The organism is Commensalibacter communis (genome assembly GCF_947179105.1).
GTDB classification, from domain to species: Bacteria; Pseudomonadota; Alphaproteobacteria; order Acetobacterales; family Acetobacteraceae; genus Commensalibacter; species Commensalibacter communis.
Map to the genome: position 1 here is coordinate 115,343 of NZ_CAMXCK010000003.1, position 57,671 is coordinate 173,013.

Below are 57,671 nucleotides of genomic sequence, written 5' to 3' on the forward strand. Positions count from 1 at the left end.
GTCCCGCAAATCGGTGGGATGGAGCGTGGGGATTATGCACGTAAAAAAACGTTATCTGATTTTGGGTTTCGGTTGCCTTCCTGTTTAGATAACAGGCCATTAAATTTCGCCGAGTGGGATTCGTATCGTCCTCAAACAATTTTTGTCAGTGCAACACCAGGTCCTTGGGAAATAGAACGTGCTCAGGGTGTGTTTGTGGAACAAGTGATTCGTCCAACTGGGTTGGTTGATCCTATAACAGAGGTACGTCCTGTTGACTTGCAAGTTGATGATTTGTTGGCCGAGTCCAGAAAAGTGATCGATCAAGGTGGGCGTGTATTGGTAACCACCTTGACCAAGAAAATGGCTGAAAAACTAACGGATTATATGAATGAAATGGGGATTAAAGTTCGCTATCTCCATTCAGATATTGATACCCTCGAACGGATAGAAATTATTCGTGACCTAAGGCTAGGTGTCTTTGATGTGTTAATTGGTATCAACCTGTTAAGAGAAGGCTTGGATATTCCTGAATGTCAATTGGTTGCAATTTTAGACGCTGATAAAGAAGGATTCCTTCGTTCCAAAACTTCGTTGGTGCAAACCATCGGTCGTGCAGCTCGTAACTTAGAGGGGCGGGTATTGCTTTATGCGGATAAAATGACTGACAGTTTGAATTATGCGATTAATGAAACCGCAAGGCGCAGGGAGAAACAAACCAAATGGAATGAAGATCATGGCATTACGCCTTTTACCGTCAAGAAAAAGATCGGTGAATTAATGGCATCGGTCTATGAGCAAGATTATGTGACGATTTCTCGTGATAAAGGATTGGCAGATCCATCATTAACCGGTAAGAATTTACAACAAACCATTGCAGAATTGGAAAAAAGAATGCGTGCTGCTGCTGCGAATTTAGAATTTGAAGAAGCTGCATATTTACGTGATGAAATAAAAAAGCTAGAAGAAACAGAATTAGGAATAGGGGTTGTGTCTGACGGAGGGAGGAACTCTTCTTTGAAAGCACTTAAACCTTAAAAACGTTAAGAAAGGCTGAGGAACAAAATGTTAGAAATCAAAGCAGGGCATCATCGTGTTGGTATATATCCTGCCTTGGGTGGGGCAATTGGGTATTGGTTATGCCAAGATACACCTATTTTTTATCCTCTCATCAATTCGCATTTAGCACAAAATGCTAATCAAATTATCGCAGCCTATCCGTTGATACCCTATTCTAATCGTATTGCTGATGGAAAATTCTCTTTTGAAGGACGGGAGTATCGACTTGATAAAAACGCCTTAAATGAAAAAGATGCGATTCATGGGAATGCCTGGGAAAAAGAGTGGGAATTGGATAGCTTTTCTAAGAATAGCGTTCTTTTATCGCTTGATTTCGATCCTGCAAAAAATTCAAAGCAACAATGGCCTTTTTCATATAAAGCAAAATTAAAATACACAATTTCTGTTACTGGATTGTCCGTTCGAATTTTTTTCCAAAACACCGATCGTTGCAATCAACCTGTTGGCCTTGGGTTTCACCCTTATTTTCCACGCAATGATTCGGTGGAGCTTGGATTTACAGCAAAATCAGTCTGGAATAATGGCAGCAATGGCTTACCAGAAGGGCGCATGTCTATTGACGGTCGCTGGGCTTTTGACCATATGCGTGCATTGAGTAAAGATGAGCAGCTTGATAATTGTTATGCAGGGTGGGACAATTTTGCATTTATTCGTTGGAAACATCTAAATGCTTATTTAACCATGACCAGCAGCCGTATGTTTGAACATTTAGTTTTATTTAATCCAGAAAATCAGCCTTACTTTACCCTTGAACCTGCAACGAACATGAATAATGCTCTGAATATGCCTGAAATCTCGGATCGAGGTATGATGATTTTAAAACCAGGTCAAACAGTACAAGGCGATATACTATATTCTTTTTCAGGCAGCTAATGAAAAATATTAAATGACAATGGCAAATTCATATCCTTCTCATTTAACCCCTCAAGGTTTTGATCGACTCAAAGAGGAATTAAATGGTTTACTATATAAAGAACGCCCAAAAATTGTCGAGATCGTTTCATGGGCAGCGGGGAACGGAGATCGTTCTGAAAATGGGGATTATATCTACGGGAAGCGAAGGTTAAGGGAAATTGATCGGCGTGTTCGCTTTTTATCCAAACGATTAGATAACGCCATCGTCGTCGATCCCAAAGAGCAACCACAGAAGAATAAGGTCTATTTTGGAGCGACTGTTACGTATGTGACTGAAGAAGATCAAGAATATACTGTAACCATCGTTGGAGTCGATGAAGCCATTACAGAACATGGGCAAATTAGTTTGATTTCACCCATCGCAAAGGCTTTAATGAATGCTAAGGTAGGCGATGAGGTCAAATTCCAAAGTCCTGCTGGAGAAAAATTTCTTGAAATTCTTGCAGTTTCTTATCCATCCTAAAACGATATTATAAATTTAAACGAGTATAAAACCATGTTAAAAATTGCCGTACAAATGGATCCGCTTGAAACGATTAATATTAATGGAGATTCTACATTTGCATTAATGTTAGAAGCCCAGGCCAGAAAATATGAATTATTTGTCTATTCTGTTGATACTTTAAGTTTAGAAAGCAATTCAGTTTCAAAAAGAATCACTGCAAGAGGGCGTGATGTAACCGTTCAGCGCGTGCAAAATAATCATGTGCAATATGGTGAAGAAAAAACAGTTGAACTGAAAGGTTTTGACGTTTTGTTGATGCGCCAAGATCCTCCGTTTGACATGGGATACATTACGGCGACACATTTGCTAGAGCAAATTCATGGTGTGGGCAAAGATAAAGTATTTGTGGTTAATAACCCCACATCTGTTCGAAATGCTCCGGAAAAAATCTTTGCAACGCTTTGGCCAGAAATTATGCCACCCACTTTGATTACTCGTGATGTCAAAGCAATTCGTGAATTTCGTGCAGAATATAAAGATATCATTATCAAACCTTTGTTTGGCAATGGTGGAATAGGGGTCTTTCGTATTCGTGAAGATGACGAAAATTTAAACTCCTTACTAGAAATGCAATTTGCTGCCTCTCGTGAACCTTTGATGATCCAACGTTATGAACCTGCCGTTCGTTTAGGAGATAAGAGGATTATATTGGTTGACGGACAACCTATTGGGGCAATCAATCGTGTACCGCAAAAAGGGGATTTGCGTTCAAATATGCATGTTGGTGGAATTGCAGAAAAGATTGATCTGACCTCAAGAGACAAAGAAATCTGTGAACTGATTGGTCCAGCATTAAAAGAACAAGGGTTATTATTTGTTGGAATCGACGTTTTAGGTGATTATTTGACAGAAATTAATGTCACATCACCAACAGGTCTGCAGGAATTAGATCGATTTAATAATATTAATTCTGCAGGAATAGTATGGGATGCTATTGAAACTTATCTAAAATAAAAATCAGTCTTTCTTTGATTCAGAAGCTTGCGTTTTTTTGTAATTAATTTCAGAGTTGTCTCCTACATTTATTGGATTAATTTGCTGTTTAGGTGTAGGAGGCATGGGATCATCTCTACCAAATTTATTATCAAACCAAGGCATGACCTTGTCACGTTGCCATACAATATAAGTAACGACCCAGATAAAGATACTAAGCAAAGCCATGAACCAATTAAAGTATGTTATCCACATATAAGACTTTACCCTCCTTAATTTTTTGCTAACAGTTTATTTATACTCTATATTAGTTTTATTATAAACTGTAAATAATGTATCAAAAGGGATTACCTAGGATACAGGATTAAATGTTGTTTTAAAGTTCGTAAAATATATTAATAACTATAAAAAAGAAAAAACTTACTAGATTTTTATTTCTTTTTGGTTAATAAGTCTTCTTATATAATATTGTCATTCACAGTTTTTGGGAGCAATAACGTGCCTCCTTCACCTCATACTGCGTTAAATGCAGATGCTGTTAAGTTAGCCTATCGTCGATGGGCGATGGTCTATGATACAGTTTTTGGAAGTATTTCTTCGTTCGGACGGCGTTGCGCTGTTGCAGAAGTTAATCGTTTACCAGGAACAAAAGTTTTAGAAGTAGGGGTTGGAACAGGTTTAGCACTTCCTTCTTATAATTCTGATAAAAGAATCACTGGGATTGATTTATCAACAGATATGTTAAAAAAAGCCCGGCAAAGAGTCGCCCGCCAAAACTTATCTAATGTTGATAATTTATACGAAATGGATGCCGAGGCAACTGATTTTGAAACTGGGTCATTTGATATTGCCGTTGGAATGTTTGTTGCATCTGTTGTTCCAAATCCAGACCTTTTATTTGCTGAATTAAAACGCGTCGTAAAGCCTGGTGGTCATATTTTATTTGTTAACCATTTTCTGGCTCAAAAAGGAATGCGTTACTATATTGAACGTGTTATGGCACCAGCTTCAAAAGCATTAGGATGGCATCCAGATTTTTCAATCGAGTCTTTGCTTCCACCAGAAGCGTTACAACGCGCAGTTTTACAGCCTGTTCATCCTTTTGGATTGTTTACTTTGGTTCATCTTGTTCGATAAAATTGGTCGTAATCATATTTTGCATTGAATAGGATGTGTCTTTCTTTTCAAATAGTCATGTGATAGAAATATATAATGAATACACATTATAAAATTGGAATGAACACTTTAATTTTAGCAATACTTGCTGGAATTAGTGGCGGTATATCTGCACTACTCGTCCAACTTAATGCTTTTTTTCCTATCCTCGGGGAATTTAGTAATAGCGATTTTATACAGAATTTACCTCAAACTCATGCCAGAATGATGGTATTTTTTGTGTTACAGCCTGCTTTGATGTTGGGGCTAGGAAGTTGGTTTGTTCCAATCTTAATTAAAACCAAAGATATGGCATTCAATTTTTTGAGTATTCTATCTTTTGTTTTCCTTTTTATCGGCTTTATTTGTAATTTTGTTACCTTTCTATATCCACAAAATGCCCTATTTTCTTTGGGCAGTTTGGGATTTTGGTCAGTTTCCGCGCTCTTATTTTCAGTAAATATGCTGGTTACAATTATTAATACCAGAGCAACCGAAGTCAGTTACAATTCTTTACCAATCTTCGTTTGGGGGCAAGGAATTGCTGCGGCATTATTATTGTCGATTGCATCAGTATTACTAGCCGCATTAACAAAAGATTATTTCAGAGCTGAACAACTAGGCTTAGCGCTTCAACAAACTGTTCATTCATTTGCATATCCGATGGTAATGATTTTAATCATTCCTGCAATTTCAATAGTTTTTCATATTATTAGCACAATTTCCAATCAACCCATTAAGCAATCAAATTATGTTATTTTAACGATGGCTTTAGTGCCATTAATTGTATTGCTTGCTTGGAATAAAATGATACTGAGCCATGACGCGATCAGTTTACATCAAGGATTTATACTTCAAATCTTCTACTCATGCGCATTATATGGGTTGTCTCTATACCTCTTTATTTACTGCTTACGATTATTTTTCTCAGGCGAAAGACGTTTTCCAGCACCAATTTTATGGTCATTTGGCTTTATTGGATTATTAAGCCTGGGATGGCCGTATCAAGGTATCATGAGTGAAATTGGGTTAATGCATTCTTGTATTTCTTATGGTGTTTTATTTGCCGTATTTGCTGGGTTTTATTTTTGGATGGGTAAAATCCTTGGAAAGCAATATTCAGAATTTTTGGCTAAATTGCATTTTACTTTAACAAGTGTAGGTGTTGTCTTTACCTTAGATATATTTTCATTAGGAAGTAAATCGATCTTGATTGGTGCGATTTTTATGGGATTATCTTTATTAAGCTTTCTTATCGTTCTCATTCATGCTTTATCAAGTAAAGTTAGCATATCTAATAATTATTGGGGTGCAGGAGCAGTAACTTATGAGTGGCAACTTCCTTCTCCTGTCTTTTCTCGTGTAAAATAGGGTATAAATTCATGGGGCAATCACTTGCTGATGAAACGATGGGCTCAAAACGAATTCGTTATGATGCTGCTGTGGTGGGCAGCAATGTCAAAGATTGGTTTGTACTCTTAAAACCAAGAGTTATTTCATTAGTTGTATTTACAGGTATTGTAGGAATCGTTTTGGCACCTGGTCATATCAATCCTATACTTGCGTTAATCAGTATTCTTTGTATTTGTATGGCTTCTGGTGGAGCGGGTGCCATTAATATGTGGTACGATCGTGATATTGATCAGATTATGCAAAGAACTATTACCAGACCATTGCCTGCAGGCAGAGTTAATCCTAATGATGCTTTGATTTATGGTATTGGCGTTTCGGTGCTTTCTGTCATTTTGATGTTTTTAGCAACCAATTTTCTAACGGCAGCGATTTTAGCATTTTCAATTTTCTTTTACAGCGTTGTTTATACGATTTGGTTAAAGCGCTCTACACCACAGAATATTGTTATTGGTGGGGCTGCGGGTGCATTCCCTCCGTTAATAGGGTGGACTTCTGTAACGGGCAGTATGGATCTTTTCCCGATCATCTTATTTTCTATTACTTTTTTATGGACACCTCCCCATTTTTGGTCGCTTGCACTCTATGCTTGTAAAGATTACGGGCGTGCTGGAATACCGATGCTTCCTGTGGTCAAGGGGGCAAGGCATACGCGTTGGCAGATTCTTATTTATACAATTATTTTGGCAATTGTATCTTTATCTCCTGTTTATTTAGGATATACTTCTTATATCTATATGGGGACAGCAATTCTTCTAAACGCTGGATTTATTTATATGGCGATTAAAGTTTTGTTGGAAAAGCAAACCCCAGAAGGATTAAGTTTAAATAATGACAAAGCTGCCAGACATTCTTTTCGTTTTTCGTTAATTTATTTATTTTTATTATTTCTTGCTTTGATTATCGATCATTTTGTTTAAAGGAAACAAATCACAATGAGAAAGCAACAAAAAGCAAAAACGATAGCAATTTCTTTAACTGTAGAACAGCAAAAAGAGTTCATACGCCGTCAAAATCAACGTAATATTGTATTACTTTCAGCGTTATTCGGATTAAGTGGGATTTTATATATTTTGTCTTTGATTCAGCTATAGACGATTTATAAGTCAATATTTTGAAAAAACCCCCATTCTGTTTAATTACAGAATGGGGGTTTTGATATTATATCTAAGGAAAACTATAAAGAAATTTTAATTGAATATATAAATAAAAATATACACTCAATTAAAAGATAAAAGGATTAGTTCGTTTGCTGAATAGCAGACAATAACCACCATTTATTGTTTGTTGCTCTGACAAATGTCCATAACTCAGTGATATTAACAGGTTGGTTTGGATTACCATCAACAACACGCCCAGTATTATCCGTAGTGATGTCGATTAATGAATAGCGCATAGAAACCGTAGCATATTCTCTATTTCCTTCTGCCCAAGCTTCTGATAAGTCACCTTGTACAAATTGAACATTCGAAGTACTATTATGCAATCCTTGGCTAGATAGATCTGTTAATTGTTCGTTAAAATACGCAATCATTTCTGGTGTTGTAATTTTTTGCAAACTATTCAAATCTTGTCTATTCCAAGCATCTTGAACTTCTAATAAACGTTGTTGAAACGTTACATAATCTTCTTGTTGCAACTGAATATTTGTTTGTTGCACAGGTTGAGGATTTGAGTTCATCGAAGGATTGACACGACTAGCAGCAGACATGGTGTTTGCTGCCATATTGTTGTTATTTGTGCCAGCAGCACGACGTCTGCGAATAAAGCGCATCACTAACCATACAACTAACCCAATAATGATTAAGCGCGTTAAAAGGCTCATAAAGCCACCACCTTGTTTTTGCTGTGGTGCTTGTTGTCCGTTTTGAGCTTGGCCTTGTTGATCTGGATTGGTGGGTTGTTGCGCGTTACTTTCTTTGCTGCCTGTCAGCATATGGTAACCTGCAGCACCTACAGCACCCCCAATGAGTCCTTTTGTAAAGTTGCTCATTCCACCAGAGGCAGGGGCTTGTTGTTGAGCAGGGCGGTTCATAGCCCCACCAGCCATTCCAGGTGCTCCACCAGACATACTGTTGTTAGAGGTCGGAGCCGTTGCTGGTGGACGGGTCATTGTCCGTTGCATTGGTTGTGCACCCATCGGGCTGCTGCGGGTATAAGAAGGGGCGCTATAGGTTCTGCTGCCACGACTTCCCATAGACGAGCCTCGACCAGCTCTTGCTTCTGCTTGTGGGATTAAATCCACAAGAACAGAGGGCGCAACCAGAGTAAAACTTAAAAGACAAAGCAGGGTACGGCTATTGAAGGTCGTACGATTCATTTCTTTCATCCATTTCGGTTAACATATGTTAATTGCCCGCGACACTCATTGCATCAATACGTAATGTAGGGCTGTTAGTATTATAACGGAATTTCAAATCATTAGCGACATGTAATTGTGAAAACATTTCTCTTAGGGTCGATGCCAGGGTAAATTCCATTACGGGTTCAGCAAGTTGCCCATCACGGATCATAAACCCACTTGCCCCGCGGCTGTAATCCCCTGTTACCATATTGACTGAGGATCCAATCATCTCGGTGATATAGATACCCTCTTTGATATCTGCCATTAACTTAATGGGCGTTTGAGTCCCAGCTTTCATGTATAAATTCGTTGTTGTTGGCGAAGGAGGGGATGATGGCCCTCTGGTTGCATGACCATTGCTGACTAACCCTAATTGACTGGCAGTGCGACTGTCTAGCAACCAATTGGCAATCTTACCTTGGTCTACCAGTTTAAGCTCTTCTGGATATAAGCCTTCGACATCAAACGGACGAGACGCCAAGCCTTTCACGAGATAAGGCTGATCGATAATTGTGATGTTTTCAGGGAAAATCAAATTACCCATATCATTTTTAAGGAATGAAGTTCCTCTGGCGATCGCATAGCCATTTAAAGCACCTGCTAGATGACCCAAAATAGAATTGGCTACTCTTGGATCAAAGATGATTGGTAAAATCCCGGTTTTTGGCTTTGTAGGATTTAATTTTGCTACAGCTTTTTCACCAGCACTGCGACCAATCACTTTTGCATTTTCTAAGTCGTTTAAGTGCACGGTCGAATGATAATCGTAATCACGTTGCATCTCGGTGCCTGTTCCAGCTAATACGCATGCTGACAGAGAATGCGAGGTTCGTGCATAAGTGCCAAAGAAATCATGACTGTTGGCCAGAATCATCTCAGTTTTACCATAACCACAGCTGCCACCCATACTATTGGTGACGCCTTGTACTTCTAGGGCTGCTGCTTCTGTCTGTTTGGCTTGTTCAAGCATTTCTTGCGTAGAACGTTCAGAGGCGTCATAGAGGTCAAGTTCTTTGGGATCAATACAAGGTTTAGATGATGGTTCAGGCAAACCAGAAAACGGATCTTCAGGTAAAATTTTCGCCATCGAAATGGCCTGTTCAACCAATTTTTCAATATTGTCTTTGTGTAAATCCGTCGTAGAAATCGTTGCTGAACGTTTATCAATAAAGACCCGTAGCCCAACAGTTTTTGTTTCAGAACGTTCTAATTCTTCGGGTTGACCATTTCTAACCTGCACACCAACAGAGGTCGAAGCTAACATGACCGCATCCGCAGAGCTTGCGCCTGCTTTTTTTGCTTGATGGATCAAATCTTTGATAAAATTTTGATTTTGTGTCATGAGTTTAGGCTTTCGGTAATCTCTGCTAATGATGGCACATGGCGAATAGGGCCTAATGTGGTTAATGTTGGTTTGCCATGAAAAATATGCTCAGCAATTTGGTAAATATCTTCAATAGTCACAGCATCAATGCGATCAACCATTTCTTGAGGGGGAATAATACGGTCATAAATTTGTAAATGACGCGCAATTTGTTCACAACGGCTGGCTGTGCTTTCCATTGACATCAATAAAGAAGATTTTAATTGAGCTTTGGTGCGGTTTAATTCTTCAGGCTTAATCAATTTTTGAATTTTCTTAAGTTCTTGAATTAAAATAGGCATGAGTTCTTTAGTTTGTTCTTCACCTGTGCCAGCATAAAGACCAAATAATCCATCATCTTGATGCGCAGTGTTGTAGGCATAGACGGAATAAACCAGCCCATGTTTTTCGCGCACTTCTTGGAATAGGCGAGAAGACATGCCACCACCCAAAATAATCGATAATAAAATTGCTGCGTAATATTGAGGATGATTGTAATTAACCGAAGGAAACCCTAACAAAATATGGGCTTGGTCAAGCTCTTTTTCTTTACGGAACTCTCCACCTTGATAATTCGCAGGGACTACGGATTGCGTTGGTGTTTGAGGGAGATCTTTAAAATAATGTTCGACGAGCTTTACAATTTTATCGTGATCCAAATTCCCAGCCGCTGCAAAGATGGTGTTATTCGTATTATAATGTCGCTTCATATAGGCTTGCAGAGTATCCCGTTGCATGGTGCGAATTAATGCTTCGGTTCCCAAAGTTGGACGACCCATCGGTTGGTTGGGATAAGCCGTTTCTTGGAAATAATCAAAAACGATATCGTCAGGCGTATCATTGGCTTGACCAATTTCTTGGATGATAACGCCACGTTCTCTTTCCAACTCTGTTGGATCAAATGTGCTGTGGGTCAGAATATCGCCGAGGATATCAATCCCCAGTTCATAGTCATCTTTTAATAATTTAATATAATAGGCTGTGATTTCACGTGCAGTATAGGCGTTAATATGACCACCGACATTTTCGACCGCTTCGGCAATATCTAGTGCAGAGCGTGTTGTTGTTCCTTTGAACGCCATATGCTCTAGAAAATGGGAAATCCCATTTTCTTCGGCAGTCTCATAACGTGTTCCAACATTGACATACGCACCAAGTGAAATCGTTTCAACACGATCCATTTTTTCCGTTACGACTAACATTCCAGAGGGTAGGCGTGTGATCTTAATAGCTTGGTTCATATTTATCCTAGAAGTAATATTAAAAATTGTTTTTACGTGCAGTGGCACGAACAGAATCTTCGATTTTCTTTAAATCGGCAGGTAAAATTTGATAATTTTCCTTGCGATCATACAAATCTGCTAATGCCAAAGGCAGTGCTGGCGTAATGCCCGTTGCTTGTTTAATTGCATCTGGGAATTTCGCAGGATGCGCCGTGGCAACGGTGACCATTGGAATATCTTTATTGCGATATTTTTGCGCTGTTGCAATGCCAATAGCCGTATGAGGGTCGGCTAGATAAGCGGATTCTTTGTAATATTGTTGAATAACTTTTTCGGTTTCTTGATCGCTTAGTGCCATGCCTTTAAAGTTTGTGGTTGCTTTGTTCCAAATAGTGGCTGGAATATCCATTTTATTGTTTTGACGGAAATCTTGCATAATTTGACGACACTGATCGGCGTCGCGGTCTAGCAATTCAAACAAGAGACGCTCAAAATTAGAAGAAATTTGAATATCCATTGAAGGAGATAGGCTTGGACGAACACCTTGAATGCTCATATCGTTATTCAACAAAAAGCGTGTTAAAATATCATTGTGATTAGAGCCTACACAAAGAAGATTAATTGGCACACCGATTTTACGTGCCGTCCAAGCAGCTAAGATATTTCCAAAATTGCCCGTTGGAACGGTAAAGGATACTTCCCGATCAGGTGCGCCCAAAAGTAGAGCTGCATAAACATAATAAGGCACTTGGGCAGCAATACGACCCCAGTTAATAGAGTTCACCGCAGATAGCTGCATTTCTTCACGGAAAGGCGCATCGGCAAACATCGCTTTGACCAAGTCTTGGCAGTCATCAAAAGAGCCTTCAACGGCAATATTATTGATGTTTGGTTCCAAAACAGTGGTCATCTGACGGCGTTGAACCTCAGAGGTTCTGCCATAAGGATGTAAGATCGTAACTGTTAAATTGGTGCTGCCTTTAAAAGCCTCAATTGCAGCTGAACCCGTATCACCAGAAGTTGCGCCTACAATAGTGATTTTTTCGCCTCTTTGGCTCAAAACATAATCAAATAAATGACCAAGCAATTGCATTGCCATATCTTTAAACGCAAGCGTAGGGCCATGAAATAATTCCTGGACAAAAAGATTATGGTCAAGCTGGATCAAAGGCACAATTGCTTTGTGATTAAAACCTGCATAGGATTTATGACAAAGATCCAATAAAACCGCTTCTGGGATTTCATTGCCGGTGAACAGATGAACGATCTTTGCTGCTAATTCAGGATAGCTAAGACCTCTCATTTTACGCAATTCATCCGCAGAAATCTGAGGCCAAGTTTCAGGGATATATAACCCTCCATCTTGGGCAAGGCCAGCAAGAAGCGTATTAGAGAAATTTAAAACGGGGGCTTGCCCTCTGGTAGAAACGTAACGCATTGTAAACCTAATAAATTATGATCATTAAATATTTATTTATTTTGTAGTGCAGGTGGGGTTAAACTGTATATTTGTAAAGGCCATTGTACGGTTGAATGGTCTTGTTTATTCAACAGTTTCGTCTGATCGAGTTGTATTGTTGGGATATATAATACATTGTTTTTAGTCACAAATGGATGGGCTGGCCATTTTAATCTTGGGTCGGTAATTAATTTATTTAAAATACGGCCAGTGGTAAAACGATAAACGCTGTTCGTGGCAATATCATCAATATATATGGTACCATCAGGCCCACATACAATCCCACCAGAGGATGGCGTTTTGAACCAAATCATCATCGCTTCATTTAACTCAGCAGGGGAATAGGTAGCGTCTTTGAGGTACATCGTATCGATACGATATAATGGACCACTGACTGCTTGATAATATAAGCGTTTTCCATCTGGAGAAATTGCTAGTTGATTAACATTAAAATGAGATGATTTATCAAGATTAGGTTTGATGATATTGTTATTAGCGATAACTTCTAACCTTGAATAAAGGCTTGGTGAATTCTCTAATAAACGTCTGGCTTTGCCTGTATTGGTATCGAATACAATAATCGCTGGATTACCATTATCGGCAATATAGACATAATGATCGTAAACAGCGATTGCATTTAAAGCGGTTTTTTCTTTGAATGCCGTATCAGGGATAGGATAGGTTTGAAGAACTTGATCTGTTTTTGTATCGATTTTGACAATTTTTGCAGCATTTTTGATCGGCGCAGAGCCGACTTTTGGAATGCCACTATCTAATACCCATAAAATTCCATTAGGGGTTAAGGTCATGCCTGTTAACCCAATAAAATTCTTGCTTGTATCTTGCGTATTAATTGTATTCCATTCTTTATTTGGATACGGAATTAAGGTGTTATCGGACTTTACAATTGCAAGAGAAAATCCTGTTTCATCGGTTAATCGTGGGAATTCAGCAATTAATCGTTCTTTATCATCCACAACGATGTAATCTGGTAAATATCCATTAACTGAGGCGACTTGTTTGAGCGCATCAGATGACAAAAGCGCAGGTTGATCCAACTTTTGTTTTGCATAGGCTAAAGGCGGTGCAACCATTGTCAGTGCCAAGGCAAGAGATACAGAACGGGTAAAAGAGTTTAATAAAATCATAACCGAAATTCTATTCCTGATATAAACATATAATTTATTTATAAGGCAATTTTTTAAAAGATGATAGGGAATATCATAGATAAAAGCTGATATTTTTAAACAGAATAAGCTTTTTAGAATTCATTATTTTGAGTTTATACAAAGCTTTTGTATAGTATTTTGAATATTTAAAAGTAGTTTATGAAATGATTTGGGTTATTTTACATGTTTTACGATCAAAAAATTAGCCGCGGATTATCTTTATTATCCGAAGGAAAGATCCAAGAAGCGGATATAATTTTTTACGATATATTAACAAAAGAACCTAATTTTGCAGATGCTTTATATGGCCGTGCTTGCGTTGCCAGGGCTGTTGGCAATCATGCGCTTGCCATAGGCTTGGCAGGACAGGCCATCGAAAGTAAATCATGTTCTCATTATTATATACCATTAGGACTTTCGTTATATGAACAAGGACATCACGTAGAGGGAGAGGCAGCGTTAAAAAGTTCAATCTTAATAAACCCTTATGATTCCAGGGCTTATCACGCTCTGGCTTTGATTCAAGAAGCAATGGGGAATAAACAACAAGCAGAAATCGCTTTTCGCAAAGCGATAGAGTTACAACCTTCATCACTGACATATTGGAGAGCGTTGGTTCAATTTTATTACCAAGGGGAAGCGTTTGATCAAGCGTTAAATATTGCCAAAGATGCCGTTAAAAATAATCAAGATAAAATAGAATTCTTACATGAGCTCGGTGTGCTTTTAAATCAGATGGGATTGTTAGGCGATGCGGAACGTGTCTTTCGTAAAATAGTTCGTTTAAATTCTAATATTATTTCTGCTTATGCAAATTTAGGCGCTGTTTTGTTTCAACTTAATCGCCTGAAAGAAGCTAAAGATTATTTATTGTATGCATTTGAACGTGAGCCTGAAATCATAGAAACCCAAGTTAATTTAGGGTTGGTACAAATGGGGCTTGGTTTTTTGTTAGAAGCCAAAGTGTTACTACAAGATGTCTATGAAAAAGCCCCAACAGATCCTCGTATCGGATTAAATCTTGGCACTGTTCTTTTTGAGTTACGTGAATTAGACGAGGCGGAAGAACTTTATCACCGTCTGTTAGAACCAAATGCCTCCAATTCTGTAACCGCAGAAGAATATCATAAAATAGAATATAATTTATCGATGGTTTTGTTGGCTAAAGGAAAATTTATCGAGGGATGGCAGCATATGGAGGCTCGCCATTATTTATTAAATCATGTTGTTGATATTGATAAGATTCCAGTATGGAACGGCAAAGCGCATGCTGAAACAATATTAGTTCGAGCAGAGCAAGGCTTGGGCGATACGCTGCAATTTATTCGGTATCTACCCATGCTTTTGCAGCAATATTCTATCGTCATAGAAGTCCCAAAAGAATTGGTGCGTTTGTTAGAGATTGCTATAAGTCTTTGTAAATCAGAACATTCATGTATTGTTATTGAAAAAAATAGTGTTGTACCAGAGAATATTACCCATCAAGTCATGTTGATGAGCTTGCCTTATCTTCTTCAAACTCAAAAGATTCCCCAATATCAATTGTATTTGGAAAATTGCCAAACAGAACCTCTCGCTGACCATCTTAAAATTGGACTTTGTTGGATGGGAAATCGTGGTAATCATTTTGATTTGTTACGTTCGATACCCCTATCAGATTTAACTTCTTTACTTAATATTCCCAATATAGAGTTCTACGCATTACAAAAGGGACTTAAAAAATCAGATTTGCCAAAAGGGTTTACTGGTATTGTACCTCACGGAGATTTGTTAAAAACGGCTCAGTTTATTCAACAACTGGATTTAGTCATTACTGTTGATACTGTTATTGCGCATTTGGCTGGAATATTGGGTAAGCCTGTATGGTTATTAAATCGCTATGGTGGGGATTGGCGTTGGTATCCAGCGTATCAGAATGAAAAAGGATATAGTTCATGGTATCCAACATTACGAGTATATCAACAAAAACAGCCCTTACCTCCAGTTCAAGCATGGAATAACTTGATAGAGGAGGTAAAGGCTGCATTAATTAAGATACGATAAAATCTTTATCGTTTTAAAGTTCTTCTTTCGGTGGTGCAATCTCCATTTGAATAATAGAAGCTGTACTATTGGGTTGAATACCCGTAATATTTTCTTCTATTTCTTCCAACACTTTTAAAATGGCTTCGCGAATGATAGATAAGCGCTTCTTATCCTGTATTTTCAATCCAAAAACGTCTTTGACATAGAAAACATCAACGGCTCTAATACCGTAGGTGGTGATATGTGCAGAACTAATCTGTAGTTTTTGTTTTCTAATCGTTTTTGTCACATCATACAATAATCCGATGCGATCGCGTCCATTCACTTCTATGACTGTGAAACCATTAGAGGCTTGATTATCGATGACCACTCTTGGAGGCACATGAATAGCACGCATGCGACGACCATATAACATGTTACGATTACAATCTTGTAGGCGTTGTTCGATATCAATAGCGCCAGCCAAAGCAGAGGTAATCAGTTCAACCGTTCGTTCAAGACGAAGAGGATCATCAAAAACATCTTGTGCGGCATCTTGTATCCAAAATGTATCCAGTACCATACCGTTGGTTAACGTATGAATACGTGCATCGACAATGGAGGCACCAGCTACAGCCAATGCACCTGAGATTTTTGAAAATAAACCAGGGTGATCTGCTGCATAAACTGTGACTTCGGTTACGCCACGATCAGGTAAAGGATAGGTGCGTATGGTCAATGGAGCCTGCTTATGATGTGCTTCTATAATCATCTGAGCATGACGTATATGTGTATTTTCATCAAAAGATAACCAATAGCTTGCATAGCCTAAATGCATAAAAAAATCGACATCAGTATTGGGAATATTGATAATTGAAAATTGCTTGGTCAAATTATTTTTAACGCGATAAACGCGTGTATCTCGCTCTTGTGTAGCGAGACTGCCTTCTAAAACTTCTGCAACACGATTATAAAGCTCAGTTAACAAGGTGGCTTTCCAAGCATTCCAAACTTTCTTATTAACTGCACGCATATCAGAAATCGTTAACAAAAAGAGCAATCGTAACCGTTCAGGAGATTGAATGGTATCAACCAAATCCAAAATTGTTTTGGGATCATCAATATCTCTTTGAAAAGCAGTATGGCTCAATAACAAATGATGAAGAATTAACCAAGATACTGTATCAGTTTCTTCTGCAGTCATATTAAGGCGAGAACAAATGGACAAAGCCATTTCAGAACCAACTTCGGAATGATCTCCACCTCGACCTTTACCCATATCATGTAGTAAAGTCGCCATGTATAAAGCTCTTTTTGATTGAATTCCTTGTAGTAATTTATGAGCAAATTGCAAATCATCTTGGTAATACCCAGCTTCAAGCATTGCTAGCAATTTGGCGGCTTCGATACTATGTTGATCGACCGTAAAGATATGATAGGAGTCAAATTGCATTTGCCCCACCATACGTCTCCACTCTGGCATTAACTGCCCCAATATACCTGTTTCATTTAAGATATGAAGCCAGTTTGTATTATATTGATCCTCTGGAGGGGGATAGATAATCGTGTTTTTTTCTTCTTGATGATCGTTTTTTTGAAGTAACTTATATCGGGCTTTGGGGGATAAAAACGTTGGTGTATCACATAATAAATCAAGAAATATGTTAGAAGCCTCTGCATTTCCACGTAATTGAGCTGCTTTACGTTCCCACCGAATTAGTTGATGAACAGCCAGTGGGTGTATGGCGCGTTTTTGTGTTTGTGCCAGTTTTAACAAACGCATCATTTCAATTGGGTTTTTTTCAAAAGAAATATGTGCTGTTGGTAGTATTTTACCTTCTAATAAAGTGCATCCAGTATGTGGAATAAATTTGCCATGTTCAAATTTATTCAATGTTGTTTTTTGTGTATATAAAGTTAATGCAGATTCAATGACGTAAGTTAGACGCATGACTTCTCTAGCGGTTAGGAAATAATGACGCATAAAACGTTCAACACCCACTTGCTGTCCATGCTTGGTATAGCCTATACGCCCACCGACAACGGGTTGCATATCAAAGGTTAAGCGGTCTTCTGCTCTGCCTGAAATATAGTGTAGCTGGAATCTGACCGTCCATATAAAGTTGTGAGCCCGACTAAGACGATGAATTTCTTGATCTGTTAATAAACCTAATTCACAATTTTTTGGAGTAAGAAAGTCTAAGAACTGATCAAATCCTAAGGTGAAACGATATTCCCAATAAATTGTTTGTAAATCTCGTAAACCCCCTTTACCTTCTTTTATATTCGGTTCGACTAAATAGGGCGTTTCACCAAATTTTTTATGGCGATTTTCTCGCTCTTTACTTTTCTCTAGAATATAACGTGCACCACCGATTTCTTCGCATAAATTGACGAAATTGGTTGTAAAGTAATCAAATAGCTTTTGATTTCCTCTTAACAGTCTGGCATCTAATAAAGCCGTTAAAATTGTTACATCATCTTTTGCGGCAGTTAAACATTGTGTAACAGAGCGTATTGCATGACCGATTTTTATCCCCAAATCCCACAAAAAATATAAATGTTGTTCAATGGTTTTTAAAAGTTCTTTGGATGGATTTTCAGGTGTAATAAATAATAAATCAAGGTCACTGAAAGGGGCGAGGCATTTTCGACCATAGCCACCAGTTGCTACAAATGCAATTTTATTTTTGTCATCATCAGATTTTAAAGATTGATGATAAATCAGGTCGAATAACACAACCATCAATCCATCTGTATATGCGGTCAGTTGCGTGCTGGCTTGTAACCCTGATAGTCTATTTTTTTCAAAATTAGTACGAACCTGCGTTTGAATACGACCCAAGTGGCGACGAAAAATTTGTAATAATTCATCTCTTGATAAATTTGGATTATCACGAAATGCGACGCGTATTTGTTCGCGAAACATTTCGGTTGCTTGAGTAGGGTCAGAAGATATATCAGTGACAGGGTGCTTCAATTTTTTTAAACCTGTTAGCAAAATTAATAAAATATTAATAAATAGATATGAATAATATTTAAGCAGATATATTTATTTATCAATAAGCTTTTTTAGCTCATAAAGAATATTTAGTGATTTATTTGGTGTTAATTCATCAGGATCGATCGTTTTTAGAATTTTTTCGATTTCTTTGTATTCTTTTGGCAATGAATATGTGTCTTTGACCCCTTCAATAATCGGAGCAGGTAAGGGCAGGGTGATTTGCGGATTACGATATTGCTTTTCTAAATTTGCTAATAGATGTCGCGCTCGCTGCAAAGTGGGTAAGGGAACCCCCGCAAGTTGTGCAACATGGATACCCCAACTATGTTCAGCGGCCCCGGGAATGACTTCATATTGAAAGATGATGCTATTTTCCCATTCTTGGACTTTCATGGTAAAAGGTTTGCATGATTGTAGATGTTGGGTGGATTCTACCAATTCATGAAAGTGGGTTGCGAAAATGGTGCGACATTGGATGGTATTATGTAACGTTTCCAGCATTGCCCACGCAATTGCCATTCCGTCCAACGTCGAGGTACCTCGACCAATTTCATCAATGACAACCAAAGACTTTGGTCCAGCTTGATTTAGAATAGAGGCTGCTTCGGTCATTTCAACCATAAATGTTGATCGACCATGTGCCAAATCATCAGAAGCCCCAACTCGGGAAAATAGATGATCGACGATACCGATTTTTGCCTCGCTGGCTGGAACTGGCAATCCCGCTTGTGCAAGAATAACGCTTAGAGCCACTTGTCTCAAAAATGTTGACTTCCCAGCCATATTTGGTCCTGTTAAAAGCATAATCTTTTTATTATGGGATAAATCACAAGAATTCGGCGTAAAAATTGCTTTTTGTTGCATGGCGGCTTCTACAATAGGATGACGACAATTGGTTAATATGAAATCTGTGTCATCGCTAAGTGTTGGAATACACCAATTATGTTTAGAATATAAAACAGCACAAGATTGTAATACATCGATCATCGCAATAGATTTGGCCAGCAAAGGCAATGTTTTTTCTTGTAATGCTTGTTCGATTAGCTCCAAGAAAAGTTGCCTTTCTTTTTCAGCAGCAAGGATATTGGCCTCTAATATTTTTTCACTTAGCTCATTGAGCTCGACAGTTGTAAAACGTGAAAGATTGGCTGTTCCTTGCCGTAGAATAAGATCAGGATGATCGCGGAGCTTTGTGCCGGAAGTCGCACTAACTTCTATAATATGACCTAGCTGTGTGTGATGTTTGATCTTTAGCGTGCTGACATTAAATTTACTTCTATAGTCTTCTTGTAAACCAACAATTACTTGGCGACTATTATCCCTCAGGCGACGATAAGCATCTAGCTCATCATTATATCCAGCTTTGATGATAAAGCCTTCTTCAAGTTTTAAAGGGGGATTTTCTTCTAATGCAGCACGAAGTGCTTGTAATAGTTCTTCACCATATAAAAAATATTCGGATATATTTTGAATAATTGAACAATTACGTCCTGTTTCCTCTTTGAAGGAGGTCAGAATATTGGCAATGTTTCGTCCAATTTCTAATCCATTCCGAATAGAGGCTAAGTCTCTGGGCTGACCTCTGCCCAATGATAATCGACTGAGAGACCGTGCAATATCTGGGGCGCCTTTTAACACTTTGCGTAATTCTGTCAATAATGTGGCATCTTGATGCAGATAACTCCAGCCTTCTTGTCTTTTACGAATAAGCTCAATCTGGGTCAAAGGAGCAGAAAGCCAACTGGCCAGCATGCGTGCTCCAGAAGCCGTTATTGTATGAGAAACACTTGAAAAAAGAGTGAATTTTTGATCGCCATTACTATTTTGTAAAATATCCAAGCTATTTCGTGTTGCTGGATCAATGGCTAAAATCGTCTCATATTGCTGGGACTGAGGACGTGCAAGTTGAGGTATTTTTCCTGCTTGAGTTTTTTGTATATAATGAACCAGCTCATACCCAGCGATAATTTCTTCGTCATTAAAATTACCAAAAGCATCCAATGTATTGACGTTAAAAAGCTCGGAAAGCTCCTTTTGGGCAGTCTTAAGGGTATGTGTTTCACGAAGATCAGTGCGTATATTCTCATAGTCTTTTAATAGAATGTCTTTAGAGCACAAAATTTCCGAAGGATTAACACGTCCTAATAGATCGTTTAATTTTATTTTATCAATAAAGCTCGTTTCGAAAATACCCGTTGAGATATCAATCCATGCCACCCCTAATTTGGATGTTTTATTTTTTAATTGAGGAATAATGGATAAAACATAATTTGCTTGACCAGCATGTAACAACTCATCTTCGGTCAATGTTCCAGGTGTTATAAGTCGAACAATGGCGCGCGATAACGGGCCTTTTTGACCCTTTGGTCTATCGGTGGGGCTTTCAGTTTGCTCGGCAATTGCAACCTTAAACCCTTTTTTGATTAAACGAGATAAATAATTAGGCGCTGTTCCAACAGGTACACCACACATAGGAATAGGATTTCCCCCGTGATTTCCCCGAGAGGTTAAGGCAATATCAAGAGCATTGGCAGCAGCCTCAGCATCCTTAAAAAATAACTCAAAAAAATCCCCCATGCGAAAAAAAAGTAATGCATCGGGATACCAGTTTTTTAATGAAAACCATTGTGCCATTACTGGGGTGGCACCCTCGGGTGATGGGATTGTCATTCTCACTCGTTTAGTTCAGTCGTCGATTGTTAATACAATTGAAATATTATTTTAATATCTTCTTTTTAAGCCTAATTGAAAATTGTCGTAAGTCAATGACTTTGAACAAATGCAATGTCATACCATATAGCAATCCACCAATTGAAATTAACAATATTACCGAAAATAGACGATATAAGATATTTTGTTCTGGTAAATTAATAAAAAATAGATGTGTTATTGCTATCAGAATGAAACACATCATTAAGGATGCCCCCGTCATTGCTACGATTCGTTTTATCAAAGGAATGGGTACAGATAAAGCCTCTCTTTTATACAATATCACCGCCAGTATAATCACGTTGACGATAGCGGCCATACTGTTAGCAAGGGGCGGTCCCATATAGGTGAGGGGTTTCATGAAAATAAGGTTTAGAATTAGATTCAAAAAGATCGTAAATACGCCAATTTTAACTGGGGTCGATGTATCGCCTCTGGCAAAGAAACCTGGTGATAACACTTTGATTAACACAAAGGCAGGTAATCCGATGGTATACATTTGCAAAGAGAGAGCAGAAGCATAAACATCTTTGACAGTAAATGCCCCATGACCAAAAAGCGTTGAAATGACGGGTACAGCGATACTAAATAATCCAAATGCAGCAGGTAACGTTAAAAGCAGACTATAATCGATTGCTTTGTTTTGCGCATCAAAAGCTGCATTTGGATCTTTATTTTGCAATGCTTTTGTTAAAATAGGTAAAAGCGTTGTTCCAGCTGCTGCCCCCAGCACCCCAAGAGGAAGCTGATTAATACGATCCGCAAAATACATGACTGATACGCTGCCAGTGGGTAATAAGGTTGCAATAATTGTGCTGATGGTTAAATTAATCTGTGTGATACCGCTTCCAACAATACCAGGAGCCATTTTTCGGAATAGGTGCCGAATATCTTCGGTTAATTTCGGAATGCATAATTTGATTCGCATCCCTGCGTTTCTGGCTGCAAATAATAAAATGCCCAGCTGCACAAATCCTGACAAAGTCACCCCCCACGCAGCAGCCCATGCTGCATTTGGCATAAAGGGGGTTAACCATAATAATGCTGCAATTCCAACGATATTAAAGCTTACATAAGCTGCGGCTGCAATACCAAAACGATGAAGACTATTTAAAACTCCAGCTACCAAGGCTGCGGCGCAAATTAATATCATATAGGGAAACGTAATACGGCTTAAAGCTACCGCTTCATCATAACGCGTTTTATCAACAGTAAAACCAGGGGCAATGATCCTTACAATCTGAGGCATAAAGATTTCTGCTAAAATTGTAATGATAAATAAAATTGTAATTAAAACGCTAAAGGATTCATTGGCAAACCGTTGTGCTTCTTTCTGGTTTTTATTGGTGAGCGCCATGGTAAACAAAGGCACAAATGCTGCGTTAAAAGCACCTTCACCAAAAAGATTGCGAAACATATTGGGTAAGCGAAAAGCAACTTGATATGCATCTTGCAGAGAGCCGGCCCCTAAAAAAGCAGCAAGTAGTTGGTCTCTGACCAAACCGAGTAGGCGGCTGATCATTGTCCAGCTGCCTACGGTTAAAATATTTTTTAACATTCTTATCCTAAAAAATAAAATGCATATAGCAGAGTAATTTTGTCGCTTATCACTCTATTTTAAAAATCGTAACAAGTTCTTTCAATCGCATTAATAAAACGTTTAGAGGAAGGACTGGTCATACTGGAAAAGGATTTATATAACTTTCCTTGACGATTTAAAATATATTTATAAAAATTCCATCTTGGCTGCCCTAAAAATCCCCCTTGTTTAGATAACCATTTAAACAAAGGAATGGCGTTTTTCCCTTTTACATGGCTTTTTTGGGCCAAAATAAAGCCAATATTGTAGCGGTTATTACAAAAATCTTGAATTTCTTCATCTTTCTCAAACTCTTGTTTTCCGAAATCAGCTGATGGAATACCAATAATCGTTAATCCCCATTTGCGATATAACATCCACAAATCTTGCAAACTCTCATATTGTGGTGTGAATTTACAGTGGGAAGCGGTGTTTACAATTAACAAAGGCTTACCACGATAGTCGTTTAAATCAATCGTTTTTCCTGATTGTATGGGAAGGCTAAAATCATAAACGGTTTGTTCAGGCATTTTGATTCCTTGGTAAATCAATTATTGTTAATCAGTCTAGTATAAATAGATTTTATTCATTGCCTAGAGGTCTAGACATTAAAATATTTTGTGCAGTTTGGATGGTAATTTCTTCGTTTAAAATATGGGTAATGGCTTCGATAATCGGTGTATTAACATGATGTTGTGTTGCCCGTTGAAGAATAGCTGGTGCCGTCGTAACGCCTTCTGTAACGGTTGTGCGTTGTGCCAGTATATCTTTTAATTTTTTTCCTTGCCCCAGTTCAAAGCCCAAGGAATAATTCCTTGATCCTTGTCCTGTGCAAGTTAAAATCATATCCCCAACACCTGCCAGTCCTGATAGGGTCATGGGATCACCACCAAGCCCTGCACTAAGCCGTGAAAGCTCTGCGATTCCACGGGTAATAATCGATGCTCTGGCATTTTCGCCAAGCCCAGCGCCCATTGCTATGCCAGCTGCAATCGCAAAAACATTTTTTGCGGCACCACCAATTTCCACACCAATAGGATCTGTATTGGCATAAAGACGAAAGGTAGAAGTCGATAGTTTATTGGCTAGTTCTTGTGCGAGTTTTGGATTTTTAGAAGCTATGACACTGGCGGTAGGATAACTTTTGGCGACTTCGTGGGCAAAATTAGGACCTGACAAAGCACCATGCTCTCGCTTTGGATAAATTTCCTCAAGTATTTCAAGAGGGAATTTCAGGCTGGTTGTTTCGACACCTTTGCAGCACGCAATAAGCGGGGCAGTGGGTGGCATATAAGGCAAAATAGAACGCATATATTGTAATGGAACTGCCAAAAATACAATATCGGCCTTTGTCGGGAATTGATTGCTGACGGTAATGGTCTCAGGAATAGAAACACAATCAAGGCGCGACAAAGTATGCGTGGTTGGATTGGGTAATTCTTTGCGGCTCCATAAATAAACATTGGCACCCGTTCTGGCCATTTGTAGGGAAAGTGCAATTCCCCAAGCGCCAGCACCAATTACAGCAATATTTATGGGCATTACTTATCCTTTAATGTTTAAATCGTTCTGACATCTCAGATAAAGGCCAACGAGGGCGCGGTAATAGTGAGATATCATCAATGAGTTTATTGGTATTGGAGGCTTGATGCAATATTTCAATGGCTGCCCAACCAATCATAACTGCGTTATCTGTACAATATTTCATGGGCGGGGCAATAAATGGTAACTTATATTGTTCTGCCAGTGCAAGCAGACGCTTTCTAAGATATTGATTGGCTGCAACCCCACCTGCGGTGGCTAATAATGTAGTATCTGGTACCATTTTGATCGCATTTTCTAAACGATTAATAATTGCAGTTGTGATGGCTTTTTGAAAACTTGCTGCAATATCGGCGGCTAATTGCCTTGGCAAAGTATCTGTATTCTCATAACCCGTCAGCAAGTTAGCTACGGCAGTTTTTAAACCAGAAAAAGAGAAGTCACAACCAGGTCTGCCATATAAAGGACGTGGTAATGAAAACGCATTTTCATCACCTTCTTTGGCTAACGCTTCGAGGGCAGGCCCGCCAGGCCAAGAAAGCCCCAACATTTTTGCAACTTTATCAAATGCTTCACCAGCAGCATCATCAATGGTTCCACCAAGGCGTTGATATTCACCGATATTCGTTACGTGAATACATTGGCAATGCCCACCAGAGGTTAAGAACAAAAGATATGGAAATTGAACTTGCACAGAAGAAATATTCGGGATTCGAACAGTCAGGGCGTGGGCTTCAATGTGATTAATACCAATGAAGGGTAGATTTTGCGCCAAAGCTAATCCTTTGGCAAAGCTGCTGCCTACGATGACTCCGCCAATTAATCCAGGGCCGCATGTTGCAGCGATCGCATCAATTTCTGACCAGTTAATTTGTGCTTGCGTTATGGTCTTTTTCACTAATGTTGATAAATGAGAAAGATGAGCCCGAGCAGCAATTTCTGGTACAACACCGCCAAATTCAATATGTTCTTTTTGAGAGTAAATTTGTTCGGCAAACACGGTGCCATCAGACTGCACCAAAGCACATGCTGTGTCGTCACATGATGATTCTATCGATAGAATTGTCAGGTTCTTATTTGTTTTTATCTTACTTTGGTGTATGGATGGCATCATAATGCATTTCTTTAGTTAATTATTAGTCACGATCAAAGAATAAAGTTTATCTTACAATGAGCACGGATACAGTATTACATATTTCTTCTAACTCTGCTTTGCAAGAAGTTGCAGCAAAAGCGTCGAACAAAGGGTTACAGGATCATCATGATGCTTATAAAAGAAAGGGGCTGCCGTTGAGGGTAGGGACAAGAGGCTCTCCACTCGCACTTGTTCAGACTCGTAATTTCTTGACAAGATTAACGCAATTTTGTCCATTATTACGTGAATTGGGTGCGTTTCAAGAATTTCAAATTAAAACCTCTGGCGATAGAATCCAAGATCGACGGTTGGCCGATATCGGTGGTAAAGGATTATTTTCTAAAGAAATTCATGAACAATTAAGCGCTGGTAATATTGATTTTGCTGTTCATAGTTTAAAAGATTTGGAAACGACCCTACCTGATGGATTGGTATTGGCTTGCACATTAAAACGTCAAGATGCAAGGGATGCATTGATTGTAAATGCAAAATATCGCCCTGTAGACGCGGATTATCCTTTTGATTGCTTGCCCCAAGGTGCCAAAATTGGGACGTCTTCGGTTCGCAGGCAAGCTCAATTATTACACGTTCGTCCAGATTTAGAAATTGCTTTGCTTAGAGGCAATGTGCAATCTCGTTTAGATCAAGTGGCGGCCAATAAATATGATGCAACCTTCTTAGCTGCAGCAGGGTTGCAACGCTTGGGAATGGAAGATCGGATTGATGTTCTCTTAGACCCCTCGGTCATGGTGCCAGCAGCCGGTCAAGGCATTGTCGGTGTTACTGTGCGCGAGGCAGATGTTGAGCTTAGGGAAATGTTGTCGGCGATTGAAGATAAAGAAGCAAAAGCGGTTGCAACCGCAGAGCGTGCTTTGTTGGCAGAATTAGATGGTTCTTGTCGCACGCCGATTGGTGGGTATGCTCAATTAATGCCTGTAGTGGCAGGCGGAGAGCCTGAATTGCATTTAGTAGGCTTGGTTGCCAGCGAAGATGGCACCTTCTTGTTAAAGAAAGAAATCAGTGGTTTACCTGCTGATGCAGAATTATTAGGGCGAGAACTGGGAAAAGAACTACGTAAAGACAGTCCTGCTGATATTTTTAATGAGTAAAAAAAATAAACCGTATCTCGTCATTACAAGGCCTGAACCTGGATTAAGTGAAACTGCTCAAAAAGTTGCTCAATTAGGGTGGCAACCATTATTGATGCCTGTAATGACAATACATTCATTGCCTTTTGAATATTCAGATATGGACGGTTTACAGGCGATTATTTTTACTAGCCGTCAAGCGATCATTCCAACGATACAACACTTCATAAAACAACACATTACCTTTCAACATATTCCAGCGTTCACCGTGGGTGATATTACTGCACAGGATGCTAAACAAGCAGGGTTTGTTCATGTCATCAGTGCAGGGAAAGATGCTGTTACCTTGGCTGAATTAATCACTAGGCAATTATCGCCAGATAAAGGAAAATTGTTTTTTCCTTCGGCTTTGGAACAAGGGCAATTATTGGTTGAATTGGTGCAACAATCAGGATTTAATATCGTCCAACGCGCTGCTTATAAAACTGAGTCTATATTAAAATTGCCAGATGAATTTACATCACAATTACAAGCAAAAGCTATTAATAGTATCTTGTTCTTCTCGTCCGAAACGGCTCGTTTTTTTGTTGAATTAGTTCCAACAGAGTTGCAACATTATTTTCAATCAATCCAAGCTATTGGAATAAGCCCTAAGGCAAAAAAATATTTAGAACATATGTCATGGCGTTCTATTGAGATTGCCGCTCATCCCAATACAGAAGAAATGCTCTGTTTATTAAAAGAGCATTTCTAGTTTTTTTATTAAGCGTGACCAGCTTCAGTTTGTGTTTGTGCAGCTTGTTGTGCTTGTTTATTTTGCCATAAAGATACAAAATCAATAGGTTGTAAAATAACAGGTGGGAAACCACCATCTCTGGTTACATCGCCGATAATATTCCGTGCATACGGAAAAATAAGACGAGGAACTTCTACTAATAAAATAGGTTCAATGAGTTCTTCTGGTGGATTATTCAAAGAAACAACGGCACAATAAACCAGCTCAGTCACAAATACAATGCGGGGTTGTGTTTGATCTTCTCTTGGAGATTCTGTTGCTTCAACTTTTAGTGTTAAGCTAACTTCATAAACATTTTCTTCACTAAGACGATTTGCATTGGCATCAATGGCAACAGAGATTTGAGGGGCATCTTCTAATGTTGCGAAAATAGATGCACCATGAGGAACCTCAAAAGATAAATCTTTTGTAAATTGTATATTTAGTGTTAATGGAAGAGGAGGCGGAGCTTCTTCTAAATGAGCATCAGAAAGATTATTCATTGTATCAGACATAATGAGCCTTTAAATTAAATATTCGTTTGTTCAAAAAATAGTTTATTAAAGCAATTATATCATGATTTTTGAAAATGATAAAATTAAAGTAAATATTTTTTGTAATGTGACAAAATATAAATATATTGTAGTATAGATCATGGTTTAACATTTCTTTTTTATTAAGAATTTTATTAGGTTAACAGGTTTAAAATGGGTTTTTCGATGGCTAATTTTCCAATAGATATCGTAATTTTTGCTTTGCTGGCAGGATTTTTAATTCTGCGTTTGCGTAGTGTTTTGGGGAAAAAGACAGGTTTTAACAAAGAGGATCGGGTTGTGTCCCCTTCCAACAGTGCTGTTAATCGGTCACAGATTATCAATAATAATCAAGATAAACCTGTTGAGCCTGTTAAACCAAAGGTGGAAATCAATATTCCTGCCCCCGATACAGAAGCGGGACAAATGTTAAACAGAATTTCACAGCTGGATTCCTCTTTCGTCACTCAAAAATTTGTTGAAGGTTCCGAAGTCGTCTTTCGTAAAGTGTTAACTGCTTTTGCCAATGAGGATTTAGCCGTTTTAAAGTCAACGTTAGTACCTGATGCTTATCATGCTTTTGAATCGGCCATTATTGCACGGAAAAATTTACAAGAAAAACTAACTATTGAGATTAGATCTATTCATTCTATTACACTGACCAAAGTGCAATTGATAGAGGATGAATCTATTAAACGCGCTACCATCGAAGTGCAGTTTATTTCCAATCAAATCAATTGTACATTCGACAAGAATAGTAATCCTATCATAGGAACAGAATCGATAACTGAATTTATTGATTCTTGGACATTTGAACGTTTATTAGGAACTGGAAACCAAGGAATTTCTTGGCGTTTAAAATCCGCACGCAGTGGCAAATAATCTTCATTATGAAAGTATTTATAGGGATATTATGAAGTCTGTTCTTCGTTATTTTACTATTTTATTGGCAGGTGGTCTTGCGGCTTGTGTTCAAACTCAAGAAAATCTTTCTGAATTTTATCCTGTTTCATACCAGAATTTGTCAGGTTGGGACAAAGAGAATTACGGTCAGTTACTGACTCTATTTCGTCAAAACTGTCAGTATTTAGAGAAATTGCCCCCAAATAGACATTTAGGGGGTGTTCAGGGTTTGTTTGGTGGCCAAGCGCAAGACTGGTTGCAATCCTGTAATGCCGCTAATGCTGTGAATGTTGCCGATCCTGCTCGAGCAAAACAGTTTTTTGAAACATGGTTACAGCCATATCAATATACGATCAATGGCACGACGGGCAAAGTTACGGGATATTATGAGCCCGATGTTGAAGGGTCAACAGTGCGCACGGATGTTTATAAAGTGCCTGTTTATGGGAAGCCTAGAGATTTGATCGCCAGAAAAAATACAGATGGTCAAATTGAATATGGCTTTATACAGGGTGGCTTGTTTGTGCCATATTACACCCGTGCGCAAATCGATCAAGGTGCTTTAAGTGGTAAAGGGCTAGAGATTGCTTGGGTAAAAGGTCCTATTGATTTGTTCTTTATGCAGATCCAAGGATCAGGAAGAATTGTATTACCAGACGGTCAAATTTTGCGTTTAGGCTATGCTGGTAAAAATGGCCAACCGTATACGGCATTAGGTCGGTTAATGATTGACCAAGGGTTAATGGATTCCCAATCAATCAATATGTTTTCAGTAAGGGCGTGGTTACATAGTCATCCTGAACAAGCTGTATCCTTAATGGAACAAAATAAAAATTATGTTTTCTTTCGCCGCTTAACCGATCAAAATCATGATACTGGACCCATTGGAACATTGGGCGCTCCACTAACTGCGGGACGTTCTGTTGCTGTTGATAAGCAATGGATTCCCCTAGGGGTGCCTTTATGGCTTGAAACGACAATGCCAAGCCCCGCTCAAAACCAGACAGATAGTTTGGTTAGATATCCATGGAAGCGCATGGTTTTTGCGCAAGACGTTGGTGGGGGCGTCACGGGAATGAGTCGAGTTGATTTATTCACGGGATGGGGGGCTCAAGCGGGATGGTATGCTGGGTTGATGAACGAGGAAGGAAAAGTTTTCATATTGTTACCGCGTCGTTCGGAACAACAATCTTTGCCTATCACAACGACCCAGCAACCTTCTGCCCAATGATAAGGATCTAGGGTGTCTCCTAAGAAAAATAAAAAAAATGACATCTTGGTCGAGGAGGAAACTTCTCGACCTTATAGTTTTAAGGTCGGTAACCATACATTAGTTCGTGGTGATTGTTTATCTGTTTTGCAAAAAATGGATGATGAGTCCGTTGATGTATTTATCACTTCTCCGCCTTACAATCTTGGAATTGCTTATAGTGCTTATAAGGACAAAAAAGAAGAAATAGAATATTTAGACTGGCTTGAAACGATTTGTATTGAGATCAAAAGGATCATGAAAAGAGATGGTTCATTTTTCTTGAATATCGCAGGATCATCCTCGTACCCGTGGTTGCCGTTTGAGTTAATGACCAGACTTAGACAACATTTCTATTTACAAAATCATATTGAATGGATCAAATCGATTTCGATTGGTGATGATAGTCATGGGCATTTCAAGCCTGTGGTCAGTAATCGTTTCTTGCATCGTAACCACGAATATTTATTTCATCTGACCAAAACGGGCAAAGTTCCTCTGCAACGTTTGAATGTCGGTGTTCCTTATAAAGATAAGACCAATATTAAGCGTAGAGCCCATAGTCACGATCTGCGATGCCGAGGGGATGTTTGGTTTATTCCTTATAATACAGTTCGAAGAAGATCTGAGAAATTTAATCATCCTGGCACCTTTCCAGAGGCCTTACCTGAAATGTGTTTAAAATTACACGGTGTTTCAAAGCCAGTGGTGGTTGATCCTTTTATGGGAACGGGAACAACATTGTTGGCAACCCATAGAGTGGGCGGGCGAGCAATAGGTATTGATATTGATAAAAACTATGTCAAAATTGCCAAGGAGAGAGTAAAAATGTTACACTCAGAAGGTGAACGTCGTTCAAAGTTATAAAATGAATAGGTTTTTACAATTGCTTTTGATAGTATCCCGACCAATTGATTTATTTAAATGAATAAGTTTTAGATATTAGTTAGAAAGCGGATTATGAAGAAACTGATCTTAGCCATTATTGTCCTTGGGGCAGTGGTATATGGTGGAACCGTTTGGTATTTGAATGGGTTTGATCATAAAACCGCCCCTAAATTGGCGGAAAACTCTCCTTCGCGTAAAGATGCTGTGGCAATAGCTGCTTTTGATGTGTTAACAGAAGCACGTTGTGATTATTGTCACTCTGAAAAGGTAGCATTGCCTTTTTACTTTAAATTGCCTGTTGCCAGCAGTTTGATGGAAAAAGACCGTCTAAAAGGGCTTAAAAATTTCCGTATGGAACCAGTGATTGCTGCTCTGGAAGAAGGTAAACCTGTTGGATTGGTTGCGTTATCTCGAATAGAGTTCGTGATGCAACGTAACTTAATGCCTCCTTCACTATATTTGTTGATGCATTGGCATTCTCGCCTTTCAGAACAACAACGTGATGATGTCATTAAATGGGTTCAACAAGAACGTAAAAAATACTATGCTACCCAAGGTGTTGCAGAGCGCTTTGCTGGCGAACCTGTACAGCCTATTCCAGAATCTTTGCCCGTTGATCAAAAAATGGTTGCCTTGGGTAAAAAGCTATTTTTCGAAAAAAGATTATCTGGTGATAACACTTCGAATTGTGCTTCTTGTCATGATCTCCAAAAAGGTGGTGTTGACGGATTGGTAACTGCTACGGGTATTTATGGACAAAAAGGTCCAATTAATGTTCCAACAGTTTATAACGCTGTCTTTAATCACAGTCAGTTCTGGGATGGTCGTGCGGTTGACCTAGAAGATCAAGCCGGCGGTCCAGTGATGAATCCATTAGAAATGGGATCAAAAACTTGGGAAGATGTTGCGACGAAATTACGTCAAGAACCTTCTTATGAAAAAGACTTTACAGAAGTATTTGGCAGCCCAACAATCGATAAAAAAACCATCACCGATGCCATTGGTGCATATGAAAAAACATTAATTACGCCTGACAGTCCTTTTGATATGTATCTAAAAGGTGTTGATGGTGCGATTAATGCCCAAGAAAAACGTGGTTATCAGTTGTTTAAAGAAAATGGTTGTGCAAGTTGTCATAACGGTGTTGCCCTGGGTGGTGCAGCTTATGAAGAACTTGGACTACAGAGTGATTATTTCATAGACCGTGGCGATAAATCGACGGATGCTGATATGGGCCGTTTCAATTTTACCCATCAAGAATCAGATAGACACAGATTTAAAGTGCCTTTGTTGCGTAATATTGCGCTGACGGGACCTTATTTCCATGATGGTAGCGTTAAAACGCTTCAAGAAGCTGTGGAAAAAATGTTGAAATATCAAACTCCTTATCATAAATTATCAGATCAAGAGGTTAGTGATATTGTTGCTTTCTTAAAAACATTGACGGGTAAATATCAAGGTCAATCTATCGATAAGCTGGCACCATAATCAATAAAGATTATTGAGAATCTTTTGACCTTTCACTGGTTTTCTGGTGAAAGGTTTTTTATTGTATATATAGTAGGTTAAATCATTTCATTAAAGGTTGGTAAATTGGCAAGAGGACGACAATTAAATAAAGAAGAGCAATCTTTATGGGATAATTTTGCCAATCGGATCAAAGGGATCCGTCAAGATAAACAACGTGAGTTGCCTGTGTTAAAGGTCGCTTATGATGAACGACCTGATAATCACAAGAAATTATTAGCAAACTCATCGCGGTCACAGAGACTGGTTCAAACAGAAAGTTTTATTCAATATTATAAACTTTTTAAGAAAAAACAGGAACAACCAACCGAACAAAAATCTTTTATCAATATTGGGGAAAAACAAGCAGGTTTAGATACAAATACGTGGAAGAAATTACATAAAGGTCAAATGCAACCTGAAAAGATTTTGGACTTGCATGGATATACAGCACAGCGCGCTTTTTTTGTATTAGAAGAATTCTTGATTCGATCACAGCGAAGTAATATTCGGTGTGTAGAAATTATTACTGGGATCGGAACAGGATATAAAGAGGGTGGAATTCTTAAAAGAGAGCTCCCTTATTGGTTAAATCGCCCCGTAATACAATCTTTGATCTTAGGGACGACTTATCCTGCACAATGGAATGGTGGCGCAGTTAGAATTTTATTGAAACGCAATCGTTAAATTTTCAATTATTTGACCATTTTGTAAATTTGGCATTCAGCCATCGTTGTAACGCCATCGTTGTAATTAGTTGAGGACACATTCTACTGATGGTATCAATACAAGCTGAATTCTCTTGAAAGATTACATTATTTTTTTTAGCCAAATCAACTATTCGCTCGTTTTTCAAGAGTTTACTGGTATTCAACCGCCATTTTGCTACAAGTGCAGAGGGGGTGAGCATTGGCAGCATAATAGAAACATTCATTCTGGATGCAAGTGCAAGTGCATTCCATGCTTCAAATAAAGTATTTCCAGTTTTATAATGGGGCAATTGACTATATAGATCACTAAATTTGGGCCCAAAAGTTGTGGTATTATCAAGTGAAAAAAAAGTATGTAGACCATCCTTGAGTAAGCTCGGTAAAGCAGCAAATGCCTCCGGAGTGCTTAGTTGTATGACATCAACATCTCCTTTTTTTAATGCTTGAACTGCCGTGGAAAAATCAGTCAATCCTTCAACAGGAATAGTAGTAATTTTCAGAAGCTCAATTCCAAGAAGTGTCGGTAATTCCTTGCCTATGATAGAAGATACAGCTATTTTCATCGATCTGTTTTTAAGGAGATCAGGAATAGAATTATGAAAAGGTTGACGAGCAATTGTAATCGAGGGAGACAGGCTGCTTAATATAGGAATCCATCTTTCACAATCGTAATGCACACGTTTATCCCCTGACATAGAGGCGATAAATGGGTTGCCAGAAGTCAATAATGCAGTATTGCCGTCTGGAACTATTCTTGTGTCGAACAGATTTGCCCCAGTTATCCCATCATATCCTGATGTATAACGTAAAGGGACAGGGGCATTATCTTGTAAGCTTGACGTAAACACAGAGGAAAATTGTGATGCCCATTCTCCTACATCACTCTTCTCTGATCCTCCTACGATAAAGGAAAAACTATTATTGCTTTTGGATGTTTGTAAAGCACCCATAGGCATAACTTCATTGGCATTTGCTTGTAATGCCGTTGTTGTTAGACTGGCTCCTGCAAGAGAGAGGATACGAAAAAATTGACGTTTGGTTACCGATAAAGGCATTTCGTGTATTATTTCTTGTTTTTGTATATGTATAAAAGAGAAGAGGCTATTATTATGAAAGATTTTAACGCACGTTAAAAGTTTTTTCTTACATGGCCTAAATTTTCATATAAATATAGCAATTTAAAGGCAAATCTATTTTAAAAATATGGTTTTATGAATAGAATTGGTTTTCTGTATTCTATCTTTGATGTAAAGCGGTTGTTATGACACAAGACCCCGAACCTCATTTAAACCAAGTTTCTTCTAAAAAACACACATTTTCTGAGTGGATAGAAAAGCGTTTTCCAGTTTTTTCAACATTCAGACGTGAATATATTCAATTCCCAATGCCTCGTAATTTAAATATTTGGTGGGCATTCGGGGCAGTGTTATGCGTTACTTTACTATTGATGTTGGCAACAGGGATTTTTTTAGCATTATCTTATACACCGTCAGCAGAGGAGGCTTTTGCTTCGATTGAAATGATAGAAAGGCGAGTGCCAAGTGGGTGGCTATTACGATCGCTTCATATGGCAGGGTCAAATTTATTTCTTGTTTTTTTATATTTGCATCTTTTTAGAGGGCTATATTATGGTTCTTATAAAAATCCTAGAGAGCTCGTATGGTTGTCAGGCTTATTATTAATGCTGATGGTGATGATGACGGCATTTGCTGGGTATATTTTGCCTTGGGGGCAAATGTCTTATTGGGCTGCCAATGTGGTTATCCAAGCAATATCATCAATTCCATTGATTGGCGAAGGGTTGGCGCATTGGTTAATGGGGGGCAGCTCACCCAACGATCTAACATTACATCGGTATTTTGTATTACATTTTGCGATGGCTTTTTTTATTATCGGCGTGGTCTTTATTCATGTGATTTGCGTTCATGTCGTCAAATCAAACAATCCCAAAGGGATAGAACCTAAAACCAAAGAAGAAACGCTACCCTTCTATCCTTATTATGTGGCAAAGGATGGTGTGGTTATCGTTGGTGCAATCATTTTACTGGTTTTATTGGCTTTCTTTTTTCCTGATTTACTAACGAATAGTGAGAATTATACGCCTGCTAATCCTTTGGAAACGCCCGCAAACATAGCACCTGAATGGTATTTCTTGCCCTTTTATGGTATTTTGCAACTTATCCCTTATAAATTCCTTGGATTATTGCTATCGATCGGTTCAATCGTGGTTTTATTTGCGGTACCTTGGCTTGATAGATCACCTACTAAATCAGCGAATTATCGTCCTTTATATCGTATAGCTTTATTTCTATTAGTTCTTTCTTTTGTGATGCTTGGGATCGTTGGAAAATATCATAGTCATACAGGGTTAATATGGCTGGGGCGGTTGGCATTATTCTATTATTATGCGCATTTTTTATTGATCTTGCCTTTTTCAGCACGGTTTGAGCTTAAAAGAACGCTTCCTACTTCTTTATTGGATGAGAAGGGGCAAGAATAATGGTCAAACCAATCAAAAATATAAGCTTTTTATTCTGTTTTTTATTTACGTGTTTATTTATTCCATTGATTTCTTACGCACAAGATAAGCCAGCATATAAACAATACCCTTGGAGCTTCACGGGGATATTTGGTAATTATGATTTATCCAGTGTGCAAAGAGGCTATATGGTTTATCGTAAGACCTGTGCTTCTTGTCACTCAGTGCAATATATGCGTTATGCGGATTTGCAACAAATGGGATTGACGCTCGATCAAATTGATAAAATAGCAAAAACAGATCAGATCTTGGATGGTAAAGACGCATCAGGTAAAGATTTGTATCGTGCTGCCACATTGGTGGATTATTTACCAGCACCATATCCCAATCAATTAATGGCTAAATCGGTGAATGCGGGGAAGGTGCCTTTGGATTTTTCTCGTTATGGCATGGGGATGGGACAGCAAGCGGATTATATTATGGCAATTTTGATGGGATATCAAAATCCCCCTGCTGATTTCAAACCAGATCAAGAGGGAATGGTTTACAATCAATATTTCCCAGGCCATCAAATTGCAATGCGATCCCCATTAACCAAGGATGGTGTGAAATATGCTGATGGCACCTCAGCAACTATTGAGCAACAAGCCAAAGACGTAACAACATTTTTAAGTTGGACAGCACATCCACATCTGATAGAACGTCATCGTATCGGCATTATGGTAATGATTTATGTTACCTTTATTGCTATTTTAACATTGCTTGTAAAAAGAAAAGTTTGGTCGAATGTCAAATAAACAATTTTCTTCAACCCATGCTCAGCCTGTGATAGGAATTATCGGCGGTTCAGGGTTATATGATATCTCTGGATTAACCGATCAAAAATGGGTCAAAGTCGAAACGCCTTGGGGTGATCCATCAGATGAATTACTAACAGGGAAACTCGAAGGTGTTTCTTGTGTTTTTTTACCTCGTCATGGTCGTGGTCATGTGATTTCTCCAACAGAAGTTAATTACAAGGCTAATATCGCAGCAATGAAAACATTAGGCGTTACTGATATTGTTTCTGTATCTGCGGTGGGTTCGTTGAAAGAAGAATTAGCTCCAGGAACTTTTGTTGTGGTCGATCAAGTCATTGATCGTACACGATTAAGAGACAAAAGTTTCTTTGGTACAGGATTGGTAGCGCATGTGTCTTTGGCTGATCCTTTTTGCGATAGAATAGGACAAATGTTATATGATAATGCCAAGGAATTAGGATTATCCGTGGTTAAGGGGGGAACTTATCTGGTGATGGAAGGACCTCAATTCTCTACCCGTGCGGAAAGTAATCTTTATCGTTCATGGGGGGCCTCCGTTATTGGGATGACGAATATGCCAGAGGCTGCTTTGGCTCGTGAAGCTGAAATCTGTTATGCAACCGTGGCGATGGTTACAGATTATGATTGTTGGCATGAAGATCATGACGCGGTAAGTGTAGAGGCTGTGATTAAAACATTGACCGCTAATGCTAGCAATGCACGTGCTTTGGTCGAAAAAATCATTCCAAATCTAGGGAACCAAAGACCAAGTTGTAAGGCTGGTTGTGACCATGCGTTGGAACATGCGTTAATTACGGCTCCTCAAAAACGTGATCCAAAGATGATTGAAAAGCTAAAGTTAATTGCTGGGCGTGTTTTGTAAGGAAATATTGAGGATATTGCTCTGTATGATTGTAGTATAGAGCAATGATGAATAGAAAACTCCTTATCGATCAAACATGATTTGTGCCATTTGGATATGATTTATTCATTTGCAATTACAAATACTTGTTCTTAGGTTTGTTTTGTTGAATTATTCTATAATAAAGTTAAAAGACTGAAGATCCCCTATCATTTTACTTTGGGTTTCACTTTCAGTCCAAGGCGTATCCATAATTAACGCTAGCCTTTTGATTGCTTGAATTCCATATTTCTATAAATTTGATGAGATAGAATCTGTTATTTTTATTTGTGCAAAGGCAGTTGCATAACTAACCACGTCGCTTTGTATCATATTGTCTTCTCTAGATGATGACATTTCTTTTATCTTATCAATATCAAGTATATCGACAAGAACATAAGTTATTTTGCGTGGATAATTGGGTTTGGTTAACTGATAAGGTAGCCACCTCAATATATTGAATTTTAGTTTTTTAAAGACCCCTCTGTAGTTCACAGAGGGGTTTATCATTTTAGTAATCGCTATAGCCTTCTTTACCTTGTGTGAACCAAGTTTTGGCATCGTCAGGGGTGAAAGATATATTGTTTTTAATTTTATTGACAAGATCAGGGTTAGAGATGAAAGGACGACCAAAAGCAACACCGTCTGCTTCATTATTTTTCATGACTTGTTTGGCGGATTCACCATTATAGGAGCCGTTAATGATAAAGTGCCCATCAAAATTTTTGCGCATAGCAGGGGCTATCGCAGGATATAAATCATCATCTGTTAAATCTGCCATAATGAAATTATCTTCACCTGCTCTTGGTTCACGTACTTCTAAGAAATTAATCTTTTCTTTGCTCAACGCTTGAGTCGCTGCGACAAATAGAGCTTCAGAGTTACTATCGATAACACCTTGAACCAATTCGTTTGGAGAAAGTCTCACAGACGTTTTATCTGCTCCAACGGTTTGATTAACAGTTTGGGTGACTTGGATTAATAAACGGATTCTATTTTCAATAGAGCCACCATATTCATCCTCTCTGAAGTTAGAGCTGTCTCTTAGGAATTGATCAATTAAATAGCCATTTGCAGCATGAATTTGAACGCCATCAAATCCAGCCTCCATCGCATTTTTTGCTGCTTGTGCATAATCATTCAACAGTCTAGGTATTTCATTTATAGGCAAGGCTCTTGCTTGCTCATAAGGCTTTTTGCCATCATAAGTATGCGCCCATCTGGGAGCCGTCGTGTCTGATGCTGAAATAGGGTGTGGGTGAAAAGAAGGATGCACTGTTCGTCCCATATGCCATAATTGGCTGATAATCATACCGCCAGCTTCGTGAACAGCATCGACAATGGGTTTCCAAGCTTCAACTTGTTCTTTGCTCCAAATACCTGGTGCGTAAGGCCATCCAAGACCCTCTTGGGAGATCCCTGTTCCTTCTGCAATAATTAAACCAGCACTGGCGCGATCACGGTAATAATCAATCATTATTTCTGTTGGAATATGATCCTTGGTTGCCCGACCACGAGTCATGGGTGCCATAATGATGCGATTAGCAGCATGAATAGAGCCAAGTTGAATAGGGTCAAATAAACTAGCCATAATGTTTTCCTTTTAGATTCTGTTGATAAATAAAAACTAACAAATAATAGACCAGTCGTCTAGTATTTTTTTAAAAAAAATAGGATTAATTTTCTAAAAGATTATTTGTATATTTCAGTGCCGTTTTCAACGGACATTCATTACGTTGTATTTTGGTAAGCATACTGGCACCAAGCCATTGTTGATATAATTCTTGAGCCGCATAATCAGGTTCTAAATGTTTAGGAATGGAGCCATCAATTTGACCTTTTTTAACAATGTCCGTAATAAGTTGAATGACTTTACTGGTGCCTAAACAAAATTCGTGTCGCATTGGTTCGGAAAAATCGCTGACTTCAGAGCTTAATTTCACAATTAGGCATCGTCCGTAATAATCATTCGTACATTGGTTTTCTTGCCAAGTTTTTAAGTATGATAATAATCGTTCTTTGCAAGAAAGCTGTGAGTTAGAGAATAATCTGGCGATATTTGTTGTGTATTCTTGCATGTAAAAACGAATCACCTCTACGCCATATTCTTCTTTAGAACTGAAATAATAATAAAAGGATCCTTTTGGAATACCAGCTTTTTTCAATAACTCGGTTAATCCGACATTCGTAAATCCATGGACTGTAAATACCTCAAGTCCTGTTTTTAAGAGTAGCGTTTTTTTCTCATTACTTGCAGAATTCATTGTTTTTTCTTTTTTTTATGGTTACGCTATATTTGAAGATATAGCGTTTTATCTTTAATTTATTATAGATGATTATAAATTTTTTGCAAAAAGATCCAACGTTCTTTGCTGAGCAAGCTCGTAAGCTTCTGGGTTGAAACTTGATCTTGCTTGGCATCCAAATCCATGTTCAGCATTTTTATAAACGTAAATATCTACACCGCTATTATCTTTATAAGCTTGCCTGATTTTATCAATAGCATCTAAAGGAATGCTGTGGTCAAGTTCACCAAAATGCATTTGAACAGGGCAATGAGGTGGGCGATCAAGTAATGATGGAATCATCGCACCATACCAACAGCTGGCAGCAGAAAAAAGTTTGGTTTCAGTAGCGGCTTTCCAGCTCAAACTACCACCCCAGCAATAGCCCACAATCCCAATTTTATCGTAAGGGAAGTGCTCAGCAGCTGCGATTACATCTAATAATGTTTTTTCAGGTAAAATTTTTGCCCTGATGTTAAGGCCACGTTGCATATCTTCTGGCTCATATCCCAACGAGATATTCCGTTCAACACGATCAAATAATGCAGGGGAAATGACGTGATATCCTTGCGCCGCAAACTTATCGCACATTTGACGAATATGCGGATTAACACCAAAAATCTCTTGAAGTACAACTAAACCCGCCGAAGCATTGGTTGGGGCATGTTCATAAGCATTTAGACTATGTTGATCAGAAGTGGTCAGTTGAATGTCTTTTTTCATTGTAAAAAGCCTTTATTTGTAAATTTCGCATATGTTGAATGAACGTAGTATAGTTTAATCTATATTCAAAAAAAATGATGTTTTTTTGGCGAATTATTCCTCAAAATAAGTGTTAATTTTCTTGACAATGTTACAAGCAACACATAAATTAACAGCGTATATATCAATCAATTTATTGATATATTTTGGAGTGACGCGGCAAAAAACGCGCGTAGTTAAAACCCATAATGCTGCTTTCATAGAAGGGCATTATATAGAAATATGGAGCGATCCAAATGACGAATTTTCGTCCTCTACACGACCGTGTGGTCGTACGCCGTTTAAATGGTGAAGAAAAAACTGCTGGCGGAATTATTATTCCTGAAACAGCAAAAGAAAAACCTCAAGAAGGTGAAGTCGTTGCCGTAGGACCTGGCGCTCGTAACGAGCAAGGTCAAATTGTTGCTTTAGATGTAAAAGCTGGCGACAAAGTACTATTCGGCAAATGGTCAGGCACAGAAGTAAAAATCAATGGTGAAGATCTTCTGATCATGAAAGAAAGCGATATTATGGGAATCGTTGGTTAATCCAATTATTTCTTAATCCTATACGTTTTATTTTTGACTTTAACTTTATTTGGAGAAATGAATTATGGCAGCCAAAGATGTAAGATTTGGTGCTGATGCACGTCAACGTATGTTACGTGGTGTCGATATCCTTGCTGATGCAGTAAAAGTAACTTTGGGTCCAAAAGGACGTAACGTTGTATTAGATAAAAGCTTTGGTGCACCTCGCATTACAAAAGACGGTGTTTCTGTTGCAAAAGAAATCGAACTTGCAGATAAGTTCGAAAATATGGGCGCACAAATGGTGCGTGAAGTTGCTTCTAAAACCAATGACATTGCTGGCGATGGTACAACCACAGCAACCGTATTGGCTCAAGCAATCGTTCGTGAAGGGTTGAAATCAGTTGCTGCTGGTATGAACCCAATGGATTTAAAACGCGGTATTGATAAAGCTGTTACTGTTGTGGTTGAAGAACTACAATCAAAAACAAAAAAAATCTCTACCCAAGCTGAAATTGCTCAAGTTGGAACAATTTCTGCAAATGGTGAAGCTGAAATCGGTGAGATGATCAGCAAAGCTATGGAAAAAGTTGGTAAAGAAGGTGTTATCACCGTTGAAGAAGCAAAAGGTCTACAAACAGAATTAGATGTTGTAGAAGGGATGCAATTTGACCGTGGATATATCTCTCCATATTTTGTAACCAACTCAGAAAAAATGACAGCTGATTTGGATAATCCTTTAATCCTTATCCACGAAAAGAAATTATCTTCTTTACAACCAATGTTACCATTGTTGGAAAGCGTTGTTCAAAGTGGTCGTCCATTATTGATTATCGCTGAAGATATTGATGGTGAAGCATTAGCAACATTAGTCGTTAACAAACTACGTGGTGGTTTGAAAATTGCTGCTGTTAAAGCTCCTGGTTTTGGTGATCGCCGTAAAGCAATGTTGGAAGATATTGCTATTCTTACAGGCGGACAAGTGGTTAGCGAAGATCTTGGCATCAAACTTGAAAGCGTTACATTGAAAATGCTTGGTAATGCTAAAAAAGTTCATATCGACAAAGAAAACACCACTATTGTTGAAGGTGCTGGCGATGTCGAACAAATTAAAGGTCGTTGTAACCAAATCCGTGCACAAGTTGAAGATACAACTTCCGATTATGACCGTGAAAAATTACAAGAACGTTTGGCTAAATTAGCCGGCGGTGTTGCTGTTATTCGCGTTGGTGGTTCTACTGAAGTTGAAGTGAAAGAACGTCGCGATCGCGTTGACGATGCTTTACACGCAACTCGTGCTGCTGTGGAAGAAGGTATTGTTCCTGGTGGTGGTACAGCATTAGCTCGTGCATCTGTAAAACTTGCTGAAATTGCATCTCATACAAATGATGATCAACGCGTTGGTGTTGAAATCGTCCGCCGTGCATTACAAGCTCCTTTACGTCAAATCTCTGAAAATGCTGGTGAAGACGGTGCAGTGATTGCTGGTAAAGTTCTTGAAAACACCACCTATAGCTTCGGTTTCGATGCTCAAGAAGGTGCATATAAAGATCTCGTACAAGCTGGTATTATCGATCCAACTAAAGTTGTTCGTACAGCATTACAAGATGCAGCATCTGTTGCTGGTTTGTTAATCACAACCGAAGCTATGGTTGCTGAACGTCCAGAAAAGAAATCTGAAGCTGGTGCCGGTATGGATGGCATGGGCGGAATGGGTGGTATGGGCGGAATGGGCTTCTAGTCCAACGCTGATACGCTTATTTGCTTAAAAATTAAATAGAGGGACGCCTCTTAAATTTTGAAATCGCTACCTTGAATAAGGTGGCGATTTTTTTAGAGTTTGTAAAATTAATAAATTTTAATTCAGCAATATATTCAGTATAGTTTTCGAATTAAAATGTAAAAGGGATAGAGTTATATGAGAGGAATTATATTAAACTTCTCAATACAGGAAAATACAGGTTATATTTCTGGAGATGACGGTAAACGTTACGCATTTACTGGGAAATAGTGGAAAGAAACTTTTGCTCCGGAAAAAGGAAAAAAGGTTGATTTTGAGGTTAATGTATCAAGCTAAGCTTATAGTGTTTACTGCATTATGTATCAAGAAAATGATGCAAACATATTGAATTAGGTTCTCATATAGCTGATGATACTCATCAAAAACCAACTCCGCAAATTACAGAATCATATATAAATCAACTGGAAGTTGTAAAATCATACGGGACAATGTATTGGTTTAAGAAGTGTATGAAAAATTATGTGAATTTTTCAGGACGAGCTCGAAGAAGTGAATTTTGGAATTTTGTTTTAATAATATGTTTTATACAAATAATTCCATCTATTATTATAAGTATTATTATGTATTTTATAACAGCTAATCAATATAGATCTTATTCTTACTACAGCTATAGCAGTGGTATAGGGATGAATGACTTTGACCAGATATTTGGGATTTCATTTGTTATGGCTTTTATTGTTTTATATGTTCATGCATATTTTTGTTACCAAGTATTGCTGTTACAGCACGTCGTTTGCATGATATTGGGCTTTCAGGTTGGTGGGCTTCTTTAATTATTTTAACTTATATAAGCCCTCTATTGATGCTAATAGGTGGAATATTTTTCGCATTGATAGTCTATATTATGATTTGTATTTTGTTTATTGTGTGGTGCTCAACCGATACAAAGCCACAAGGAAATGAGTGGGGGCTGCCCGCTAAGTAACAAAAATGTAAAAATTAAGATGTTTTGTTTTTAAATTTTCATAGAAAATTCGCCAGTATTCTTTCACTGAAATAACGAACGAGTATTATTATTAATAAATATTAATATATTATTAATAAAATCTATATTTTTATTGATATTCAATATAAAATATATTTTTTTTACATTTTTATTCATATTTTATTTGACATTGAACCTGTTTTCTGTGTCAAATAGAAATCAGAAAGAGTTGTTACAATTCTTTCACCCAAAGTAAATAAGATCAACTGATTTTATTTAGATATTTTAACTCTGATATCAGGTCTGTTTTTCAAGGACTTGATTCTCTAATAGATAAAGGATGCGCGGTTAATGCAAACTGGAACCGTGAAATGGTTTAATCCTACAAAAGGATTTGGTTTTATTGTCCCTGAAGATGGTGGTAAGGACGTTTTCGTTCATATTACAGCAGTTCAGGCAGCTGGTTTACGTGATTTGAAAGAAAATCAACGTGTAAGTTACGAAATCGTGACAGAGCGCGGTAAAGCTGCTGCAGCGAATTTAAAACCTCTATAAGTTTTAAATCATTGGATTACTGGTATTAGAGTTAGCTCGTTACCGTAAGCGAACCGGTTCTTGAAAGAGAGCCGGTTTTGTATTTTATAAACCTTAACATCCTTTTTTAAAAAATTCTTGTATAGACGCGATGGCATCTTGCAATGATATTCTGGCAATCGGAACATCGGATGGAAATGCTGACAACATCCGAGTCGGAGTTCTGCGGTCTAAGATAACGAAAATTCCTCTATCGCTTTGAGTGCGAATCAATCGACCAAACGCTTGTCTTAATCTCAACCTTACCAGCTGTTCATCATAAAAATTGGGATTCTCTGGATAAAAATATTTTCGTCTTTCCCGATGAAGAATATCCGGTCTTGGCCAAGGCATTTTTTCAAACACAACTAATCTTAATGAATTGCCCGGGATATTAATTCCGTCCCGCATGGCATCTGTGCCTAATAAACAGGAATTTTGCTCTGATTTAAATAGCTCAATGAGGCTATTATTATTTATGGGGTCAACATGTTGGGCAAACAAAGAGATATTTTGTTCTTCTAGCGGTTGAATGATCCTTTGATGTACAGCCTTCAATCGTTGAATGGCGGTAAATAACCCCAAAGCCCCACCTTTTGACGTTAGAAACAGGCTGAGAAAAGCGTGAGACAGATTATTAATCGACAGACTATTTAAATCATTGATGATTAATACGCGTGCTTGTTCCGTGTAATTAAAAGGACAAGCGAGTGAAGCGCGAATAGGGGCAAACGGTAAATGTGGTGTACCAACGCGTTTTTCGGCAGCTTGCCAAGTTACTTCAGTATCGTGCTGACTGTCATCTCGGAGGGTTGCAGAGGTTAAAATTATACCATGCGCATAATTGGTGATGGTTTTCATAAAGGGCAGGGTTGGATCTAACCAGTGATGAAAAATACCAATATCTAAAATACGTGTGCCAGTTTTTTCAACTTTTAAAAATGTGACGTGTGTCTGTGGCTCTTGTTGTTTTTGATCTGGTTGATCTAGAAGGTTCAACAGATCAACCCAAACACTTAAGGGATTAACAGCACGTCTTTGTAAAGAGCTGATTGTCGTTTCAATGCGGTCTTTGGAATATTTATCTAATGTATCAATATCAGTTTTTAATTTATGTTCTAAAGTTTGAATAAATTGCAATAAAGGTGTTAGGATTTGAAGGAAACACTCAGAAAGGATAGCAGCCTGTTGTTTCAATTCTGGCAAGATAGGAAATAGATCGCATTCATTTTGGTCGTAATATTCTGGAACAGGGACGGGAGAAGTGTTCTTTTGTGATCGTGCAGTGATTTGCATGTAAACTAAATAGAAAAAATACTCTGTTGGGTTGCTATCAGGAATATGATGTTCATCAAGCTCCATTGAGAAATGAGATGACCAATTTAAAACGGGTAAACGATGTGTCGCTTGTAAAATGCTTTCCAATAAATGTTCAAGTTTGCTGTTACCGATAATCACATCATGAATACGTTTTTTAAGTCCTTTAGAACGGGTTTTATTCCCTTCATTACCCAATAACCATCGGCGTAGTTCGCTTGTTTCCAACAAAGAAAATGCAACTGAATAAGCACTATCCGTCGCGTCTAATAAATGATGTGCTTCATCGAATATGAAACGTGTTGGAAAATTAGATTGTTCTACAGAATCATTATTGTCATGCCAGGAAATATGCTGCATGACGAGCGCATGATTGGCAATGACAATATTTGCATCTTGCGCTTTGTGGATGGAATTTTCGACAAAGCAACATTGATAATGTGGGCAAGCGCCGTGAATACATTCGCCTCTACGTTCAGCCAGTTGGTATAATAGTCTTTCGTTGAACAGATCATTAAACCAATTGGGTAAATCACCCCCAAATAAATCACCATCATTGGTTTCTTCACTCCATCTACAGAGTAAAATAAGGGCAATTTTATTGCGAGATTGCAGTTGTGAGAATGTATTGAGATGTTCTTCTAAATTAAGTAAGCATAAATAATTCTCACGTCCTTTGCGGACAATAACATGCTTTTTCCTAATCTCAGGGTCAGGATAAAGCCGTGTAAATTCATCTTCGATTTGCCGTTGCAGATGCTTGGTGTAAGTATTGATCCAAACGGTTCCTTCGTTTTGCTCCGACCACAGGGTAGCAGGTGCCATGTATCCCAAGGTCTTTCCTGTTCCTGTACCAGCTTCTGCTAAAACGACATTAGGGCAATCAGGATGATTGCGGGGGGCAAAAGCAGCCCGAGAAATATCTGCAAAATCAATTTGTCCCATTCTGGTTTCAGCCTGAGGCCCTAAGAGCTCAGACAAACGTTGTAATGTTTCTTTGCGTTGCAGGGGCTGTTGTCTTGGAGGTGAGCGAGGAGGGATATCTTGCCATTTTGGCAATTTTCGCCATATTTTTAAACTGTCATTAGGTTGCAGTTGGCTGGAGGGAATGGGTAGTGTTATATTCAGAACATCAATGATTAAAGGTGCCCATTTCCATTGGGCATAGAATAATGCTGCACTTTGAGCTTTGAGGGATTCAGAGGGGAAGTGGCGTTGTTTATCTTGTAAATGTTGCACAAGATGATCGATAATTGTGAATAGAAAATCAGCACTGACAGGCTCAGGGCAGGGAATATCGAGTGCTTGCGCCATACTTTGAGGGGTGAACCCAAAAGATTTAGTGGGATAAATAAAAGCTGCAAGTTCAAGAAGGTCAAACCATCCATGCAGGTTAATATTTTTTGGAGTATGTAATTTACGATAAGTAACGGGGGAATGAATGACAAAAACAGCTGGCTCTTTCCCAATTTTTTCAATTGCTTGCTCAATAGATAAATCAAGCAATTCGCCCTCTGAAGTCATCAAAGAACATTGATGTTGGTGAATTGTAAGTGCTGAATATTTGTCTAAAAACATTTTTTTACTAACAGTTTAAGAATATATGATGATATTCTAATTTCTTATGTGTTTTAATAGAACACATATTTTTGTTTTTTTATAAATTAATTTATACTTATAGAGGGCAGGTATTTGTTAAAGTGCCTGTAAAGCAATGTCTAAAAACGATTTTTCTTCATTATCTTCGTTACCAAAATCTTGGCCTTTTGAGGAAGCTGCTAAGTTAGTTGATCGTATGAAAGGTAAGAAGGATAAGTTGAATAAACCTGCCCTGATGGAAACAGGCTATGGCCCTTCTGGATTGCCGCATATTGGTACGTTTGGTGAAGTTGCGCGCACATCATGGGTGCGACAAGCATATCAAGTACTGACGGGTCAATCGATTAAAATCCTCGCATTCTCTGATGATATGGATGGATTACGCAAAGTTCCTGATAATGTGCCAAACAAAGATATGTTAGCACAACATTTAGGCAAACCATTATCTCGTATTCCTGATCCATTTGGAACCCATGATTCGTTTGGTGCGCATAACAATGCACAATTATGTTCTTTCTTAGATCGGTTTGGCTTTGAATATGAATTTGCATCCGCAACCGATTATTATACGTCTGGACGTTTTGATGCTGCGTTGAGACGCGTATTAGAAGTTCACGATCAAATTGCGGCTGAAGTTAAAAAAACATTAAGAGAAGAAAGAAAAGCGACGTATTCTCCGATTTTGCCCATCCATCCTGAAACAGGGATTGTAATGCAAGTGCCAATGGAAAAAATTGATCTGGATGCTGGTACGGTTGTATGGCGTGATGAAAATGGTAAGGCGTTCGAAACGCTTGTTAAAGGCGGTCATGTAAAATTACAATGGAAAGCCGATTGGGCAATGCGTTGGTATGCGTTGGGCGTAGATTATGAAATGTCTGGCAAAGATTTGATCGATAGCGTTAAATTATCCAGCAAAATTTGTAAAATTTTGGGGGGAGAGCCCCCAATTAATTTAACGTATGAATTATTCTTGGATGACCAAGGACAAAAAATTTCAAAATCTAAAGGGAACGGACTTTCAATTGAAGAATGGCTGCAATATGCGCCAGAAGAAAGTTTGGCACTTTATATGTATAATGCGCCTAAACGTGCAAAAAGATTATTTTTTGATGTTATTCCCAAGGCAACGGACGAATATTTAAAACATGTTGCTGATTGGGCAGAGCTTGAAAAAAACAAAGATAGTTTGGAAGTTGCTGAACAAGAAAAGAGATATAATAATCCTGCTTGGTTTATCCACCAGGGTAAATTGCCAGAAAAAGTTGGCAGTCCAATCAGTTTTGCGATGCTTTTAAATTTGGCATCTGTTGCGAATGCTGAGCGTGCAGAAATTCTATGGGGCTTTTTAAAGCGTTACGATGTAAATGTTTCCCCCGAAACGCATCCGATGTTGTCTCAACTTGTAGAATGTGCATTGGCATATTATGCAGATTTTATCAAACCTCATAAAGAGTATCGTAAGCCAGATGATAAAGAAAAGCATGCTTTAACAGCATTGGTTAACCAATTACGTGCGGTGCAAGAGCAACCGTTGACTGCTGATGAGTTGCAAAATATGGTATTTGCGGTTGGTAAAGAATTCGAATTTGAACCTTTAAGAGCATGGTTTGGATGTTTATACGAAGTCTTACTAGGGCAAAAAGAAGGACCTCGTTTTGGTATGTTTATTGCTTTATATGGTATTTCAGAAACGATAGCGTTAATTGAAGCCGCTTTGACCCGAGAATAGTTTAAGTGTAAAATAAGAACAATTTGTTTTCATAATATTATAGTATAAAGATGCAACCACAAGATTCTTGCTCACAAGAGCAGACAGGCCCGACTAAGGGAAACCAATTCAAAGATCGCAGTTGGAAAACTTGTTTTAAATATGCTTCTCGGCTTTTTGGTGTGGCTATTTTTGTGGTTGCTATCTATGTGGTACAAAATGAATTTAAGCACCTCAGTCTTAAGAATATAAAAGATTCTCTGAGTCAAATTCCAGATGTCGCCTTGTATGCGGCAGCAGGGTGTACGTTTTTATCGTTTTTAATTTTATCCTTTTATGACAAATTGGCCGTTATTCAAGTTGGTCATCGCTTATCATTTTTAAAAACAGCATTTGCATCGTTTTGCTCATATGTTTTGTCGCATAATATTGGGTTTTCAGCTGTTTCTGGAGCGATTGTTCGTTTTCGATTATATGGCAGTTGGGGGTTGCAAGCGATTGAAATTGTGCAAGTGATCGCTTTTTGCTCAATCACTTACTTTTTAGGTGCAGCGGTTTTAATTGGAACGTTGTTTATTTTTAAAGCAAGCGATCTTCCAATAATAGGGCATGAATTGCCAGCTTATGTCTTTGTTGGTTTAGGAAGCTTATGTTGGTTATTAGTTGCTTTATATGTTGTCATTTCTTTTTATTGTAATGAATTAAAGCTTTGGAAATATCGTTTTTCATTTCCCAAACCCATGATGGCAATTGCCCAAATTATAATAGCGACTGCTGAAGTTATTGCGACGGCTGCTATTCCTTATTGTGTAATTCCCGATCATTCTCATCTTTCTGGCTATCAATCCATAGATTTTCCGACTTTTCTTGGGGTTTATATTGCTTCTTATTCAGCAGGTTTGATTGCCAGCGTTCCGGGTGGAGTAGGTGTATTTGAAGGGAGTATGCTACTAGCATTAAAGCCTTATATGCCTGCGGAAGATATCGTTTCCGTTATTTTTATCTTTAGATTGTTTTATTATCTTATTCCTTTATTTTTTGCTGGTATTATGTTTGCAGGGCACGAGGTATTTTTACGCGGTGGAAATGCGCTTCATAAGAATGCAAAAAAACTATTTGTATTTAAACTGCGTCCAATTTCTTCATCTGCTGAAAATATTAGGGAAAGTGATGCTGCGTTTTCAGTGAATATTGCTGCTGCCACAACGTCCCTTTGTGGATTAATCGCTTTGGCTTTGCCAGTATTAGACCCGACTAAAACGGCTGTCAGAAAGTCTTTTTTTCTTGTTATAGAGATTGCTGGCGATTATTTACTGTCTTTTTTTGGGATGTTATTATTAGTCTTGACGGTTGCTTTGGCTCGAAGGATTACGATGGCGTGGTGTTTAAGTTTAGCCACTTTGGTTCTGTTAGCTGTGGTAACTTTGTTAAGAGGTGCGCCTATATATGTTCCCATTATATTTACATTATCTGCCTTTTTTATTGCACCGTTCAGAAATTGTTACTATCGCAAGGCAAATTTCAGCGCAACGCCTCTATCGTTAAAAACAGCCATTGAAATCCTTATTTTAATTGTAACGATTTATGTTATCATATGGCTTAGCCCGCACCATACAGTTAATCATGGTATTGTTGAGATTTTTCTTTCCCATCATGTTTCTTTTGAGATTAAATCGATTATAGCCTTTATGGTATTGGTGGGTTGTATGATTTTATTTAAAATGATGCGTCCCGCACGTATTCGCTTTGATCGTTGGTCACAAGAAACTCGAGAGCTTTACGAAGTGTTGTCTAATTCCACCATCAATAATGTGGTGAGTATAGACCCAGACGCGATCGTAATTTGTTCCACAGCAGGCACTGTTGCGCCCTTTTTGAGAAGAGAAGGGATGTTGATTGGTCTTGGCGATCCAGTTGGAAAGCAAAGTGAGATCATCAATACGATCTGGAGATTGCGAGATTTGGCAACCCAAGAACATCGCTCTCTTGCATTTTGGAATGTTAGCGCAAAATATTTGTCTATTTACCAAGATTTAGGATTGGCAAATATGTCCCTCAAGAAAGATCGTTACGTTTGTTGTGAATTATATTATATGAACTATTTACATCAGCTGATTGAAAATAAGAAGTGTGATAATCTTTTATCGTAACATATAATCGGACTGAATATCGTAGTGAACGCTATGTTTGGTATGATATGTACTAAAAAGAGAAAATTGAAGGATCTCAAAGGACTTTGTTTTAAATAAATTATATTGATATAACCAATTACTTATTTGCTCTTCACTGATTCCTATACCTTTCGCCAAAGCAATTTTGGGTACATAGCGTTTTTTACTGGGCTTTATTTCGAATTGTTGAACAATATGTTTAATTTTCTTTTTCAAGTGAATCAAAGCTGGTGTCGACGAGACGATTACTGAAAATTCACTCTCACCAGTCGGTAATATATTATGCTGAACCCCTTGTATATCCAATTCGAAACGTGGCGTATTCATTCGTTCCAATTCAATATCGATTTCACTCATTAACATATCGTTTTTTATTGCGCCAAGATGACAAAGGGGTATGTGATACGTATCGGGATCATTCCAGTAGAGAGCTGGTAAGCTGCCACGCAATGTACTGAGATGGGATGAAATATGGTCAGGTAAGGATAAACCTATTAAGTAACTCATTATTTTTTGCTAGTAATATATAAAAGATACTAAATCTATACTTATTAAAAACATAAAAACAACTTATTTTTTTGTATACTTGATATTTAGTAAGTGATTGCAATATATTACTAGTTAATGAAAACTATTTTATGAGAAGAGTAATGGCATTTCGTCCTAATTCATATAACAATACATCACAAGTCGATGCACAGGTTGCATTTGATGCTGGTTTGCGCAGCTATATGCTTCGAATATATAACTGGATGGCATCGGGCTTGTTATTAACCGCGTTGGTTTCCTATTTGGTTGCCAATTCATCCTTGGGTAATATTTTTTATCAAAGAGTGTTTGCAAATGGATCCATACATTTAACGCCTACAATGTTGGGATTTGTTGCGATATTGTCCCCTTTGGCATTTGTTTTGGTGATGTCTTTTGGGATTAATCGTTTATCGACACAGACAGCGCAAGCTTTATTTTGGGCTCTTTGTGCAGCCATGGGTATCAGTATGGCGAGCATTTTCTTTGTATATACAGGGGAATCTATTGCCAGAACGTTCCTTGTTGCAGCAAGTATGTTTGCAGGGATGTCTTTGTGGGGATATACGACGCAACGTGATTTGACAGGAATCGGATCCTTTTTGGGCATGGGGCTTTTTGGTTTAGTTATTGCAATGGTAATTAATATGTTTTTCCATAGTTCTGGAATGTCTTTGTTAATTAGTATTGTTGGTGTCGTCGTGTTCACAGGTCTTGCAGCAACTGATACCCAAAGAATTAAACTATCATATCAAACATTCTATCAATATGAAGGTGCGGATATGGCAGCTAAACATAGCGTGTATGATGCTTTAACCCTGTATTTGAACTTCATTAATCTATTTCAATTTTTATTGCAATTCATGGGTGTTCGCTCAGGAAGTAATGATTAATTTATTTTGCAAATATAAAATTGATTAATTATATAAAATGCACTGAGTAATTTCAGTGCATTTTTTGTGATATATATTTGTGTTGTAATTATCACTTAGTTTGTAAAGTTGCGATTATTGCAAATTTTACGTCGTTACATCGAGTATTTAGGCGTATTATAGTGATACCATATTTATGGGTAAATAGATGTTATTTTAATAGTTTTTGAATGTTTTGAGAAAGCTAGTTGTAACATAACGTTATTTATAGTAGGAATAGGGCACTAAATTAACATTATTGCTTTGAAAAGATTTATGTCTTTTTTATGTGCATATAATGGTGTTATTATGAGTATTAAGGATTTTTAATAAAATAATGCAAATTATCTTATCAAAAATTCTAAAAAAGAAAGATGTTCTATAAGATGAACAAGCTGATGAGTTGAGCAATGTCAGAATCAACGAGGCATAGAATGAAAAAAATATTACCGAAAATTACATTATCGGTAGTGGGTTTAGCATCTACCTTAATGCTAGGTGGATGTAATTTAGTTATAATGGATCCTAAAGGGACTATTGGACAAGGTGAGAAAAACTTAATTTTAATGTGCGCTGGGGCAATGCTTTGTATTGTCATTCCGGTTATCATTGCCACTTTGTTTGTTGCATATCGTTATCGTAGATCAAATACGAATGCGACTTATGCACCAAAATGGGACTTTTCAACAACGATTGAAATTCTTGTTTGGGGAATTCCAATGTGTTTGATTGCATTCCTTGCATATCATACATATGTATCCTCTCATGAATTAGATCCTTATAAACCAATTGCTGCTCCTGCTGATAATCCAAACGCAAAACCAATAAATGTACAAGTGGTTGCACTAAACTGGAAATGGTTATTTATCTATCCAGATTATGGAATTGCAACAGTAAACGAAATGGCAATGCCGGTGAATACACCAGTGGCGTTCCGTTTAACATCTGATGCTACAATGAATTCCTTCTGGATTCCGCAGCTAGGATCTCAAGTATATGTGATGGCTGGAATGCAAACACAACTGCATTTAATGTCAACATCTACTGGTACATTCAGAGGGCTTTCAAACAACTATAGTGGTTCTGGATATTCAGAAATGAAATTCAAAGCAATTTCTACTGATCAAAAAGGTTTTGATGAGTGGGTTGAAAAAGTTAAAGCTTCTTCGAAACAGTTAGATAGCAAAGACAGCGAGGTCTATAAGCATTTAAGAGAAGATCAAATGGAATATGCTAAGACTCATGAAGGAAATGTGCTTCATCAAGAGCCAATCTATTATGGTAATGTTGGACATCATCTCTTTGATGATATTGTTGGGCAATATAATGATGGTCATTTTAATGTCCATAATCATGGTAATAGCTCAGCAGCTCCTGCTCAATCTAATGATATGCACTCGGGGGAGTAGGGAAACATGTTAGGAATTTTAAGTCTTAAAGATATTCCATATAATGTACCCATTTTGGTGGGAACGTTCGTTGGAGTAGCAATTATTGGATTGGCAGTTTTGTTTGCAATTACATATTATGGCAAATGGACTGTTTTATTTAAAAACTGGCTTTTTTCAGTTGATCATAAACGTATCGGTATTATGTATATCGTTCTTGCGTTGGTGATGTTGTTCCGTGGTTTCTGTGACGCATTAATGATGCGTACGCAACAAGCGATTGCTTTTGATAGCCCTGGCTATCTACCGCCGCATCATTATGACCAAATCTTTACTGCACACGGCACCATTATGATTTTCTTCATGGCGATGGCGTTCATGCAAGGTTTGTTCAATTTGATTGTGCCGTTGCAAATCGGTGCTCGTGACGTTGCGTTTCCATTCCTTAACTCATTAAGTTTTTGGTTGACGACTGCAGGTGCGATCCTTGTAAATATCTCTTTATTTATTGGTGAGTTCTCTACAGCAGGTTGGTTGGCATATCCTCCAGTTTCTGAATTGCAATTTAGCCCTGGTGTTGGTGTTGATTATTATATTTGGGCTGTTCAGATCTCTGGTATAGGGACGGTATTGACTGCGGTCAACTTCATGACAACAATGTGTAAAATGCGTGCCCCTGGCATGACATGGATGCGTTTACCAGTCTTTTGTTGGACTGTGTTTGCTGCATGTATTATGATTTACACAACATTCCCAGCGTTGACCGTTTCTATTGCTGAATTGACACTTGACCGTTATTTAGGCATGCATTTCTTTACCAACGAACTTGGCGGTAACGTAATGTTATACTTGAACTTGATTTGGGCATGGGGACATCCAGAGGTTTACATTCTTGTTATTCCTGCGTTTGGCTGTTTTTCTGAATTGGTTCCAGTATTCTGTAAAAAACCATTATTCGGTTATGCAACGATGGTGTATGCAACTTTAACAATTACAGTATTGTCATTGTTAGTTTGGGTTCACCATTTCTTTACCATGGGTGCGGGTGCAAACGTAAACTCATTCTTTGGTATTATGACGATGATTATCGCCATTCCAACAGGGGTTAAAATCTTTAACTGGTTATTTACAATGTATAGAGGGCGTATTGAATTTACGGCACCTATGTATTGGACAATTGGTTTTATGATTGTCTTTGTTATTGGTGGTATGACAGGCGTTATGCTCGCTATTCCTGCAAGTGACTTTGTATTACATAACAGTGAATTTTTGATTGCTCACTTCCATAATACAATTATTGGTGGTGTGTATTTCGGTTATATTGCTGGTATGAACTTTTGGGCACCTAAAGTAACTGGCTTTAAAATGAGCCAAGGTCTTGGTAAAGCAGCTTTCTGGTTCTGGTTCTTCGGTTTCTTCCTTTCATTCGTGCCTTTGTATATTACTGGTTTCGATGGAATGGTTCGTCGATTAAATCATTATGACAATCCTGATTGGCATTTTTGGTTAATTATTGCTTGTGTTGGTGCGTTCTGTATTCTTTGTGGTGTTGTGTGTCAGCTCACACAAATTTTCCTCGGTATTTGGAATATGGATAAACCAGGACATAAAGATATTACTGGTGATCCATGGGATGGTCGTACATTAGAATGGTCAACGTCATCGCCTGCTCCTATTTATAACTTTGCACATATTCCAGTTGTTCATGCTCGTGATGCATTTGCTTATGATAAAGAACACGGTATTGATACACGTCGTACTTCTGAACCTTATCAAGACATTGTTATGCCAAAAAATACCTCTGCAGGTTTCTTCATCGGTATGCTTTCATTTGTCTTTGGTTTTGCTGCAGTATGGCACATATGGTGGTTGGCTATTGTCGCTGGTATCCTTATGTTGTTAATTGTCATAGGATATAGCTTTAAGGAAGACAAAGAATTTGTTATCCCTGCTGCAGAAGTCGAACGTATTGAGAAAGAACATTCTCGTAACATTATGACACAGGTGGCTGAATAATGAGTGAAAATAGTACAATGACAGCAAACGGTGGTCATCACGAACACGAACATGAAAACCATTCAGTATTTGGGTTTTGGTTATACCTGATGTCTGACTGCGTTATTTTCGGATGTTTGTTTGCCAGTTATGCTGTGTTACATGGACAGTTTTTTGGTGCGCCAACGTTCAAAGAGCTTCTTCACGCTGGTGATATTGAATTTTCAACAGTGGCATATGAAACAGCTTTATTGTTGTTAAGTTCTTTGACATTTGGTTTTGCCATGTTGTCTGCCCACAAAGGGAACAGATCTGGAACATTACTATGGATGGTTGTTTCTGCAGTGTTAGGTGCAGGGTTCCTTGGTTTAGAAATTAAAGAATTCATGCATTTAATTTCTAAAGGTGCAACACCAGAATCTTGTGCGCATTGGTCTGCGTTCTTTACACTTGTTGGAACACATGGATTGCATGTGACCATTGGTTTAATTTGGATGATTGTTTTAATGATTCAGGTTGCTACCAAAGGTGTGGGTTCGCATATGATGCCTCGCTTAACTTGTTTAAGTTTATTCTGGCATTTCCTTGATATTATCTGGATCTGTGTATTTAGTTTTGTTTATCTGTTGAGTATGTTGTAATGGTAGAAAATCATGCAGTTTCTTCTCATGGGGAAGACCATGGACACGGCTCTATAGTTTCTTATATTGTTGGGTTCATACTATCTGTTGTATTAACCTTGGCGTCATTTTGTATTGTGCTGCTAAAAACAGGTTTATCAAATGGAGTAATCATTATTGGATTAGGAGTGTTGGCTGTAATACAAATATTTGTACAAGTCACCTTCTTCTTACATGTTAGTGCTGCTCCGGAACAACGTTCAGAGGTTGTCTCTTTCTTATTCTCTGTATTCGTTGCCTTGGTAATTTGTTTTGGTACATTATTTGTTATGCATAATGTTGGTCATTTAATGATGTCTCGATAATTTTCATAATAATCTGTCTTTATTTTCATATAAAGACAGATGAATGAACCAATAAAAAACCCTTAACTTTTATTTAAAAAGTTAAGGGTTTTTTTACGAGCTACTTAAGGAAATTAATCTTTGTGAGGCTCTTTTGAAAGCAATTCTTTTTTGTCTGTTTTGCCGTTCCATTCATCTGCATCAGCAGGTGTATCGCCTTTTCGGCTCATATTAGGCCAAGATTTCGAAAGCTCAGCATTGACTTCTAACCAATCTGCAGCACGATCGTCACTGTCTGGGAAGATGGCTTCCGCGGGGCATTCTGGTTCACATACGCCGCAATCAATACATTCTTCTGGGCTAATAACAAGGAAGTTTTCACCAGCATAGAAACAATCTACGGGGCAAACTTCGACACAATCCATATATTTGCAACGGATGCAGTTTTCCGTGACCACATAGGTCATTGCTTTCTCCGATTCATATCTGTTAAAGGGGTATTAACCCCTAGTCATTAAGAAATCTGTGGCATTCAGTTTTATTTGAATGTTCGTCATAGTGATTTAGTAACTATTTAAGGCTATGACAAGAAAAATATTTATATTCTTTATAACTTTACATCTGAAGTTTCAAGAATTTCTTGATAAATCAGAGAGATATTTTTCGCAGCGACACGTTGTTTGGTTAAATTAAGTATTTTGATGACTCTGATTGTGTCATACCAAACGAACGTCAAAATATCATGTTTTTTAATTGTGCAAGATGCTTTTGTAACAGGGCAAGAATTTAGTCGAAAAGCTCCATGTTGTATATATTTTGTACTGATGCTTCGTGTTTTATAGATTCTGGCATGCCATAACCAGAGATCTATGCGTTGGGTTTGGCATTCAAAGTC

Annotated in this window: 52 protein-coding genes and 1 pseudogene (3 of these 53 only partly in view); 31 read left to right on the plus strand and 22 right to left on the minus strand. The window is 38.1% G+C overall.

The annotated features are described in order from the left end of the window. The 4 genes and pseudogenes from uvrB to gshB all read left to right on the plus strand — a co-directional run. Nucleotides 1-963, plus strand: a pseudogene (uvrB, locus tag PQG52_RS07150) (excinuclease ABC subunit UvrB); its annotated part reaches 1,095 nt to the left of the window's first position; the annotation flags it as partial. Nucleotides 964-1,044: 81 nt separating this feature from the next. After that, nucleotides 1,045-1,932 carry an aldose 1-epimerase gene (locus tag PQG52_RS07155; RefSeq protein ID WP_271788478.1) on the plus strand — a complete coding sequence of 296 codons (888 nt, stop codon included), beginning with the start codon at nt 1,045-1,047 and terminating at the stop codon, nt 1,930-1,932. Between the two features lie 13 nt (nt 1,933-1,945). After that, nucleotides 1,946-2,437: a transcription elongation factor GreB gene (gene greB / locus PQG52_RS07160; protein ID WP_271788479.1), complete on the plus strand. Its 492-nt coding sequence runs from the start codon at nt 1,946-1,948 to the stop codon at nt 2,435-2,437. A 33-nt stretch (nt 2,438-2,470) separates the two neighbouring features. Continuing rightward, nucleotides 2,471-3,433 carry a glutathione synthase gene (gene gshB / locus PQG52_RS07165; RefSeq protein ID WP_271828745.1) on the plus strand — a complete coding sequence of 321 codons (963 nt, stop codon included), beginning with the start codon at nt 2,471-2,473 and terminating at the stop codon, nt 3,431-3,433. A gap of 3 nt (nt 3,434-3,436) precedes the next feature. Here the strand turns inward: gshB and PQG52_RS07170 are convergent, their stop codons facing one another. Further along, nucleotides 3,437-3,667: a hypothetical protein gene (locus PQG52_RS07170; RefSeq protein WP_271828746.1), complete on the minus strand. Its 231-nt coding sequence runs from the start codon at nt 3,665-3,667 to the stop codon at nt 3,437-3,439. Between the two features lie 243 nt (nt 3,668-3,910). Here PQG52_RS07170 and PQG52_RS07175 point away from each other — a divergent pair, with 243 nt between their 5' ends. The 4 genes from PQG52_RS07175 (at nt 3,911) to PQG52_RS07190 (ending at nt 7,071) form a co-directional block, all read left to right on the plus strand. Further along, nucleotides 3,911-4,549: a class I SAM-dependent methyltransferase gene (locus PQG52_RS07175; protein WP_271788482.1), complete on the plus strand. Its 639-nt coding sequence runs from the start codon at nt 3,911-3,913 to the stop codon at nt 4,547-4,549. 75 nt (nt 4,550-4,624) lie between these two features. After that, nucleotides 4,625-5,938 carry a cbb3-type cytochrome c oxidase subunit I gene (locus tag PQG52_RS07180; protein ID WP_271828747.1) on the plus strand — a complete coding sequence of 438 codons (1,314 nt, stop codon included), beginning with the start codon at nt 4,625-4,627 and terminating at the stop codon, nt 5,936-5,938. A gap of 11 nt (nt 5,939-5,949) precedes the next feature. Then, nucleotides 5,950-6,897, plus strand: coding sequence for a heme o synthase (gene cyoE / locus PQG52_RS07185; protein WP_271828748.1), 948 nt, complete (start codon nt 5,950-5,952; stop codon nt 6,895-6,897). A gap of 15 nt (nt 6,898-6,912) precedes the next feature. Then, nucleotides 6,913-7,071: a hypothetical protein gene (locus PQG52_RS07190; protein ID WP_271828749.1), complete on the plus strand. Its 159-nt coding sequence runs from the start codon at nt 6,913-6,915 to the stop codon at nt 7,069-7,071. A 146-nt stretch (nt 7,072-7,217) separates the two neighbouring features. On the opposite strand, the gene PQG52_RS07195 is transcribed toward PQG52_RS07190, so the two are convergent. The 5 genes from PQG52_RS07195 to PQG52_RS07215 are packed head-to-tail and all read right to left on the minus strand — an operon-like array spanning nt 7,218 to nt 13,514. Beyond that, on the minus strand, nt 7,218-8,297 hold the full coding sequence (locus tag PQG52_RS07195; RefSeq protein ID WP_271828750.1) for a Tim44 domain-containing protein: 1,080 nt from the start codon (nt 8,295-8,297) through the stop codon (nt 7,218-7,220). 28 nt (nt 8,298-8,325) lie between these two features. Continuing rightward, nucleotides 8,326-9,663 carry a TldD/PmbA family protein gene (locus tag PQG52_RS07200; protein WP_271828751.1) on the minus strand — a complete coding sequence of 446 codons (1,338 nt, stop codon included), beginning with the start codon at nt 9,661-9,663 and terminating at the stop codon, nt 8,326-8,328. Then, nucleotides 9,660-10,925 carry a M16 family metallopeptidase gene (locus tag PQG52_RS07205; RefSeq protein WP_271828752.1) on the minus strand — a complete coding sequence of 422 codons (1,266 nt, stop codon included), beginning with the start codon at nt 10,923-10,925 and terminating at the stop codon, nt 9,660-9,662. The genes PQG52_RS07200 and PQG52_RS07205 overlap by 4 nt, the downstream gene beginning before the upstream one ends. A gap of 19 nt (nt 10,926-10,944) precedes the next feature. After that, entirely contained in the window at nt 10,945-12,345 is a 1,401-nt protein-coding gene (gene thrC / locus PQG52_RS07210; protein WP_271828753.1) for a threonine synthase, read from the minus strand. Nucleotides 12,346-12,377: 32 nt separating this feature from the next. Continuing rightward, on the minus strand, nt 12,378-13,514 hold the full coding sequence (locus PQG52_RS07215) for an L-dopachrome tautomerase-related protein (RefSeq protein ID WP_271828754.1): 1,137 nt from the start codon (nt 13,512-13,514) through the stop codon (nt 12,378-12,380). A gap of 204 nt (nt 13,515-13,718) precedes the next feature. Between PQG52_RS07215 and PQG52_RS07220 the strand changes: the two genes are divergently transcribed. After that, complete coding sequence (locus tag PQG52_RS07220) at nt 13,719-15,578, plus strand: tetratricopeptide repeat protein (protein ID WP_271828755.1); 1,860 nt, start codon at nt 13,719-13,721, stop codon at nt 15,576-15,578. Nucleotides 15,579-15,591: 13 nt separating this feature from the next. Here PQG52_RS07220 and PQG52_RS07225 read toward each other — a convergent pair whose 3' ends face one another. The 6 genes from PQG52_RS07225 to tsaD form a co-directional block, all read right to left on the minus strand. After that, nucleotides 15,592-18,519, minus strand: a complete 2,928-nt coding sequence (locus PQG52_RS07225) for a [protein-PII] uridylyltransferase (protein ID WP_271828756.1) — start codon at nt 18,517-18,519, stop codon at nt 15,592-15,594. Nucleotides 18,520-18,591: 72 nt separating this feature from the next. Further along, entirely contained in the window at nt 18,592-21,213 is a 2,622-nt protein-coding gene (gene mutS / locus PQG52_RS07230) for a DNA mismatch repair protein MutS (protein ID WP_271828757.1), read from the minus strand. A 46-nt stretch (nt 21,214-21,259) separates the two neighbouring features. Continuing rightward, complete coding sequence (murJ, locus tag PQG52_RS07235) at nt 21,260-22,810, minus strand: murein biosynthesis integral membrane protein MurJ (RefSeq protein WP_271828759.1); 1,551 nt, start codon at nt 22,808-22,810, stop codon at nt 21,260-21,262. Nucleotides 22,811-22,869: 59 nt separating this feature from the next. After that, complete coding sequence (locus PQG52_RS07240) at nt 22,870-23,361, minus strand: glutathione peroxidase (protein WP_271828760.1); 492 nt, start codon at nt 23,359-23,361, stop codon at nt 22,870-22,872. Between the two features lie 52 nt (nt 23,362-23,413). After that, nucleotides 23,414-24,373 (minus strand): NAD(P)H-dependent glycerol-3-phosphate dehydrogenase, encoded by a 960-nt coding sequence (locus PQG52_RS07245; protein ID WP_271828761.1) that lies wholly within the window; start codon nt 24,371-24,373, stop codon nt 23,414-23,416. A gap of 10 nt (nt 24,374-24,383) precedes the next feature. Then, a complete protein-coding gene (tsaD, locus tag PQG52_RS07250) occupies nt 24,384-25,487 on the minus strand; it encodes a tRNA (adenosine(37)-N6)-threonylcarbamoyltransferase complex transferase subunit TsaD (protein ID WP_271828762.1) in 1,104 nt (367 codons plus the stop codon). Between the two features lie 56 nt (nt 25,488-25,543). On the opposite strand from tsaD, the gene hemC reads away from it, so the two are divergent. After that, nucleotides 25,544-26,617 carry a hydroxymethylbilane synthase gene (hemC, locus tag PQG52_RS07255; protein ID WP_271828764.1) on the plus strand — a complete coding sequence of 358 codons (1,074 nt, stop codon included), beginning with the start codon at nt 25,544-25,546 and terminating at the stop codon, nt 26,615-26,617. Next, the gene (locus PQG52_RS07260) at nt 26,610-27,350 is read left to right on the plus strand and encodes a uroporphyrinogen-III synthase (RefSeq protein WP_271828765.1); all 741 of its coding nucleotides are present in this window, start codon (nt 26,610-26,612) and stop codon (nt 27,348-27,350) included. The genes hemC and PQG52_RS07260 overlap by 8 nt, the downstream gene beginning before the upstream one ends. A gap of 8 nt (nt 27,351-27,358) precedes the next feature. Here PQG52_RS07260 and secB read toward each other — a convergent pair whose 3' ends face one another. Continuing rightward, the gene (secB, locus tag PQG52_RS07265) at nt 27,359-27,886 is read right to left on the minus strand and encodes a protein-export chaperone SecB (protein WP_271788500.1); all 528 of its coding nucleotides are present in this window, start codon (nt 27,884-27,886) and stop codon (nt 27,359-27,361) included. Nucleotides 27,887-28,090: 204 nt separating this feature from the next. On the opposite strand from secB, the gene PQG52_RS07270 reads away from it, so the two are divergent. The 5 genes from PQG52_RS07270 to PQG52_RS07290 all read left to right on the plus strand — a co-directional run bounded on the left by PQG52_RS07270 (nt 28,091) and on the right by PQG52_RS07290 (nt 33,137). Continuing rightward, nucleotides 28,091-28,786, plus strand: coding sequence for a Tim44/TimA family putative adaptor protein (locus tag PQG52_RS07270; RefSeq protein WP_271828766.1), 696 nt, complete (start codon nt 28,091-28,093; stop codon nt 28,784-28,786). A 31-nt stretch (nt 28,787-28,817) separates the two neighbouring features. Beyond that, the gene (gene mltA, locus PQG52_RS07275; RefSeq protein ID WP_271828767.1) at nt 28,818-30,038 is read left to right on the plus strand and encodes a murein transglycosylase A; all 1,221 of its coding nucleotides are present in this window, start codon (nt 28,818-28,820) and stop codon (nt 30,036-30,038) included. Between the two features lie 12 nt (nt 30,039-30,050). Further along, nucleotides 30,051-30,923: a DNA-methyltransferase gene (locus tag PQG52_RS07280; protein ID WP_408869542.1), complete on the plus strand. Its 873-nt coding sequence runs from the start codon at nt 30,051-30,053 to the stop codon at nt 30,921-30,923. A gap of 93 nt (nt 30,924-31,016) precedes the next feature. Then, complete coding sequence (locus PQG52_RS07285; protein WP_271828768.1) at nt 31,017-32,432, plus strand: cytochrome c peroxidase; 1,416 nt, start codon at nt 31,017-31,019, stop codon at nt 32,430-32,432. 105 nt (nt 32,433-32,537) lie between these two features. Further along, nucleotides 32,538-33,137 (plus strand): Smr/MutS family protein, encoded by a 600-nt coding sequence (locus tag PQG52_RS07290; RefSeq protein WP_271828770.1) that lies wholly within the window; start codon nt 32,538-32,540, stop codon nt 33,135-33,137. Between the two features lie 4 nt (nt 33,138-33,141). On the opposite strand, the gene PQG52_RS07295 is transcribed toward PQG52_RS07290, so the two are convergent. Next, entirely contained in the window at nt 33,142-34,215 is a 1,074-nt protein-coding gene (locus PQG52_RS07295) for a type 2 periplasmic-binding domain-containing protein (RefSeq protein WP_271828771.1), read from the minus strand. 206 nt (nt 34,216-34,421) lie between these two features. On the opposite strand from PQG52_RS07295, the gene PQG52_RS07300 reads away from it, so the two are divergent. From PQG52_RS07300 to PQG52_RS07310, 3 genes are read left to right on the plus strand one after another with little or no spacing between them, the layout of a single operon-like run. After that, the gene (locus PQG52_RS07300) at nt 34,422-35,660 is read left to right on the plus strand and encodes a cytochrome b (protein WP_271828772.1); all 1,239 of its coding nucleotides are present in this window, start codon (nt 34,422-34,424) and stop codon (nt 35,658-35,660) included. After that, nucleotides 35,660-36,436: a cytochrome c1 gene (locus PQG52_RS07305; protein ID WP_271828773.1), complete on the plus strand. Its 777-nt coding sequence runs from the start codon at nt 35,660-35,662 to the stop codon at nt 36,434-36,436. The genes PQG52_RS07300 and PQG52_RS07305 overlap by 1 nt, the downstream gene beginning before the upstream one ends. Then, nucleotides 36,426-37,322: an S-methyl-5'-thioadenosine phosphorylase gene (locus tag PQG52_RS07310; protein WP_271828774.1), complete on the plus strand. Its 897-nt coding sequence runs from the start codon at nt 36,426-36,428 to the stop codon at nt 37,320-37,322. Before PQG52_RS07305 ends, PQG52_RS07310 begins: the two co-directional genes overlap by 11 nt. A gap of 529 nt (nt 37,323-37,851) precedes the next feature. Here the strand turns inward: PQG52_RS07310 and PQG52_RS07315 are convergent. The 3 genes from PQG52_RS07315 to PQG52_RS07325 all read right to left on the minus strand — a co-directional run bounded on the left by PQG52_RS07315 (nt 37,852) and on the right by PQG52_RS07325 (nt 40,348). Further along, complete coding sequence (locus PQG52_RS07315) at nt 37,852-38,931, minus strand: alkene reductase (protein ID WP_271828776.1); 1,080 nt, start codon at nt 38,929-38,931, stop codon at nt 37,852-37,854. An 85-nt stretch (nt 38,932-39,016) separates the two neighbouring features. Then, nucleotides 39,017-39,604: a TetR/AcrR family transcriptional regulator gene (locus PQG52_RS07320; RefSeq protein WP_271828777.1), complete on the minus strand. Its 588-nt coding sequence runs from the start codon at nt 39,602-39,604 to the stop codon at nt 39,017-39,019. Between the two features lie 72 nt (nt 39,605-39,676). Further along, the gene (locus PQG52_RS07325; protein WP_271828779.1) at nt 39,677-40,348 is read right to left on the minus strand and encodes a dienelactone hydrolase family protein; all 672 of its coding nucleotides are present in this window, start codon (nt 40,346-40,348) and stop codon (nt 39,677-39,679) included. A gap of 275 nt (nt 40,349-40,623) precedes the next feature. Between PQG52_RS07325 and groES the strand changes: the two genes are divergently transcribed. The 5 genes from groES (at nt 40,624) to PQG52_RS07345 (ending at nt 44,174) form a co-directional block, all read left to right on the plus strand. Continuing rightward, nucleotides 40,624-40,914 carry a co-chaperone GroES gene (gene groES / locus PQG52_RS07330; protein WP_034337605.1) on the plus strand — a complete coding sequence of 97 codons (291 nt, stop codon included), beginning with the start codon at nt 40,624-40,626 and terminating at the stop codon, nt 40,912-40,914. Between the two features lie 64 nt (nt 40,915-40,978). Next, complete coding sequence (gene groL, locus PQG52_RS07335; RefSeq protein ID WP_271788512.1) at nt 40,979-42,634, plus strand: chaperonin GroEL; 1,656 nt, start codon at nt 40,979-40,981, stop codon at nt 42,632-42,634. A gap of 509 nt (nt 42,635-43,143) precedes the next feature. Further along, a complete protein-coding gene (locus PQG52_RS11530; protein WP_456304936.1) occupies nt 43,144-43,467 on the plus strand; it encodes a DUF805 domain-containing protein in 324 nt (107 codons plus the stop codon). After that, on the plus strand, nt 43,353-43,619 hold the full coding sequence (locus PQG52_RS07340; RefSeq protein WP_456304938.1) for a DUF805 domain-containing protein: 267 nt from the start codon (nt 43,353-43,355) through the stop codon (nt 43,617-43,619). The genes PQG52_RS11530 and PQG52_RS07340 overlap by 115 nt, the downstream gene beginning before the upstream one ends. Nucleotides 43,620-43,970: 351 nt before the next feature. Next, the gene (locus PQG52_RS07345; RefSeq protein WP_271788514.1) at nt 43,971-44,174 is read left to right on the plus strand and encodes a cold-shock protein; all 204 of its coding nucleotides are present in this window, start codon (nt 43,971-43,973) and stop codon (nt 44,172-44,174) included. Between the two features lie 93 nt (nt 44,175-44,267). Here the strand turns inward: PQG52_RS07345 and PQG52_RS07350 are convergent, their stop codons facing one another. Then, on the minus strand, nt 44,268-47,087 hold the full coding sequence (locus tag PQG52_RS07350; RefSeq protein WP_271828780.1) for an ATP-dependent DNA helicase: 2,820 nt from the start codon (nt 47,085-47,087) through the stop codon (nt 44,268-44,270). A gap of 136 nt (nt 47,088-47,223) precedes the next feature. Here PQG52_RS07350 and PQG52_RS07355 point away from each other — a divergent pair, with 136 nt between their 5' ends. Both PQG52_RS07355 and PQG52_RS07360 read left to right on the plus strand, forming a co-directional pair. Continuing rightward, entirely contained in the window at nt 47,224-48,840 is a 1,617-nt protein-coding gene (locus PQG52_RS07355; protein ID WP_271828781.1) for a lysine--tRNA ligase, read from the plus strand. Nucleotides 48,841-48,890: 50 nt separating this feature from the next. Next, the gene (locus PQG52_RS07360) at nt 48,891-50,969 is read left to right on the plus strand and encodes a lysylphosphatidylglycerol synthase domain-containing protein (RefSeq protein WP_271828782.1); all 2,079 of its coding nucleotides are present in this window, start codon (nt 48,891-48,893) and stop codon (nt 50,967-50,969) included. Here the strand turns inward: PQG52_RS07360 and thpR are convergent. Next, nucleotides 50,961-51,497: an RNA 2',3'-cyclic phosphodiesterase gene (thpR, locus tag PQG52_RS07365; RefSeq protein ID WP_271828783.1), complete on the minus strand. Its 537-nt coding sequence runs from the start codon at nt 51,495-51,497 to the stop codon at nt 50,961-50,963. The genes PQG52_RS07360 and thpR overlap by 9 nt on opposite strands. A gap of 143 nt (nt 51,498-51,640) precedes the next feature. Between thpR and PQG52_RS07370 the strand changes: the two genes are divergently transcribed. The 5 genes from PQG52_RS07370 to cyoD all read left to right on the plus strand — a co-directional run bounded on the left by PQG52_RS07370 (nt 51,641) and on the right by cyoD (nt 56,797). Next, nucleotides 51,641-52,411 (plus strand): Bax inhibitor-1/YccA family protein, encoded by a 771-nt coding sequence (locus PQG52_RS07370; RefSeq protein WP_271788519.1) that lies wholly within the window; start codon nt 51,641-51,643, stop codon nt 52,409-52,411. Between the two features lie 452 nt (nt 52,412-52,863). Then, the gene (gene cyoA / locus PQG52_RS07375) at nt 52,864-53,838 is read left to right on the plus strand and encodes a ubiquinol oxidase subunit II (protein ID WP_271828784.1); all 975 of its coding nucleotides are present in this window, start codon (nt 52,864-52,866) and stop codon (nt 53,836-53,838) included. A 6-nt stretch (nt 53,839-53,844) separates the two neighbouring features. Next, nucleotides 53,845-55,833, plus strand: coding sequence for a cytochrome o ubiquinol oxidase subunit I (cyoB, locus tag PQG52_RS07380; protein ID WP_271828785.1), 1,989 nt, complete (start codon nt 53,845-53,847; stop codon nt 55,831-55,833). Beyond that, nucleotides 55,833-56,453, plus strand: coding sequence for a cytochrome o ubiquinol oxidase subunit III (cyoC, locus tag PQG52_RS07385; RefSeq protein ID WP_271788522.1), 621 nt, complete (start codon nt 55,833-55,835; stop codon nt 56,451-56,453). Before cyoB ends, cyoC begins: the two co-directional genes overlap by 1 nt. After that, a complete protein-coding gene (cyoD, locus tag PQG52_RS07390; RefSeq protein ID WP_271788523.1) occupies nt 56,453-56,797 on the plus strand; it encodes a cytochrome o ubiquinol oxidase subunit IV in 345 nt (114 codons plus the stop codon). The genes cyoC and cyoD overlap by 1 nt, the downstream gene beginning before the upstream one ends. Nucleotides 56,798-56,910: 113 nt before the next feature. On the opposite strand, the gene fdxA is transcribed toward cyoD, so the two are convergent. Further along, nucleotides 56,911-57,243 (minus strand): ferredoxin FdxA, encoded by a 333-nt coding sequence (fdxA, locus tag PQG52_RS07395; RefSeq protein ID WP_271788524.1) that lies wholly within the window; start codon nt 57,241-57,243, stop codon nt 56,911-56,913. Between the two features lie 140 nt (nt 57,244-57,383). After that, nucleotides 57,384-57,671: the 3' portion of a S4 domain-containing protein gene (locus PQG52_RS07400; RefSeq protein WP_271828787.1), read on the minus strand. 6 nt of this gene lie beyond the right edge of the window; only the last 288 of its 294 coding nucleotides appear in the window; its start codon lies off the right edge, out of view; its stop codon occupies nt 57,384-57,386. After that, a protein-coding gene (locus tag PQG52_RS07405) for a helicase-related protein (protein ID WP_271828788.1) crosses the window boundary here: on the minus strand, nt 57,670-57,671 show a 2-nt sliver of it. Its footprint extends 2,521 nt past the window's final position; only 2 of the gene's 2,523 nt are visible here; its start codon lies beyond the right edge, outside the window — the gene reads right to left on this strand; the stop codon is cut by the window's right edge — 2 of its three bases fall inside, at nt 57,670-57,671. Before PQG52_RS07405 ends, PQG52_RS07400 begins: the two co-directional genes overlap by 8 nt.

What these genes read in the sequence shown, in the direction of transcription:
- PQG52_RS07190 (WP_271828749.1), top strand. Translation starts at nt 6,913, where the DNA reads ATGAGAAAGCAACAAAAAGCAAAAACGATAGCAATTTCTTTAACTGTA.
- secB (WP_271788500.1), bottom strand. Translation starts at nt 27,886, where the DNA reads ATGTCTGATACAATGAATAATCTTTCTGATGCTCATTTAGAAGAAGCT.
- PQG52_RS07170 (WP_271828746.1), bottom strand. Translation starts at nt 3,667, where the DNA reads ATGTGGATAACATACTTTAATTGGTTCATGGCTTTGCTTAGTATCTTT.
- fdxA (WP_271788524.1), bottom strand. Translation starts at nt 57,243, where the DNA reads ATGACCTATGTGGTCACGGAAAACTGCATCCGTTGCAAATATATGGAT.
- PQG52_RS07300 (WP_271828772.1), top strand. Translation starts at nt 34,422, where the DNA reads ATGACACAAGACCCCGAACCTCATTTAAACCAAGTTTCTTCTAAAAAA.
- PQG52_RS07220 (WP_271828755.1), top strand. Translation starts at nt 13,719, where the DNA reads ATGTTTTACGATCAAAAAATTAGCCGCGGATTATCTTTATTATCCGAA.
- PQG52_RS07315 (WP_271828776.1), bottom strand. Translation starts at nt 38,931, where the DNA reads ATGGCTAGTTTATTTGACCCTATTCAACTTGGCTCTATTCATGCTGCT.
- groL (WP_271788512.1), top strand. Translation starts at nt 40,979, where the DNA reads ATGGCAGCCAAAGATGTAAGATTTGGTGCTGATGCACGTCAACGTATG.
- PQG52_RS07310 (WP_271828774.1), top strand. Translation starts at nt 36,426, where the DNA reads ATGTCAAATAAACAATTTTCTTCAACCCATGCTCAGCCTGTGATAGGA.
- cyoB (WP_271828785.1), top strand. Translation starts at nt 53,845, where the DNA reads ATGTTAGGAATTTTAAGTCTTAAAGATATTCCATATAATGTACCCATT.
- PQG52_RS07155 (WP_271788478.1), top strand. Translation starts at nt 1,045, where the DNA reads ATGTTAGAAATCAAAGCAGGGCATCATCGTGTTGGTATATATCCTGCC.
- greB (WP_271788479.1), top strand. Translation starts at nt 1,946, where the DNA reads ATGACAATGGCAAATTCATATCCTTCTCATTTAACCCCTCAAGGTTTT.
- PQG52_RS11530 (WP_456304936.1), top strand. Translation starts at nt 43,144, where the DNA reads ATGAAAAATTATGTGAATTTTTCAGGACGAGCTCGAAGAAGTGAATTT.
- PQG52_RS07285 (WP_271828768.1), top strand. Translation starts at nt 31,017, where the DNA reads ATGAAGAAACTGATCTTAGCCATTATTGTCCTTGGGGCAGTGGTATAT.
- gshB (WP_271828745.1), top strand. Translation starts at nt 2,471, where the DNA reads ATGTTAAAAATTGCCGTACAAATGGATCCGCTTGAAACGATTAATATT.
- cyoD (WP_271788523.1), top strand. Translation starts at nt 56,453, where the DNA reads ATGGTAGAAAATCATGCAGTTTCTTCTCATGGGGAAGACCATGGACAC.
- PQG52_RS07370 (WP_271788519.1), top strand. Translation starts at nt 51,641, where the DNA reads ATGGCATTTCGTCCTAATTCATATAACAATACATCACAAGTCGATGCA.
- PQG52_RS07270 (WP_271828766.1), top strand. Translation starts at nt 28,091, where the DNA reads ATGGCTAATTTTCCAATAGATATCGTAATTTTTGCTTTGCTGGCAGGA.
- tsaD (WP_271828762.1), bottom strand. Translation starts at nt 25,487, where the DNA reads ATGATGCCATCCATACACCAAAGTAAGATAAAAACAAATAAGAACCTG.
- cyoC (WP_271788522.1), top strand. Translation starts at nt 55,833, where the DNA reads ATGAGTGAAAATAGTACAATGACAGCAAACGGTGGTCATCACGAACAC.
- cyoA (WP_271828784.1), top strand. Translation starts at nt 52,864, where the DNA reads ATGAAAAAAATATTACCGAAAATTACATTATCGGTAGTGGGTTTAGCA.
- PQG52_RS07260 (WP_271828765.1), top strand. Translation starts at nt 26,610, where the DNA reads ATGAGTAAAAAAAATAAACCGTATCTCGTCATTACAAGGCCTGAACCT.
- thpR (WP_271828783.1), bottom strand. Translation starts at nt 51,497, where the DNA reads ATGAGTTACTTAATAGGTTTATCCTTACCTGACCATATTTCATCCCAT.
- mutS (WP_271828757.1), bottom strand. Translation starts at nt 21,213, where the DNA reads ATGACAATCCCATCACCCGAGGGTGCCACCCCAGTAATGGCACAATGG.
- PQG52_RS07200 (WP_271828751.1), bottom strand. Translation starts at nt 9,663, where the DNA reads ATGACACAAAATCAAAATTTTATCAAAGATTTGATCCATCAAGCAAAA.
- PQG52_RS07195 (WP_271828750.1), bottom strand. Translation starts at nt 8,297, where the DNA reads ATGAATCGTACGACCTTCAATAGCCGTACCCTGCTTTGTCTTTTAAGT.
- PQG52_RS07240 (WP_271828760.1), bottom strand. Translation starts at nt 23,361, where the DNA reads ATGCCTGAACAAACCGTTTATGATTTTAGCCTTCCCATACAATCAGGA.
- murJ (WP_271828759.1), bottom strand. Translation starts at nt 22,810, where the DNA reads ATGTTAAAAAATATTTTAACCGTAGGCAGCTGGACAATGATCAGCCGC.
- PQG52_RS07360 (WP_271828782.1), top strand. Translation starts at nt 48,891, where the DNA reads ATGCAACCACAAGATTCTTGCTCACAAGAGCAGACAGGCCCGACTAAG.
- PQG52_RS07245 (WP_271828761.1), bottom strand. Translation starts at nt 24,373, where the DNA reads ATGCCCATAAATATTGCTGTAATTGGTGCTGGCGCTTGGGGAATTGCA.
- PQG52_RS07355 (WP_271828781.1), top strand. Translation starts at nt 47,224, where the DNA reads ATGTCTAAAAACGATTTTTCTTCATTATCTTCGTTACCAAAATCTTGG.
- PQG52_RS07350 (WP_271828780.1), bottom strand. Translation starts at nt 47,087, where the DNA reads ATGTTTTTAGACAAATATTCAGCACTTACAATTCACCAACATCAATGT.
- mltA (WP_271828767.1), top strand. Translation starts at nt 28,818, where the DNA reads ATGAAGTCTGTTCTTCGTTATTTTACTATTTTATTGGCAGGTGGTCTT.
- PQG52_RS07320 (WP_271828777.1), bottom strand. Translation starts at nt 39,604, where the DNA reads ATGAATTCTGCAAGTAATGAGAAAAAAACGCTACTCTTAAAAACAGGA.
- groES (WP_034337605.1), top strand. Translation starts at nt 40,624, where the DNA reads ATGACGAATTTTCGTCCTCTACACGACCGTGTGGTCGTACGCCGTTTA.
- PQG52_RS07215 (WP_271828754.1), bottom strand. Translation starts at nt 13,514, where the DNA reads ATGATTTTATTAAACTCTTTTACCCGTTCTGTATCTCTTGCCTTGGCA.
- thrC (WP_271828753.1), bottom strand. Translation starts at nt 12,345, where the DNA reads ATGCGTTACGTTTCTACCAGAGGGCAAGCCCCCGTTTTAAATTTCTCT.
- PQG52_RS07325 (WP_271828779.1), bottom strand. Translation starts at nt 40,348, where the DNA reads ATGAAAAAAGACATTCAACTGACCACTTCTGATCAACATAGTCTAAAT.
- hemC (WP_271828764.1), top strand. Translation starts at nt 25,544, where the DNA reads ATGAGCACGGATACAGTATTACATATTTCTTCTAACTCTGCTTTGCAA.
- PQG52_RS07305 (WP_271828773.1), top strand. Translation starts at nt 35,660, where the DNA reads ATGGTCAAACCAATCAAAAATATAAGCTTTTTATTCTGTTTTTTATTT.
- PQG52_RS07345 (WP_271788514.1), top strand. Translation starts at nt 43,971, where the DNA reads ATGCAAACTGGAACCGTGAAATGGTTTAATCCTACAAAAGGATTTGGT.
- PQG52_RS07205 (WP_271828752.1), bottom strand. Translation starts at nt 10,925, where the DNA reads ATGAACCAAGCTATTAAGATCACACGCCTACCCTCTGGAATGTTAGTC.
- PQG52_RS07295 (WP_271828771.1), bottom strand. Translation starts at nt 34,215, where the DNA reads ATGCCTTTATCGGTAACCAAACGTCAATTTTTTCGTATCCTCTCTCTT.
- cyoE (WP_271828748.1), top strand. Translation starts at nt 5,950, where the DNA reads ATGGGGCAATCACTTGCTGATGAAACGATGGGCTCAAAACGAATTCGT.
- PQG52_RS07180 (WP_271828747.1), top strand. Translation starts at nt 4,625, where the DNA reads ATGAATACACATTATAAAATTGGAATGAACACTTTAATTTTAGCAATA.